This window comes from uncultured Gimesia sp., assembly GCF_937910335.1.
GTDB lineage: Bacteria > Planctomycetota > Planctomycetia > Planctomycetales > Planctomycetaceae > Gimesia.
This window is the reverse complement of record NZ_CALEMX010000487.1, coordinates 1-53,809: the sequence shown is the minus strand read 5'-3', so window position 1 is coordinate 53,809 and position 53,809 is coordinate 1. Positions and strand designations below refer to the sequence as shown.

Below are 53,809 nucleotides of genomic sequence, written 5' to 3'. Positions count from 1 at the left end.
TATTCCACTTTTTGCAGCCGACATTGTCGGGGTTATCTTTGGCATCATCTTCGTGATTATCAGCATTGGGAGCGCTATCATGAATGCTGCCAAGGAAAAAAATAAACCCCAGCCTGGAAAGCAGAAACAGAAGGCGGCGCTGCAGCAGGAATTAGAAAAATTTCTACAGGATGCGATTAATCCTCAGCAGGAGAAAAAACAAAAACCTGCCAACGTCGAAATTTTTGAACTTGACGAAGAGGATTTCAAAGCAGAGACTCCGGTCCAGCAAGTTCCCCAACGTCGCAGGCGTCGACAGCAAAAGTCACAACCATCTCGTCCTCAACAAAAAAGGCAAAGCCAACAGTCTGTTCGCAGTTCGACCGAAAATCAAAGTGCCAAACAGCATTTAACGCTGAGGGAGCGATCAGATATTGAAGCACAAGATCGCAAGGAACGAACAGGAGGGGATCTGCGCGATCGCATCGAAGAAAAGCATCAATCTCATATCTCGTCAAGTATTCACGGTCATCTTACCAGCAAAGTCAACAAGCATCTCATAGGATCTTTTGGGGCTCATGCTGATGAAGAAAAACGTGCTTCCAGATCAGAGGGAGTGAAAGTCATCAGAGGGTTGATGAAAAATCCTCAATCATTACGCCAGGCAATTATTTTGAATGAAATTCTCTCCCCTCCCAAATCACTCCGCCGTTCCAGATGATACTCTTTCACAGCAGTTCGCTTTGAATTTGTTTGAAACGGTCAATGCTAAGAAAAGCGAATGAGTAAAGCAGATTCCCCGATTGATGTATTGTTGTTTGCAGGTCCATTTGAAGTCAGAGGAACCTCGGCTTACACCTTGCGCCTGGCACAACATGCGACCAATTATGGAATCAATACATGTGTGATATGTCCTGATGCATCCAAAGTTGATCCCAGTATTCGATCTAATCTGGAGATGTTAGAGTACCGAAATTTGAATGTACCGTTACTGGGTCAAATAGTATTACGGCTGGTACAGCAGGAATTATTGAAACAACCACCAGACCTGATTCATATCCAATCCAGGCATGTGCTTCCACAAGGGCAATGGCTTGCCAGAAAAATCAAACGTCCATTTATTCTGACCGTGAATGATTATTTGCAGAGCGATGAAAAGCTTCGGATTGATATGCGATGGTGCAGAGGGATCATCACCGTCAGTGAATCTGTCAAAAAAGATTTATTAGCCCGAACCAGTTTGCCAGAAGAGTTGATTTTAGTGATTCCCAGTGGCGTGCATGTACCCGATCATTCACAACTTTTGCCGGTATTGTCACAAGATCATCAGCCTGTTGTAGGGACAGCCGGTCCGCTGGAAGCCATCAAAGGGCTCCCCTATTTTTTAGGAGCTGCAAGCCGTGTGTTAGCAGTGAATCCGAATGTCCAGTTTTTGATTTCAGGCGCTGGTCCCGAGGAAAGCAATCTTCGTTATTTAGCACGTGATTTGGAAATTTCGGAAAATGTGACTTTTGTTTCGAATCTCTACGATTTCTCTATTTCGCTCGAAGCAATGGATATCTTCTGTCTGGCTTCGTTAAGACAGGGGCTGGGAACGATCATGCTGGAAGCGATGTCATTAGCAAAGCCGGTCATCGCAACAGGTGTGGGGGGGATTTATTCGGTCATCCGTGATGGGGAGACAGGATTAGTGGTTCCTCCTTCAAATAGTGAGGCGTTAACCAACAGCATCCTCATGTTATTGAAAGATCCACTCAAAGCGCGTGCGATGGGTGAGTCGGCACGGGAACTAGTCAGACAAGAATTTCGTGTAGAAACGATGGTTGAGAGAACTGTTGAACAATATAAACTGGCGCTGCATGTTGCGTCGTGAGTACGTCATCATTCAATGATGTCTCGGCCATGAATCTCAGGTTTCGTGCTGTTAATTCCTTATACTGAAAGAGACGATGCGAGCAGAAATAATAGCGATCGGCAGCGAACTGACGAATGGAGAAAAACTGGATACCAACAGTCAATGGTTAAGTACTCAATTAGCTTCCGTGGGAATATCCACACACTTTCATACGACCATCGCTGACCATCTCGACGAGCTTGTTGAGCAATTGCGACTTTCCATACGACGGTCTGATCTGGTATTGATCACAGGAGGACTGGGCCCCACGTTAGACGATTTAACGCGACAGGCGATGGCGGAATTAACCGGAGCAGATCTGGCTCTGGATGAGAATTCGCTGCAAATTATTGAAAACATGTTCCTGCAACGCGATCGAGAGATGCCCGAACGAAACCGGATTCAGGCTCTGTTTCCCCAAGGGTCTGAACCGATCGAAAATATGCATGGAACCGCGCCTGGAATTTGGATGGAAGTGCCTCGTGAAAATTTGAACACGAATTGCTGTATCGCTGCGATGCCCGGTGTACCTTCGGAAATGAAGCCGATGTTTACTCAATCAATTCTTCCCCGACTTTCCACGGGAACGAACGTGATTCGGTTTGCCCGCATCAATTGTTTTGGGATGGGTGAATCGAAAACAGAGGAAATTCTGGGAGACATCACCAGTCGTGGACGTGATCCCGAGGTCGGAATCACGGCACATGAGGCGACAATTACTTTACGGATTAAAGCCACAGGTAAATCAGTAGAAGTCTGCGAACAGAAAATTTCAGAAACCTGTGACCTGATCCATGAACGGATTGGCGATTACATTTATGGATATGAGGACGAAGAACTGGAACATGTGGTTGTAGCGCTGCTCAGCGAACGGGGGCAAACGCTGGCAACTTGTGAATGTGGAACGGGAGGTCTATTGTCTTACCGATTGACGGATGTGACCGGTTCGACTACTTGCTATGCCGGAGGAACCATTTCCGGAATGCCTGGTTTGCCAGCCGACCAACAGAATAATTTGGTAGACGACGGATATCAATTTAGTGCTTCTGGCGCCATTTCTCTGGCAAAAGAAACACGAGAAAAATATGCAAGCAATTATGCACTTTCGATCGTTCTGGACGTGAATCAGTCCTGGCAAGACGCAGAAAATATTCCACAGGCGTTTATAGCCTTGGTTGCTGAGGGGGTTGAGTTAGTCGAAGAAATTGGATTAACAGTCAACCGGGCGATTGCGAAAAGCCGCGTAACGAAAGCGGCTCTCAATTTATTAAGAAGTGATCTGACGCGTCTCTGAAGTAGAACTGTAAAAACATCATGATCAAGCGGCATGCAGTTCTCTGGCTTGTTGAGACCAATTGATCCAGTCTGTGATTTCACTGAAGTCCGGTTTTTTAGCGCCTCGGAGAAGTCGTTCTCCTTCATAAGTATTTACAAACGCCTGTACTTTTTCGAATAATTCATTCGGTGAAGAACGTGCGATCGCATCGGGCTCAAAAAAGCCGCAAGCAACTAGAACCTGTGCGTCATGGCCTCGTAAACCAGGAATGCAGCAAACCAGCTTCGCTTGTTTTTTCCATTGACGAATTTTCTGTTTGTTGATGTGGCGTCTCTTCAACTTTCCGGAGACGAATTCGGGATTACACTCCAGAAAATCATCGATAGTAAAGATACCAATTCTTTCCAGCCGTTGTGCTGTTTTGGCGCCAATGGAGGGGGCTGATTCTATGGGCATCGAACGATTCAAATAAAATGGCGGGATCGACGGGCTGAAACAGGATGAAGCATCATGCGGACTGTCTCTGCGAAATGCTCGCTGTTCGTGGGATCTTTCGGTATCGGATGTTTGTTCCATTTCGGGATTAGACTGCGTCAAGGCAGGAGATGTAGTGGATTGAGACTTCGTATCCTGTAACAAGATGGGATCGCCACCATGTTCTTCAAACAGTTGGGATAGATGTAGATGGCAGGTGAAGAACAGGATTTGCTGCCCTTTTTCAGCAACGGCATTTAAAGTTTTAATAGCAGCGATTGTTCGCTCCTGGTCAAAATTAACAAGCACATCATCCAGGATCATGGGGAGCTCGACGCCGTTATTTCGAAAACGCTCTACCATTGCCAGGCGGATTGCCAGAAAGAGTTGCTCGCGCGTACCACTGCTGAGTTCACTTACGGTGAGCGTATGCCCTTGTTGATCGTCAATTTTTGGGAACTGTTCACCTAGAGGAGTCCAGATATTTGTATATTTCCCATTAGTCAGTTGGCTAAGATATTCAGAAGCAATTGCCAATGTCTCTGGTTGACAGGTTCGTTCATATTCTAAACGTAACTGCTTCAAACCTGTTTTTGAAAGTTGATTTGCGAACCAATTTGTACTGGTCTGTTTAATTTGTTGGAGAATCTGTTCTCGTTCAAAACGTAAATGAGCCGAGCTGCGATCGGTTTTGGCGTTTTGAAATTCCTGTTTTAACCGACCCATATTTTCGGCGGTTCTTACCAGATCTTGCTCTATGTCTTCCAGTTCCAGGTTCAGCATTTCGAGATGTTCGGTGTTATCATCCAGATTGAAATTCAGTAGATCTTCTTCGACAATCGCCATTTCCTGTTCGGTGCGGCTGATATGTTCCAATTCAGTCTGTGCATCCTCCAGGAGATTTTCAATTAGAATCCGTTCTTCAAGAGAGGTTGCTCGTTGAACGAATTCTTCGCGATTTGATGCGCTGCCCTGAATCATCAGGCTTGAACGTTTCTGTTTCAGTTCCTGAATATTTAATTGGATGGAGTCTGATTGCTGTCGTAGTTTTTTTTCTTCTTTACGCAGGCGAGCGCAGTCTTGTTGATGCACGGAGAGTGTACCGAGTTCGCGTTCCCATTCTGCTATGACATCGAACGGTTTATCGAAATTATGGTTTCTGCGGTCCATCCGTAACCCTAAGTCACGTACGCGCTGGTTGAACTGGTTGATTATTTCACCGGCTGGTTTGATTTGACGTTTTATCTGATCGAGCTGGTTCGCATATAAATTCGCATTGGAAACTCGATGCCACATTTGAAATGCTTCAGTGGTTTTCAGCGTTTCTGTTAAACCTAATTGTTTGAGGCATTCACACCAGTCATGCCGCTTGCTGCTAAAAAGACGCTGTATTTCCTGGGAACGATTTCTCAGTTTTACGAGTAGCTGACGTGTTTTTTGTGCTCGTTCTTGCTCGGTTTTCAACTGTTCCAGTTGACTGATTTTGAGAGCCAGTTCATGCAGCAAATCTGTACGGAGAATATTTTCTTCGTTGTAATTGAGGGCAGGGATATTGTTGTGCTGTCTATGGCTGGTTAGCGAGTGTCCTTCAGTAATTATTTTGAGGGCAAAGAATTCGTCTTCCAGCAGTAGCTCGATTTCCTGTTGTGTTTCTCGCAAGTGAATGTCTAACGTTCGGCTTTCATCTTGTAATTCTTCTGCTTGATCATCGATATCAATTTCATAATGTTTTTTAAGAGCCCAGGCAATTCCACCTAAAAACATTCCTGAGAGACAATAAATCAATCCGACGAGAACCGCATCCGAAACACCACGCCATACGCCGGCAACAATCAACAGCATTCCAGCCAGGGCAAAACCAAATAAGGATTTTTTAGCCCAACTGGGGATGCGAGCGTGAGACCGTAGTCGCGATAACTGTTCTTGAAGCGCTTCCTGCCGAATGAGAATTTCAGATTCCCGAACCCGTAACTGGCTGAGGCGTTCCAGGTGTTTCATTCGTTCATGGGCTCTTCGCATTTCTTCTTCAATCGAATTCCCATTAAGCAACTCGCTTGATTGTTCCTGTAGTTGGACTAATGTTTGCTGATATTTCCGGGAAACTTTTTTATAACGCTGATGTGCGTTTTTGCGTTTCGTGCAGGCAAGTTGATAAGCACGTGCTGCCTGAATGAGGCATTGATTATTATCGGGCGTTGTCTGAATCTGCCTGATGTCACTCAGGGTCAGATCCTGCGTGAGATGTTTGTTTAATGCCTGTTCTACATCGATTCTCTGAGATTCGCCTTGCTGATACTGCTGTTCCAGATCGGCTATCCAGGCTTTCTGGTCAGACAGACTTTGAATGTCAGGAGCAAAATTGAGGAAATCATTGGCTGACTCGTAGCGCTCAATTTCTTTACCGAGTCTTTGGATCTCTGCTTCGAGTTCTATTAGCTTAGCTTCGAGCTGTTTCAAATCCTGGTCGTATTCATTCAGTAAGGCGACACCATTTTCTGGAAAATTCTGAATGATGGGTAGTTGTTTTAATTTCTGACGCAGAGTTTGTACTTCCTGCCAGGGTCTCCAGACGCGATCCAGAAAACGATGCCCCCGGATCTGATATTGTAATCCTGCTTTGCGTTTTTTGAGGCTGTCAGATTCAGAGCGTAATTTCTGTAATTCACCCGTCAAATTGAAAAAACGCTCTGCCTGTTGTTTCAGATCTTCGAGTTTGGAATTCACATCATCAAGCCGCTGATACAGATCAACCAGTTTTCCGGTTTTGAAGTTGTCGCTGAGCAGCTTTTGTTGTGATTGACCTAATTGATCAGACGCATCAAGAATGGCCCGCCCTTCCGGTCCTAAAGAGAGGCCATAAATATGTTGCGCTACCTGATCGCCGTGCAGGGTGCCCAGTTCCTGCAATTCATTTAAGCCGATGGCAAATATGTTTTCATATACGGTTTCATTCACACCGGCATGCAGGGATGTGAGCAGATCCTGGCTGGAAGTCCCCTTCGATTCTCCCTGGAACCAAAAATGACCATTTGCTTTGGAGTTGGTTTTGCGACGGATTTCGTAACGTTGTCCTTTATGTTGTATATCTAATAAGCCTGACCAGGGAACGGCATCGGAAACACGGGAACCTGCCTGAATTTTTTCCAGGTGAAAACCATAAAGAATGCCGCGAATCATGCGCATTAAAGTTGATTTACCGGTTTCATTCGGACCATAAAATACATTGATCCCCGCATTCAGGGGAGCAAGAGTCAGGTCTTTCCAGTTTCCAAATTGATCGACGTGGATTCTGGTAATTTTCATATGTGAACTTCCTCGCCCGACGAGATGCTAAGCCAGCTATGTCCGTTTTGGATAGCCTTATTAAAAACGTGTTGCTCATTCACCTGTTCTGTTAACGCGCTGAGACGTCGCTGCCAGGTTTGATCAAGCTGAGTTGATTGTGTGATTAATTGGTTCAATGGCGATGTTGATTCAGTCTGAAATTCTTCAAGTTGTTGCTGATACAGTTTTATCAAGCCAGACTGTTCTGTTTCGGAATTCGCGTTTGTTTCTTGAAGATAATATGATTGTTCAAGCAATAACGGCAGACGATCATTGGTTTCGTTTGCGAATTCGGAGCTTAAACCAGCCTGGTTTTTGAAGCTTCGTAGAGTCTCGAAGAGCTCGCCAGACCCTTTGATATTCCAACGTACCATCCATAACTTTTCATGGTTCTTCGGAGTTCGAGTGAGCAGGGCTTCTTCCATCAGCTGTTTGAGCTGATTGCGAGACGTTTCCGGATTCAGATTTATATCGATCACTAACCAGCGAACGACGGCGACGTTTAACGGACGATGGTCCCATTGTTCTTCCGGATTGATTGTGACTAACGTAACACCATTGCTTTTACATTCATCGAAGTTGAGTCCCTGGCCTGCACCTGGATGGTGGGCAATTCCCGGCTGCATTTCGAATGTGTGTCGCTGAGTTCCTTTACACAGTGCAAGATAGTCAACGGGCACTTCGTTTGTTTCTTCTGACGAACTAAGCGGAGCTGTTAACTTCGTCTCAGATGGCTGGTTCACCGGATCTGTCGTTGAATTGGTTATGATACAGCCTATCGAAAATACACGTTGGTTATGCTGATTAAACAGCTGATTGCGTTTCTCCAATTTTAAAGGCTGGTGTAGTTTGTAGTGAGAGGCATCCAGAATTTGAAGTGTCGCCACTGTTTCTTCATCGTGGATAATATCGAGTCTTTCATAATCCTGAGGCGAGAGAAACGTAACGTTAGCAGGCCAGTTGGATTGTAAATCCCAGGCACTCAAGGGATCGTGTTGTCCGGGAATAACGAAGACCTGAATATTTTTTGACGCCAGATGCTGAAATCCATCAATCAGCGCGATTCTGGCGCGTATGCTGTAATCTTCGTCGATAAAAGTGTTGCCCGTCAAAAGCAAGAAATCAATTTCATATTCCAGGCACGCTTTGATGATTCCATCGAAGGTCTCCAAAGTGCAGTCTTCGAGATGGGTTTGCGACTCTCTGGAAACCGCACCGACTCCCTGAGGTTGATGGTCGAGGCGCAGGTTACTTGCGTGGATAAAACGGGTTGGCACAAATGGCATGGCAGACTCCTTTCCGCCGCACGACCTGTATATGTGATAATTCGTATGAAAACACGGGATGCAGGTATGCTGTTGAGATTAATATTTCGACTCGAAGTGTACTTCACTATGAAGTTAATGAAAAGTCGATTCCACGGAAAAATGTCTGGAGTGTACCCGGAATCGAGAGTTCCTGTTTCTTTGAATCAACGAAACTACGAATGATGTGAACTGGCTAACTATCGATCTAGCCTGTGTCCAGGTTTCCTGTGGCGTCTCCAAGGCTATTTGAAACGAGTATAATAGAATGAAAGGCGCTATGGTTAAATGGGATGCGCTCTAGTTACCCAGCCAGGAAGGGATATCCGGATCGTGGTACGTTTCCAGCAAGGCGTGAGAGACTGTAGAAACTAACTCTTGTCGCTTGAAGGGCTTAGACAGAACTCCATAAGCATCAGCGGCGCTGGCATCTTGCCGTAACTCATCTGTTGCGTCTGCGGTAATGAGAATGCAGGGCAGAATGGCATTAATTTGCTTCATGATCCGGACTGCTTCCAAGCCTGTTAGAACGTCCATGTGCATATCAAGCAAAACGAGATCGACCTGGAATTGCTCAACAAGCTCAATAGCCTCTTCTCCCGATTCGGCTTCAAACAGCTCGAAATAAGGATTGAACAGCTCTTTGAGTACGTTGCGAAACCCGGCGTCATCATCAGCAATCAGTAATTGATAAGGGGTCTGAGACCTGGCATTCACCATGATTTCTTTCACCAATTCATTCAGAAGCCAACCACATATCCGCGGGAATTTAAGCTAAGACTAGCCCATAATTCAAATCATGCAAATATCGTTAGAACAAAGAGAAGATTAGCAAATCAGATACCATTACCCGATATAAAAGGGAGTCTCTTTGTAAGTAGTTACATGGGAAGTGGTTAAATTATGTCTCGCAGTTACATAATTTAGCAGTTCGAAATCACTCTGCAATGTTTCTTTACAATAAAAAGAGGATTTCGCTGTCAAATAGGCAGTAGTCTGCTTCAGGACGGGGAACCTGTGCAAAAAGATTTGCAAATGTGAAAAGTTGATCAGCGGCGTTGATCTTTTTCGCGGAGAAAGCAGTTCTTTCCAGGGCGAACTGATGATTCTATCTTGTCTGGAAAGTGACCAGATTCAGCCAGAAAGAATTAGCCATTGAATTCTGAGAAGATCAAAGAGATGTTCTGACCGCCGAATCCAAAGCTGTTTGAAAGCGTCGTTGTTACCTTTTTTTGACGTGCTTCATTGGGAATGTAATCCAGGTCACAATCCGGATCGGGGGTTTCATAGTTGATTGTGGGAGGGACGACATTATCTCGAATGGCCATCAGACAAGTGATGGCTTCGACGCTTCCCGCAGCCGCAATCAAGTGTCCCATCATGCTTTTGATACTGGAAACCGGAACTTTATAGGCTGTTTCGCCTAATGCGCCCTTGATGGCTCTGGTCTCGACTTTATCGTTGACCGCGGTACTTGTTCCATGTGCATTGATGTAATGAATATCTTCGGGATTGGCATTCGCATGACTCATGGCCATATTAATACATTTGATAGCACCGCGTCCTTCTGGATGAATGTCGGTAACACGATAAGCGTCTGCGCTGGAGCCATAGCCAACCAGTTCGCCATAAATTCGAGCACCACGTTTTTGGGCTCGTTCCAGATCTTCCAGAATCATCATGCCGGCACCTTCGCCGAGCACAAATCCGTCCCGGTTTCGATCGAAGGGTCGCGATGCTTTAGCGGGATCATCATTGTGTGTTGAAAGCGCTGTTAGCAGGCTGAAGCCAGTTACACCAAAAGGATGAATCATACTATGTGCACCACCAGAAAGCATGATGTCAACGTCACCCCGACGAATAAGTTCCGACGCTTCACCAATTGCCTGGCTGGAGGCGGCACAAGCGGTTAGACAGTTGAGATTCGGTCCTTGTGCATTGAACAAGCTGGCCAGATGGCCGGCCGGCATATTTGGTTCTTGCTCGAGTTCGAAAAGTGGATTGAGCTGTTCCAGTCCCACTTTGGTAAATTTTTCCAGGTCAACCTGACCATCGTTTTGAGCTTGTGCGATGATCTTCATGAATTTATAGAAATCTTGTTGCCCTTCACCAGCTCCCAGATAAACACCGAATGTCGCGGGATCAAAATCATCATCCAGGATGCCAGAATCATTGACAGCTTGTGTTGCTGCACCGATGGCGTAGCGAATGTTGCGACCGGAATGTTCAAAGCGATCGACGTTGTCTACATAATCTTCCAGATGGAAGTCATGCACTTCTGCAGCGAATCGGGTTGGAAAATTTGAGGCGTCGAAATGAGTGATATTGGAAACGCCGCATTGGGACTCCTGAAGTGCTTTCCAGGTGTCTTCCACAGTTTTTCCCAAGGGAGTAATAGCGCCAATTCCTGTAATGACAACACGGCGGTTCATAGCTTCGAATTCTAGTTTTTTAAATTGAATTTAGTTGCAGCAGACAAATCACAAGATTGTTTGACCCAGCCCGAAGTGATTTGCTGCCAGATAATTTATCTGGTTTTCATATAGTGGAATTATTATTGTAGTCCATTTAGAATCAAGGCCTCCATACCAAGGTTCCAAAAATAGCTGACTCAAGCCTGATCTTCGCCGTTTCCTGCTTTGCCGACATCAAGAATGCCCAGTAGATTCATTGAAAACACAAAGTTTTTCTGATCAATCGCGCCAAATTCAGAATCACTCTGGTCGAGGTGAACAAAGATGATGCTACCTTCTGCAACCAGACGATCTCCTACCATGGCGGTGACGTCAACGGCCCCTCCTTCGTCCCCTGCGTTTGTGATTTTTGCCGAATAAATCAGTTGATCTCCCGGGCAAGCCCAGCTGTGAAAGGTCATCTGTGGTACTTTGGCCAGGATCACAATATGTTCAAAATCATTGATTTCGCCCAGCAGAATCCCTCCGGTTTGTGCCATACCTTCGATCATCAGAGATCCGGGCATCACTGGGAAACCGGGAAAGTGGTCATGCAGATGCTCTTCAGCAAGTGTGACGTTTTTCACACTTTTTGCAGAATCACCACGTTCGAATTCAATAAAGCGATCTATCCAGAACCATCGCATTTTGATGAACCTTTAAGTTGCTGGGTTACAGCACATGTAAATTCAGCGAATCAGTGACTGAATGCTGTTTTGAAATCAATGAAATTCTAACGGAGGCGTACAGCCCGCAATCGCGAGCTGTGCGCGTTAGTCAGCTTGCCTCCGTTTCTTCGATTAGGCAAGACGTGCTTCAAGGAAGTTGACCAGCATATCAACAGTAAACAGATCCTGCATTTTTTCTACTTTGGGATCTTCTACAAATGTATCCAGGTTTGCGTGTGGCATCTTTACGCGCAGTTCTGCAATGCCTGTTTCAGTAAAGACACCGTCTTTGACAAAGCCAGAGTCTGAGGAAGCAATATTCTCCGGGAACAGTTCACCCCGTGGAATTTTGATATCGAATGCTTTTTCCAGACGGAATGCGATGTCAAGAAAGTCAATAGATTCTGCTCCGAGGTCACCCATGAGAGTGGCCTCAGGCACGACTTCGTCATCATCCAGTCCCAGAGCATCCACAAGTGTTTCACGCACGGAATCGAAAATTTCATCTCTAGTTGGCATCTGTAATTACTCCTTGGTTCGACCTGATGGTCGCTTGGTCTCGCCGACCCAGCCTGATTAAAAACTATTTGGCGAGAAGAATAGTCTTGACGGTTTTCGTTATCGATAAGTTGAATTGACCCAATTCGAGTGATACCAATAACACAAAATATTTCTTCCGAAAACGGCAACAAGCTGCTTCGGATTGACCTGAATTAAATTCCACCCAAAGTGAGTCCGCCGTCGACGGCCAGTGTTTGACCGGTAACATAGGATGACTCGTTACTAGCGAAAAACAGTACCGCATTGGCAATGTCATCCGGAAGACCCAGGCGTCGAGCGGGGATATGTTTCTTGATTTGGTCGCCGGCCGCGTTCCGCACGTCGACTGTCATATCCGTTTCAATAAAACCGGGAGCTACCGCATTAACGGTGATCCCCCGTTTTGCCAGTTCTGTTGCCAGGCAGCGGGTAAATCCAATAATTCCCCCTTTACTGGCGGCATAGTTCGTTTGTCCCGAGTTACCAAAGTGGGCAGCCACGCTCGACATATTGATGATGCGTCCATACCGCTTTGACATCATGGGACGAGTGACCGCCTGGCAGAAGTTAAATACACTGGTCAGGTTGGTATCAATCACCGCTTGCCAGTCTTCTGATGACATAGTAGCCAGAAGGCCATCTCGAATAATACCTGCGTTATTAACCAGGATATCGATTTTTTCCCACTTTTCAATGACCTGATTGACGACCGCATCTGCTGCTGCTTTATCAGCTACATCTGCTTGAATCGCAATCGCCTCACAATTTTGGTCTGCGAGCTCTTTCACAATTTGCTCTGCTGCTTCCGCACTGGATTGGTACACAAAAGCAACCTTTGCCCCTTCCCGGGCCAGGGTCTGCACAGCGGCTTTTCCAATGCCGCGGCTACCACCGGTTACCAGAGCTATTTTTCCATCCAGTTTCATACTATTCCCAATCTAGTTATTTATGTTTATCTTGATTTCTTTGAACGATACCGACTATGCAGACGGCTCAGGTTTCAGGAAGTCATTTGCTTACTTGGTTTCCAAAGTTGTCTAAACTGTGTCTGCAGATCTTTAATACGCTCTACATCATTCTCTGCCATCGACGGGTTTTTGTCCCGCAAGTTAAATTGCTCCAGTACAATACGACCGCTGACAGCTGTTTCACCTTCAACTTCACTAGTGACCTTAAATGTGCACAGGTTTTCTTCCCACTTATGAACGTTCAAAGAGACTTTGAGTTGTTTGCCCGGGGTCACAAAACTATTAAAGCGAATACCCTTTGTTTGTTTCAGCAGAACCGTGCTGTACTCAAAATCATTTGTGTAACGCATCAGCCAGGCACCAGCTTGCACGATGGATTCCACCATTAATACCCCCGGCATCACAGCGAAACCAGGGAAATGGTCCTGTAAGTATTCTTCTGCCAGAGAAAGGTTCTTGATCGCCGTAATCGACTTACCTTTCTCTAATTCCAAAATTTGATCGACGAGCGAAAATCGCATGTCTGTATTGTCTCGCTACCTGTAAGGGAAGGGTAAACCGGGAGAGCAGATGTATGCCTGCTGATGAGACTCACTCAATTCACAGTGATAGTCAAACCGGCTTAAATATAGAAACCTCTATTGATAATCGAACTGACCCAAAACCATTCGATTCTTAAGAGTCACTGGAAACGTGGCAGTATAATTCCCTGTTACCTGTTTCTCAAGCTAGGCGCTCATTAGACAATCCTGAAATCCTATGAAAATTTAACCTTTCGTGATTCAGTGTTGTAAGTGTCTATTGTTTAAAGCCTTATGTGTTTGGGTGTTCGTACCGATTAATCTGATTTTATGAATGGTAACCTCGTCTCTTTTGGGAACGATTCAGACTGCATGCCATGAGAGGCGGTGGTTTTATCTATTTTTGAATAAAGGCCCTAACTTTTTTGACCATAATGCTTTAGTGAACTAAATTTAAGTAAATGAAATTGCCAGCTGTTTGTGGCTAGTGTCTCTATGAAGTATCGCGTTTTATTGATTTAGCAGGTTTAAGCAAATGAATATAGTACTAGATGCCGAGCAAAAAATTGAATCTAAACAGGATTCTCCGAAAGTGGTTTCTTCAACTCAATCGAAACCGTTAGAACCAATCTCATTCCGTCAGTGTTTTCTTAATTCTGAGCGATTGTTAAAGGTTCAGAGAAGTCGTTTTGACTGTTCCTGGAATCAAGTTCTTTCGAAAGTACTAGAAAAATCGGAAGAAATAACAGAAGGTCCCGTGAAACAGAAGGAACAAAATTCATACGAGCGTCGTGAATTTCCGCGCCATGCCAGTGAAGCGATCGTCCTTGCCTTGGATCATGCGGGACAAAATCATTCCGTTGAAAGGGACCCGCTAAGAGATAAGGGATATGTAATCAACGTCAGTCGGAATGGAATTTCATTTGCATCTCGAACCCAATTCCAATTGCGCGATGAGTTGCCGCTACATTTGGAAGATCAGCTCGTGAAATTAACCCTGGATGTGACTGTATCTGTCGTTCGTGCTACCCCGCTTGACGATCAATTCTGGCGTACTGATTGTAAACTGCTGAGTCCGCTAAACGATCAGCAGATTATACAGTTAAAAGAACACGCCTCATCCTGCTATGCTGGGTAAGATGTATTAGTTGCCCTGTGGTGGAACGCCAAGTGACTTACCGCCGTCAATGCGAAGGGCCGTACCCGTTACCATTAAAGCGTCTTTACTTGCCAGATAACAAATTGCAGAGGCAACTTCTTCCGGTTTGATCATTCTTCTGTTGGCAGCAGCGATCGGGCTGGCACGAATCATTGATTGAGTCAGACCTTCCGGGTCAGCAGCGTTCATAATATCATCATTCATCATTCCGGTTTCCCCTACCGGTCCGGGGCAGACACAATTGATCCGGATGTTATTTTTGCCATGACAAAGACCCAGGCTCTCGGTGAGTGCCACGACAGCGTGTTTACTAATTGAATAAACAGGATCGTGCACTCGGGGGAGTAAACCGGCATTGCTGGCCGTATTCACAATGGCTCCTCCTCCGGTTGCCAGCATGTATTTGATCGCATGCTTACAGCCAAAAAAAGTTCCTTTGAGATTCGTATCAATGCATGCGTCCCATTCGGCTTCGGTTACCTGATGAATCGGCTTTACTAAACCAATGCCAGCATTGTTTACCAGGATGTCAATTCTTCCATACTTGTTGATTGCCTGTTCGATCAACGCCTGGACCTGAGATTCTCGGCGTACATCGCAAATCACTTCCTCGATATCCAATCGGGAGAACGATTCTCTGTTTTCCGAGAGATGTTTTATGTCGCCCGCAAAGACATGGGCACCGGCTTCCGCCATCATAATGGCAGTCGCACGACCGATCCCATTACTACCGCCGGTGATAATGGCGACTTGATCCTGAAAATGGTAGCTGTTTGTCATGATTCCAGATTCTGAAAAAAAGCTCAAAAATTAGTGTTCCCATGTCCTGTTTCTTGGGGCCTGTCATTCATCAAGCGGACAATTCACCTGTTTTGTGAGCACTCCGATGTGATATAATGGATGTAAGATATATTATTAAAATGGTTTATGTAAATTACGTTGGACTAGAAAATCCAAGGATTCCATTAGAAATGATGGGAATTATCATTGGAAAATGTGTAAAAGCGAGTATTCTATAAAAAGCTAATTAGTATAAAATACGGATATTATTCAGACTCGGTTCGAATGTTTTGAACTTTGAGGATGTTAATACATTAGCGAGGCGGTCTTCTTTTCGCAAATTGCCTTTTCAAAGTGGCCGCTATAGTTCTATACAGGTTTTATCCTGTCTTTTTTCAAACCTGTCTTTTTTCGAAACAGTGGAGAATTAGAAAATGCATCGTTTTTCTAAACAACTATGTGTTGTTTTTGCTTCTGCGATCTGTGCCGGTTCATTGGTGTCTCTCGCGGATGCTGCTCCTCCGGCAAGCAGGGCGAAGGCATTTTCTACCGGATCATTTGACCCTTTTATTGACTATATCAACGGTCAAATTCGTCAGGGTTGGAAAGATAATGAAGTAGAGCCTTCTCCAGTTGCCACTGATGCAGAATGGCTGCGACGCGTGCACCTGGATCTGATCGGTCAAATTCCATCCGCAGAAACTGTCGAAAAATTCGCCAAAGATCGTGATACCGCGAAACGATCAAAAGTAATCGATCAATTATTGGACGATCCTGCTTATGTGCAGAACTTCACGAATGTGTGGACGAATTTGCTCATCGGTCGCCGTACACCTCGCCGCGTAAGTCGTAGCGGGATGCAGAAGTTTTTGCGTGAGGCATTTGCTAAAAATCGTCCCTGGAACGAAGTAGTCCAGGATCTGGTCACTGCAGAAGGACATTTTGAAGAAAATGGTGCTGTGAATTATCTGTTGGCACAGATGCAGAATAATGATGAAGGGGTCCAGGTTACAGCGGCAACAACACGTTTATTCTTAGGCATACAGGTACAATGTACTCAATGTCATAACCATCCGTTTAATGACTGGAAACAGAATCAATTCTGGGAATACAACAGCTTCTTTCGCCAGATGCGACGCATCAATCACCGTAAGACTGATCCCAAAACAGGACGTCAGGTTGACGATTACTCTGAAGTTGTCTCCACTGGCTTTAATGGTCCTGTTTATTATGAAAAACGTTCTGGGTTGATGCAGGTTGCCTATCCGATTTTCGAGAATATAAAAGTCGATCCGCAAGCAGGTATCGAGCGCCGTAAGGAATTCTCCAAATTGATCGTTAAAGGCGAGAAACCATTAATCGCTTCAGCAATCGTAAACCGAATGTGGGGTTATTTCATAGGCTATGGGTTTACGCGTCCCGTTGATGATATGGGACCACATAACCCTGCCTCTCATCCAGAATTATTAGCCAGGATGACCGAAGAACTGGTCAAGAAAAAATATGACCTCAAGCAACTGGCACGCTGGATCTGTAATAGTGAAGCATATAATTTGACCAGCCAGTTTGGTCGCAAGAATGAAATTGACAGCCCTGAGAAAGGAGAATCTCCCCTTTTCTCTCATATGTATGTCAAGAATATGTCGGCTGAGCAGCTCTACGATTCGTTGATCGTAGCCACTGGTGCTCACAAATCGGGTCAGTCCAACTGGGAGCGGGCTGAAACGCAACGTCGCCGATGGATGGGCCAGTTTATGGTCGCCTTTGATGGCGATTCAGGCGATGATTCCACGACTTTTAACGGCACCATTCCTCAGGCATTAATGATGATGAATGGCGACCTCACAAAAAACGCCATCAGTGCCGATAAAGGGAGTTATCTGAATCAATTATTATCAGAGAAGAGCAGCGATCAGGTAAAAATTCGTAAAATGTTTCTGTCTACTTTGAACCGTTACCCGGATCGTCGTGAAATCAAAGGCGCCCAGAGTCTGGTTGGCAGTTCGAAGAATAAATTATCCGCCTATCAGGACCTTTACTGGGCACTGCTGAACTCAAATGAGTTTATCTTCAATCATTAAAATCGAAATCGCGTTCTGCATTAAATTTTCAACAAACACATTTTCACCACAATAGAATCAAAAGAAGGCATTTGTTATGACAATTCTCAATCCCTATGGAATGACGCGTCGGCATTTTTTGAATCATGTCGCGGGTGCTGCGACAACGATTCCCACGATGCATTTCCTGTCTCATCTAGAAGCAAATGCCAGCCAGGTCAAAAAACAGCAAAAGGCATGTATCCTGATTTGGATGCCGGGCGGACCACCTACAATTGATATCTGGGACCTCAAACCTGGTTCAAAGAACGGGGGAGAGTTCAAGCCAATCAGTACGAAAGGTGACATGCAGATTTCTGAGCATATGCCTCAGACCGCTCAAGTCATGGGCGATCTTTCATTGATTCGATCGATGAGTACTCGTGAAGCGGATCATGCCCGCGGGACTTATTACATGCACTCTGCATATGTTCCTAATCCGACTGTGGTTCATCCGACATTTGGTTCGGTCGTCAGTTACGAATTAGGCTCTCGCCGTAAAGAACTGGATATCCCTTCTTTCATCTCAGTTGGTGGTAGTCGGGGAAGCGCCGGATTTTTGGGGATGGCTCATTCTCCCTTTGTTGTTTCCAGCGATGGAACCATTCAAAATGCAGAAATCAACATGACGGAACAACAGCGATTAGGGCAACGGCTCAATATGCTGGAAGTTCTGGAGTCCGGATTCATTAAGTCCAAGCGGGGTGAATCTGCCAATTCTCATAAGGACATTTATAAGAAAGCCGTTAACTTGATGACTTCCAAGCAAATGGAAGCATTCAAGGTCGATCAGGAACCAGCGGCCTTAAAAGATGCCTATGGAACCGGCAACTTTGGTAAAGGCTTATTGCTAGCTCGCCGTCTGGTAGAGGTCGGAGTACCATTTATCGAAGTATCAGCTTCCGTTGGGAGTTGGGACCTGCACCAGGGCGTCTTCGATTCATTGAAGAATAATAACCTGCCTCAGTTGGATAAAGGAATTTCAGCACTGGTTACAGACTTGAAGCAGCGTGCGATGTTGGACGATGTGACGATTGTCTGTATGGGCGAATTTGGTCGTACTCCGCGTATTAACCAGAATGTTGGTCGCGATCACTGGGCCGCCAGTTGGACTGCCATGGTTGGTGGTGGTGGACTCAAGAATGGTCAGGCTGTTGGTAAAACCGACAGTGATGGAATTGGTATCGAAGGCAAGAGTTATCTCCCAGGCGACCTCTGGGCAACGGTTTCTCATGCGTTGGGAATTCCATTGGATATCGTACATACATCAAAACGCGGTCGTCCCATGAAATTAGCCAATGGTGGAACTCCCATCAAGGAGTTGATTGGCTGATTTAGAAACAGTCATTGAGATCAATGAAGCCATAAAACAGCGGACGCTCGCCAAGGGTGCTTCCGCTGTTTTAATGTCGATTCAAAAATTTAGTCTGAGCAAACAAAAATTGATGTAACAAAATTGGAATTCTTTTGACAAGTTCGACTGACCAACCTGTTTTTCCTGATACCGAATCTGAGCAAGGGCGTGAATTTATCACGTTATTTACCAAGTCTCAGAGGCGCATTTATTTGTATATTCTCTCGGTGGTTCCTCATCCATTGGAAGCGGAAGAGATTTTGCAAAATACAAATTTGGTCATCTGGAAAAAAGCACAACAGTTTGAAGCTGGTACTAATTTTTTTGCCTGGGCTTGTCAAATTTCACATTACGAAGTCTTAAAGTTTCGGAAAAAACGAAGCCGTGACAAGCTTCAATTTAGCGATGAATTCGTTACTCAGGTAGCAGAAGCTGTAAAAGAGAATCAGGACATTTTTGAGTTACGTCGCAACGCGTTAACTTTCTGTCTTGGCAAATTGCGAAAGAAAGATCGAGAGTTAATCCAACGACGCTATCAGGGAAGTCATCAGGGCAAGGAAGTAGCTGAGGATTTGGGGCGTCCCGCAAATTCTGTTTATCAATCTCTAGGTCGTGTAAGACGTACTTTATTCGAGTGTATTAATCGTTATATAGCATCAGAGTCCTATAGTCATGAGTAAGAAAGAACTGGAATTAGCCGAACTTTCTTTGCTGATGGAAGCATTGTGCGAAGAACGTCTCTCTACCGTGGATAAGATGCGTCTGGAAGAAATCGTACTTTCAGATCCTGATGCTATGCAATACTATCTGAATTATTCACATCTACATGGAACACTCTACTGGGATCAGGCATTGGGCTCCGATGCAATGATTCCGGTCACGATGCCTGTTCCAGAAGCGGAATTACCGAAACCAATTCGGAAGCCTGCAATCACTCGCAGAAAACAATTAAGTCTGGGGTTGGCAACAGCCTGCTTATTGGTGTTGTTCGTTGTTGCATTCAATTCATTTACGAAACAGAACGAATCCCCAAATCTAGCCGAAACTCCGATCGAACGGAATCAGGTACCCAATGGTCCCCGACATATTTCCGAGAATCCGGTTTCCATTCCATCGACTCACGCGCGATCAATTAAGATAGAGCCCGCAAAACATCCAATGCTGCAATCTCAGAATGGGGATCCTGTCGCGTTAAACGATGATCGCCCTTTGATTGCAATCAGACCAAAGCAGTTAGCGCCAGCTGAGAAACTGCCATCAGACGCTTCTGATGAAGCAATCATTACGTTTATCAATCGTCGTATACAGGATGGGTGGGAAGCAGCTAATATCACGCCTTCCTCTTTCGCTACCGATGAAGAGTGGATCCGGCGTGTGTATCTTGATGTGATAGGTCGTATTCCTACTCCAGATGAAGCAAAACAGTTTTTGGCATCGAAGCAGGCTGATAAGCATCAACTGCTGATAGAATATCTGACCGAAGATCCTACTTATGTTACTAACTGGTCGACGATCTGGACACGATTGTTAATTGGCCGTTCGACTTCTCGCGAGATCAACCGGCAGGCTTTGCAAGATTTTCTGGTTGATAGTTTTGCAGCAAACCGTCCCTGGAGTGAGATGGTTTATGATCTGGTATCTGCAGAAGGCGATTCAGAAACCAATGGCGCAACCAATTTTCTCCTGGCACACTTGAATAACGAAGCAGTTCCCGCGACCGCGATTACGACTCGCCTTTTTCTGGGAACTCAAATTCAATGCACACAATGTCATAACCATCCTTTTAACGATGCAACTCAAAGTCAATTCTGGGAAATCAACAGTTTCTTCAAGCAGACAAAAGTTGTTCGTAGCAGGAAAATGGACGTTGTGGGAAAGCAGGCACCGAAGTTGGAGTTGATTTCGGTTTCCAACGGAGGGACGACTTTCTACGAAACACGACAAGGCCTTGTTCAGCCAGCCTATCCTAAATTTGCCGGAGTTAAAGTATCGGCTGAAGCGGGTGTAAACCGACGTCAGCAGTTGGCACGATTGATGACTTCAGGCAAGAATAACCAGTTGGCTCGAGCCATGGTGAATCGTATGTGGGCTCATTTCTTTGGTTATGGATTTACTCGACCCATTGACGATATGGGTTATCATAATTCACCCACACATCCTGAATTACTGAATCAGTTAGCAAGTCAATTCATTGACAGTGAATATGACATCAAACAACTGATCCAGTGGATTTGTTTGTCTGATGCCTATCGGCTTAGTAGTCGTTTCATGGATGAGAATGTTTCAGATAATCCTGATGATGGCAGTACTCCTAACTTCAGTCGCATGTATGTGAAGCAAATGACAGCTGAACAACTTTACGACTCCTTGCTTGTCACTGCAAATCCGGATCAGATCATCACTGATTATTCTACGGCATGGAATAAAATGCAGAAACGAGATCGATGGTTACAGCAGTTTGTCTATACGCTCGATAATGAAGAAAATGACGAAACGACTACGTTTGATGGTACGATCACTCAGGCATTGCTGATGATGAACGGCCCTTTGATTAAACATTGTCTCGATTACAAACAGGAGCAGACTATTCTGGCACAGGCGCTGAAAGAACGTAGCCCTGATAACAGAATTAAAAAGCTGAGCCTGGCTGCCTTGACGCGACATCCTTCTTCTCGAGAGTTATCAGAAATGAAACGCCTGATTAAAGAGCGTACTAAGTATCTGATTGCCCGCAACGTCCCATCTCAGACGGCAATTCAACAAAGCTATCAGGATGTCTATTGGGCTTATCTCAATTCCAATGAATTTATTTTAATTCACTAATAGCCAATTGGTCTAATTCGATCTTGGAAGTATTCTTTCGCTGCTTGCGAATTCTACAGCAAATAGCTATAGGTAAACATAATAGACTGTTTCTCCAATAGCATGTTTCGCAGAGGAATTCGATGGCCGATCGTCTGTTCAACAAAATAGCTGTCATCACCGGTGCTAGCAGCGGCATTGGTCGTTCCATCGCTGAGTTTTATTTGAATGAAGGTGCGAAAGTGGTGGCTTTTTCCCGAAGGAGTGACCCATTGGAAGAGTTGGAAACTCGCTTTCCCGCGCGCACTTTGATCGTCGATGGTGATGTAACTGATGCTGCAGATCTGAGGAGACTTGTTGAAGCAACTCAGCGTCGATTTGGGCGCGTGGATATTCTAGTTCCGAATGCTGGCATGGCACGTGTCATTTCTTTTGAAGAATCATCGCGCGAAGCCGTTAATGAAACGTTTGATGTGAACTTTCATGGAGCAATGCAAACGGTTCGTACTTTTTTGCCCCATTTGAATGAAGGTTCTGCCGTCATCTTTATTACGACATTTCTAACTCAAGTCGGGTTTCCAGGATTGGCAGCCTATTCTGCATCAAAGGCTGCTTTAAAATCATTATCGCAAACTCTGGCGGCAGAACTGGGGCCTCGTGGCATTCGCGTGAATTCTATTGCCCCCGGGCCGATCACGACACCACTGTGGGAAAGCTCAGGACTGAATGCAGAGCAACACGCTAAAGTTACTGAGAATATTACCAGCAGGTTAATTCCTCAAGCGTTTGGGAAACCGGAAAACATCGCAGAAGTGGCTGTCTTTCTGGCATCAGATGCTGCCCATAATATTTATGGTCAGGAAATTGTGGTCGATGGTGGTTACACGGTCGGCTGACTGAGAATGAGATGTGAGTCCTGGTTTTGGTTCACCATCGGTTTTGCGTGAAGACTGTGTGCGGTCTTCGTCTTGCAATAGAATTCCAGGGCAGAATTGGTTTGGTCTAATTTCGCGCGAAATCATTAGAATTTAATGTGCGATTGAGAATCTCGTTCAATATATTTTCCTGCTTTTCAGTTAGCAAAACACAGAGTTCGCATCCGGTGGAATATTTTCCAGAACTGTCCTGTTCTTGCCAGATCACTTTTGCAGTGGAATTGAATAAGTGTTCGCCATCGTTATGGACTTCTACCAGAAGTGATTCTCCGATTGAAAGCGGTATATCAATTTGAATACGAATACCATTCGGAGAAACATCAAAGAGTATTCCGTTTAAAGGTTCGTTGCCCGATGTTCTGCCCGAGCGCAACAAACTGACTTCCGTCGTGACTTTCGTGCGTTGATATTCACGCCTTTCATTTCCGGAACGTCGGCTTCTCGGTTTTCTGCGGTCACTCATGGGCGATACCTGCAGCCTGTTTTCATGAGGCTGTACTAAGGAAATGGTTGGCGGAAATGGTTGGCAGCATAGAGATGTGAAAATAGACGCACTATGCCACTTAAGTATAGGACAGGATCTGAAACATAGCGCAAGAGAGTTGCAGAATTTCAGTGGATTCCGCCTGCAAGTCCGTCTGTATCAATTTTGAGGTTTGAACAGCGGTATGATTTCATTCAAGTTGTCTTGTTCACACAATAGAATGACGGAATCACCTGCTTGAATCTGGTCATCCGCACCTGGAACCCGGACACAGTCTTCCTTGACTACAGCAGCGATGAGGGCTTGTTTTAATTTGAGATCTTTTAAAGGTGCTTGGGTAATCGGAGCATTACCCCTGACTTCCAGTTCCAGAATTGCCGAATTTCCTCCACCAATTTCTGAATGACTGACAATCGGACCTGACTGAACCATTCCCATAATCTGCCGGGTAATGACTTCTCGAGGGCTGACCGCGACATCGATGCCCAGTTTCTCTAGAACATTGGCATAATCGGGTCGTCTGACAATACTCATGATTCGACTCGCACCCAGTTCTCTGGCTTCTACGCCACAGACAATATTGTCTTCATCTCGTCCCGTTGCTGCTATAAACACATCAGCTTTGCCAACACGGGCTTCTTCCATTTCCGTTTTTCTTGTTCCGTCAGCATGAAGAATAGTCGTCGTATCCAGATGTCTTGAAAGAAAATCACAACGCGCGGGATCCGATTCCAGAATTGTGACGGAATATTCTTTTCTTTGTAAAATACGAGCGAGATTAAAGCCAATATTTCCTCCCCCTGCAATGATCACGCGAAATTTCACAGCACGTTTATGCTGGAATAAGCGGTGCACTTTATCAATATTTTCCTGTGTCCCAATCAAGGTCACGATTTGTCCTGCTTTGATGGTATTGTCCGCACCTGCGATAGAAGTATTTGCACCGTCAGAAATCAGACCGACACGGACTCCACTGGGGAGTTTCAAGTTACGCAACAGGACTCCGTCTGCAGTGACCCCCGGTTGTACATCAAGGACTTGAATAACGACTTCTCCTCGCGCAAAGTTTTCAACGGCAAACAAACCGGGTTCCCCAATCTGTTTGGCGAGTTCAAGAGCCGTCAAATGTTCGAGGCTCAGAAGTCGGTCAATCTTGAAGTGTCGTTGATAATCGAACGTACTCAAGTTCAAGTAAGCATGATTGAAAACACGCGCAACGCAACGCCGCGACCCCATTGCCTTGGCAAGGCTGGCCCCAACCATGTTGACTTCATCCTGGCTGGTTACCGCCAGGCAGAGGTCCGCACCTAATACGCCTGCCTGAAATAAGATTGCAGAATCACAGGCAGAACCGCAGATCGTTTGCACATCTACTCGTTCTTCGACCTGTTCGAGGGCACTTCGTGACTTGTCGATGATGGTGACATTGTGTTGCTCGGCACAAAGTGTGTCGGCGACAAATGTGCCAACGGTTCCTGCACCCATAATGACTATATTCATGGTTTACTCAATAGAATCGTATTTCGAGATTAATTGGTTGACTTAGAACGTTAACTACTGGCACTGCGATAACTGTTTAATGACCATTTGAAGATAAAACGTGAAATAAACAATAAAGCGAATGTAATCAATACGGATACCAGAGTAATCCACGATGGCACCAATGCTTTAGATAACAACAGCCGTGAGGGAACGGTTACGACAAGTAAAATAGGGATGACATAAGAAAAAGCAAAACGGATTATCTCACCAGTTGGCGACCCGCTATAGATACTGCGGGGATAGCGGGCAAATACTGTGATATAAAACCAGAAATCATAAAGTCCCTGATTACGACCAAACCAGATACTGCTGCTGGCCAAAGCAATCATCAGACTGTAAAAGAAAGCGACGCCAACTGCTAATAACAGAAGATACATTATTATCTGTGCGGTTCCCTGAAAACACATTCCCAATAGTGTAATCCACTGGCCTGATTGGATCATGTCTTGTAAAACAGGCAGTATCAATTCAAGATGTGACAGATGTAACAGGGAATAGCATAAAAGTGCTCCTGCAAGCAGTACTTGATTCAACATCGCCAGATTGACTTTTTCGAATGAAACCAGAAACTGGGTATCGATCGGTTTTAACAGCACAAAATCAAGATTTCCATTTCGGATCAATTCACTGAAATGAGCGCAGTTTGGCATAAAGAAAGTTTCAACGATTGCGTTGATCAACATCCCGGTTGCCATGAATGCAAAATAATCCTCGCGCGACCAGTCATTAATCGAATTGACATTTCGATAAATAATATCAAACAGGACTAGCTGAGCAGCAAACCAGAACCCACGCGTGACAATCGTTATCAGTAAATTACCGCGAAACGTCATTTCGCGGATAAGGGAATTTTGAAGGAAGGTAATCCAGACACGTCCATAGTGAGGCCGGGTGGAGCTTGCCATTTGAGGAAGCACTTTCTGCACGGAAGTGAAATTCGCTGACTGTACTTATTAATTCAATACGTATTAGCATTTTATTCAAATCAACCTGTATTGTCTTCTCTGACTGCCAGATCAGAAAAGTAAACTTACCAAAAATGATAACTTATTTAGAATAAATGGTTTATAAAGAATCTTTTGATGATGACTTTCACGGAAAAAAAACAGATCTCTGCCAGAATGTGATCTAGAAAACGCCCATTATTTCAGATGAAAAAAGCTTCTGCTCCAATTGGCGGGTAAACTTGAAACAGGTGACATATTAATAGATTTGCAGAACCTGAGGTGTAATCCATGAACTCAAGACGCTTTTTCGCAATCAATTCTCACAATATCTGTCGTGTGTTTGTTCTGGCAGTACTTTTCAATTTTCCTGGATTAACTCAAATCGCATCAGCACAGGATGATCCGTTTGCTGCCGATCAGGAAAAGATGACACCAAAAGAACAGGAAGAAGCAGCTCAGGAATTAATTAAAGGCATTAATAGACTGGTTCTTTCGCAGCAAAAACGTATCGCCCGCAAAGTGATTCGTCTGTACCCTAAATCTGAGTCTGCAAAAGTTGCAAAGTTAATTCTGGACGAATACCAACGCTTCGACCAGATCAAGAAAGAAGAGGAGAAAGCAGAAACAGAATGGCTCAATCAGGTTCGCAACCACTGGTTTCACGAGAAAAATCCTCAGCATGATTCCTTTTTCTTTACAGTATTAAAAGGTACTCAGAAGTCTTCAGTGAAGTTATCTAACCAATCGAAGCTGCCTGTGTTGTATGAATTAAAAGGTCCTTCTATGCCATGGGTTGGCCCCTACCGCTTAAGAGTTGGAGAATCTCATGAATTCTATTATTCTGCACAGGTTCGCTTTTTCTCCGATGAAGGAGTTGTGGTAAAGCATTTGTTACAAGGCCAGACGCTTATTTTAGACGAAAAAAACACTCTACATATCAAGCAATAACTAAAAAATGTTCCATTATTTGTGAATTGTGATACTGGATTCACGAAGCATCATTCGGGATACATTTGCATTAATTCGGTTGCAACTTATGATCTAATCTGTGTTTAGAACTTATTGTGCAGTTAAGTTTTTGTACAGATTCTATCGCTGAATTCGTCTTTTCGCTTCTTACTCATCTCGCTATACTCCACCCGCATTTCAAACTCACATCTTGTGACAATCCCTCTCTCACACTTCAGTTTTATTTTTCGCTCACCCCATAAATTGATCTCAGCATTATTCTGCTGTGGTTTACAATAAGGATCCTCACCTGTGAGGTTATCTATTTGGTCATCAGTTCGGCTGGCACTTTTAGGGCTTCTGTTATGTTTACATAACGGAAACTTAAAGGCACAACAGTTGAGCCAACCGACTTTCAGCGCGAAACCATTCATGGCGCCGTCGCCTTATGGTGATCGTCAGAACCATGCTTCCCCTCGCGCCAGCCATGCGCAGCGCACTCTGGAACAACAATACTCCATTCAACAGCATAACCCGGTAAAACTGGGAACCCCTTTGCATCAAACAGGTCCCGTTCAATCAGCGGGTTTGAAGCAGGAGATTACGCAAACCTTACCCCCCCTTTATTCTCAAAATGCAGTTCGACAACGGAATCAGTTCAATCAAGTTCAACAGGTTGAATTTACACAGGCAGATTATCCTGCTCTCTTTGACTCCTCTTCGCAGGATTCAAACTATCAGGGGCTGGAAACAATGCCCGTACCCGAAAGTAACTATTCTGATTCGATCGAACAGTTATGTGCAGGGGATTGCTGGGGATGGACCGTTTTACCAACTGATTTGCTTTACACTTCGTATTTAGCCGGTCCCAAAGAATCGAGGATGGCGCTGGCCGTTCTGAATGAAAAAGATATAGGCTGGCAGATGGAGCTGGAAGCAGGAGCGCGTGTCGGAATTCTGCGTTATGGTTCATTAAATGACGATATATTGGAAGGTTGGCAGCTTGACATTGAAGGAGCTGGGCCCCCTCGTTTGAATATTGAAGAAGAACTGGATCTGGATGCGGCCGACTTTCGAGTTGGCGTTCCATTGACCTGGAGACGAGGTCCTTACCAGGCAAAATTTGCGTATTATCATACCAGTGCGCATGTAGGTGATGAATACCTGGTGCGCAATCCCGGCTTCCAGAGAATCAATTATGTCCGTGATGCTTTCGTTTTGGGCGGAGGTTATTTTATCGATCCCGATTTACGGCTTTACGGTGAAATCGGATATGCATTTAATACCGACGGTGGGGCACAGCCCTGGGAATTGCAATTTGGAGTTGAATTCAGTCCGGCAGATCATTCCGGAATTTATGGGGCTCCATTCTGGGCCGTCAATGGTTATTTGCGTGAGGAAGTCGACTGGGGTGGGAATGTGAATATCATGGTTGGCTGGCAGTGGCGCGGCGACCGCAATAATCATCTGTTCCGAATTGGACTTCAATACCTTGACGGAAAAACCATGCAATATTCCTTCTTTCGGAATTCGGAAAGAATGCTGGGATTTGGTACCTGGTACGACTTCTAGTTAATTCTCCATCCCGACAAACTCTGCTACAATGTCAGTTTGCGTTCTATCTCATCTGTAAACTATGTTGTGGAAAGAATAAGATTCGATGGCAGGGGGGAAAGTCTATTTAGTTGGTGCAGGTCCCGGTGATCCCGGTTTGATCACCATCAAAGGGATTGAATGTCTTCAACAAGCCGATCTGATTCTCTATGACGGTCTTGTAAATCCGTTACTCTTGCAACATGTTTCTTCTGCTGTCGAGCGCACGTGTCGTGTTGAAGTCGGTAGTAAAAACCGGCGAATGCTCCAGCAGGATGAAATCAACCAGCGGTTAATTGCAGCCGCCCGTGAAGGAAAAATCGTTGTTCGACTGAAGGGCGGAGATCCTTTTATTTTTGGCCGAGGTAGCGAAGAAGCGGTTGCATTGCGGAATGCAGGGATAGATTTTGAAGTGGTCCCCGGGATTACAGCAGCAACTGCCGCCGCCGGTTATGCCGGTATTTCTGTAACGCATCGCGCTCACGCATCCGCCGTTGCACTGATCACAGGTCATGAAGACCCAGACAAAACAGATTCATCACTGGATTTCGAAGTGCTGGCAAAGTTTCCCGGGACGCTCGTCTTTTATATGGGTTTACACAAAATTGACCATATTGTGAATTCATTGATTCAAGCGGGCAAATCAAAAGACACACTAGCGGCCGTCATCAGTCGCGGAACAACGCCTTTTCAGAAAACAGTGCAAACAAACCTTGCTGAATTACCGGAATCTGTTCGGCAGGCGGGTTTGGTGGCACCTTCCTTAATTGTGATTGGTGAATGTGTTTCTTTGCGCGATCAAATTGCCTGGTTTGAACAAAAACCGTTGTTTGGACTGCGTATTGGTATTACTCGCTCCTGGGAACAATCAGCGACAGAAATGAAGCTTGCCCTGAATTCAGGCGCGCAGCCGGTGCTTTTACCAACAATCGAGATCGGTCCTCCTCAGGACTGGAAACCAGTTGACGATGCAATTTCACAGCTTGAAGAATATCAATGGTTGGTCTTCACGAGTGCTAACGGGGTGCGATACTTCCTGAATCGCTTATGGGAAATTGGCTTCGATGCAAGAAGATTAGCTCATTTGAAGATTGCCACAATAGGCCCTTCTACAGCAGAAGCTTTGAATGCATACCATCTTCGGACTGATTTAATACCAGCGCACTATCGTGCAGAGGATTTAGCAGAAGCACTGAAGCCGCTTGTAATTCAGCAAAAAATTCTTTGGGCAGGTGCGAACCGGGGACGTGAAGTCTTGCAGAGGGAACTGGCAGAAGTCTCTGCAACTGTGGACAAAGTTGTGGTTTATGAAAATCATGATGTGAAAGCGTGGGATGCAGAGAGTATCAACCTTCTGGAGTCAGGCGAGGTAGACTGGATTGGTTTGAGTAGTCCTTCAATTGCTCGAAACTTGAGCCGTCTTTTATCAGACAAAGCGCGTGAGCAGATCGGGAAGACGATCAAGCTCGCCAGTATCAGCCCTGTGACGACTCAGGCGGCGCGCGAAGTTGGCTTGCAGATCGCTGCCGAAGCGGAAGAGTATCATTGGGAAGGGATTTTTGCCGCGATTTTGAAACAGCAATCTTCAACCTGATCTTCAACCCGCGTGCGTGAGCGAGTTAAATCGGACAAGAAGGTTGCTATTGACCTGAATTCAAAGATCGGCAATATTTACCACTCCAAATCCAGGGTGAAGGGTTTCACGAGCGATGTTTGAATGGCTCTGAAACTTCAAGTCCTTGTGTGACAGGGTTTTATAAATTTTGATCTCATTATTAAGCCAGGGAAGGCTATTCTGATGCGATTACTGAAACGTGGATTAACTTATCTGACAATTACCAGTTACATAGGAATTTTGTTGTTTGGCATTTTCAGCCACACCTTTTCCTACAAAACTGGCAGGCATCCCACCATGTATTACATTGTATGGGATATGTTCTGTGGCTGGTCTGCTTATTCCATTCGTACCCATATCGTTGGGGAAGGGATCAGCGGAAAATATTATGAGCTGGCACCAGGTCCCTGGGGTGAATATAAACCTTATGGGAATCTAGGGCGTCGACATTACGACACGACCGGCGATGCCTGGTTGAGAATGGCCATGAATGCACTCGATAAGACCGAGCATGAGCCTATGCTTCGAATTTTGTGCATCGAAGAAGCCTGGTGTAAAAAGTATAACCTGCCCGATTCGATCTGGGATCAGCGTTATGAAGAGCCGAAAGATTTTCACAATTATTATCGATTACGTAGAGTGATTACTCCTGAAGGCGTGATTGCACAAAACTATGTATCCTGGCTTGCCCGACAGCGTTATCTGCAAATCAACGACAATCCTCGCTTGATTAGTGATATGAACCGCGCACGTCCGTTTTTCGCGGCAACGATTGGTAGTCGAATTGAACCCGAAGGGCCACAGCATCATCCGGATGTACCCGTTCACTTGGCATCGCCAGTGGGAAATTAAAGGTCCGTTGCGTTTCGATTAATTTTCACCAGTTCATTCCTTTTATAAGTCAAAACTTCAAACAGGACTTTAAGCATGGATGTCAAAGAAGTGAGTTCTGCTCAAGTTCACTCGATTCATAATCCGTTCAAACGTTTCTTTTTTGCGAAAGAAATTCCTTACGGGTTAGCTATCGTGCGAATGTTGATTCCACTTGTTTTGTTTGGAACGGTATGTACCCGATGGTCTTTTTCAAGAGAGTTATTTTCTGCTGATGGGGCGCCTGCGCCTCTGGCCGATATTTTTGGCTTTTATGATTTTCTGCCGCTTCTTCCAGGAACAGCGGCTGTTGCATTGTTTGCTGCATTGGGATTTTTTCTAGTCTGCAGTAGTCTAGGCTGGATGACCCGGTTTTCACTGATTGCTTCTGTGATACTTTATGTTTACTTCTGTTTCATGGATAGCATTAGTATGACGACGAAGTATTCTGCCATCGCTACCCATGTCTTATTTTTGCTTAGCCTTTCAAACTGTGGTGCTATCTGGTCAGTTGACAGTTGGTTGAAAGGCAGGCAGGCCAGGATATCGATACCGCAATATACAAAACATGAAAAACCTCGTTTTGAGATTTGGCCTCAACGACTGATACAGATTCTAATAGCCGTCATTTATTTCGGAGCTGGCATTACGAAGCTGCATACTCCCGGGTATCTCGAAGGCGATCAGATCAGCTACTGGGCGATGTCACGTTATAATAACCCACATCCCGTGGGCGACTTTTTAACAATGTATCCGATTATTTTATCAGTCATGTCATATATAGCCATTGTCTGGGAAATTGCTTTTGTCTTTTTCGTCTGGCAAAAATGGGGACGAATTATTGGGCTGGCAATGGGAACGGCATTTCATATTGGAACATTCTTCTCATTGGGGCTCTACATCTTTCCCATGATTTCAATTTCGATGTATTTCTGCTTTCTCACGGAGAAAGATGTGCAATGGATGTCAGCTCAATATCGTCGATTCTGCCGCAAGGGACACTGGTTGAGACAATATTCAGCTGCACTGAGTTTAGCTGTGGAACGATTGCGTCCACAAAAAGATGTTGGGTGGAAATCACCTGTCAGCTGGACGAGCGCCATCATGGCTGTTTTATTCCTGAGTGTTTATGTGGAGTATCAACAAGACTTATATGGTCTGAGACGGGCCGAGGGTCGAATGACATTACATGAAGTTGATCCAGAGCTGGTACAAAAGATGCTGGCGCCGGAACAGGTGATGCGACAAAAAGACAAGTTTCTTTCTGTTGATGTGGGAACGCAAATTGTGGGTGGACGGCTCACAAATCGTAAAACCGAGTTTATGGTTGGAGATTTGATTCTCGTACAATGTTGTCTTAATCCACCTCATGAAGATATCTGGATCGACTGCCACTTCTGTGAAGAGAATGGACGCATTGTGCATCGTTCAGGAAATATTGTTTCTCGGGAACATTTACGAAACACATTCCAGATTTATGCCAATGAAGTTCTTGAACCAGGGAAATACTATGTTTCCATCAAGTCAAAAGGAAAAGAAGTATTGCGACGTTCGGTTACTCTTCTCCCCAAACTTTCAGCGGTCGCTAATTGATCCATCAGGAATCTCAGTTTCTGAGTGGTAATTTATGCGGGTTAATCAATCAAGTACTTTAAAATCGGTATATTTTTACCAGATTGCCAAAAGTCTTTAATGAGTGTAACAGCTTCTACTTGCAACGTTGACCAGCTATTTGGTCTTCTCGGGTAATTCCATCATTCTAAATACCGATACGGAATCTCCCCTTGCCGATACTCTGAGTACCCCATTTTACGTTTCAGAGATTTGCAAAGGATTGCAATGTCGAAGTTCTATCAATATCTGGTTTGCCTTTTCAGCGAAAGAAATCGCCAGAGGCATTTTTTAGTATTTGATTTCATAGTTTCATTTTTGGTTTTTATGGGACTGGTATTCTGTTTATCCAGTTGTTCACAGTTTGAACAATACACCACAGTTGAACCAGAGAGTCTCCATTCTCCAAGTTCCATCACCGCGAAGCCGTTTGTTAAAAAAACGACGAATCAAAAACAATCTGATGAGTTATCAGAAGAGCTTCCGGCATTTGAACAGGCAGAATCTGAATTGCAGGCAATCGATTCCAGCGAGAGCGAGTTCAAGCATGAGCCTGTCATTAATCAAATTTCACTGAAGACTCCCCCCGTACCTCCTGCGCCATCAGGAAGTCAATCTACACTTGGGAGTCTTGGAAGCAAGAGCTATTCACTTGCCCAAATGGAAGAGATGGCCGGCCAATACAATCCGACTCTGGCACAGGCGTCTGCCGTTGTCGGTAAAGCCTGCGGTATTCAAACTCAGGTGGGGAAACGCCCCAATCCGATTGTAGGATATTTTGGTGATGAAATTGGGGATGGCGGCACTGCAGGCAGGCAGGGTGCTTTTATTTCTCAGACTTTTGTCACGGGAGATAAACTCAGGTTAAATGAACTGGTAGCAGAAAAAGACGTTCAGGAAACATCATGGAAGTATGAAGCACAACGAATGCGTGTTGAAAATGATGTCCGTTCACGACATTACGAAACGCTGGGCGCGCAAAGAAGAATTGAACTGACAACGGAATTACTCAAGATAGCTGAAGACGGGCTGAAAGTAACTCAGCAATTATTTAAAGCCCAACAGGCGAGTCGCGCTGATATCCTGCAAGCTAAAATTCAATTGAATCAGGTACAGATCATTCATCAAAATGCTGTACTGGCTTATCAAGCGTCATGGAAGCGGCTGGTGAATGTCGTGGGTGTTCCAGATTTAGAATCGGGACGTTTGACCGGTGATCTTAAAGATCAAATTGCAAAAGTTTCTGATTGGGATTCCAGTTATCAGACCCTGATTTCTAATAGCCCAGAGCTTCAGGCTGCTTATTATCGTGTCCAGCGAGCTCAGTCTCAAATTGAACGACAACAGGTTCAGGCAAAGCCTAACTTGCAGACACAAGTAGGAGTAGGGCACGATTACCAAACAGGTAATGAGATCGTGAATGCTCAGCTCGGCGTATATTTACCACTCTTTAATCGGAATGAAGGTAATATCACTGTTGCTTCTTCAGACTACCATCGTGCATTAAACGATGCCGAACGAATCCAGCTGTTGTTAAGGGACCAATTGGCGATCACTTATCGGAACTTTCAGCAGGCTTCTCAACAAGTTGAAAGATTTGAAAAAGAAATCATCCCTTCGGCAAAAGAAAACCTGGAGCTAACCAACGAAGGATATCGGCAGGGAGAATTTGAATTCCTGCGAGTTTTGACCGCACGTCGTACTTTTTTTGAATCAACTCAGTCGTATGTCACTTCACTCGTCGCAATGCGTCAGGCGGAAATTCAGATATCCGGCCTGTTGCTGACTGGAGGCTTGAATGAAGTAGGCGATATCAGTCAGGGAGCAGGTGGCACGAGCCAGCGTGGATCAGCTTTAAATGGACAATAGCATCAAAGATGATTCTCAGGGTTTACTTTGATGACTTTGGGGTGTTGAAGTCACCAGCTTTTCGATCACTTTCATGAGGACCGATTCAACTTCCGGAGCCACTCGACTGGCGCGAGGGCTTGATTCATATCCTCCTTGTGAATAAGCAATCTCCGTGCAAATATAACCGGGACCATAATCACCATAGGCAGCCATGAAGACGGTTTTGTCCGGCGCCAATTTCTGAGCTTGTAATTGATATTCGATGAATAATTCCCCCGGAAGATGCAAGATTGCTGCTGATTTCAAATGCAGACAGGTTATCGGTATTTGATGCCCTGCACTCGCGCGGCGGTACCAGACCAGTTGAAAGGCAGCCGAAGACCGCTCTCTCACATTTTTTTTGTGATCGTTGACGATCGCCAATAAGGTTTCAGGGTTCAGATGAGTAGAGACGGGTAAGGCTGTCAGTTCGGTTTTCCAGTTCAAGTCTGCGGAAGTGACTTCTTCCACTTTCTGGTTTTCAAATGCTTTTTTCATTGCCGATTCAATACGACTTGCAAGAATGGGTCGCATTTTTTTCGAGCCATTGTTGTATTTGCCAGCCGCAATATTTCCGGCTGCTCCATTGAAGTAGACATTGAGAGTGCCCGGCAATGCTTTATTTCTGGCTTCACGCGCCATGCCTGTAAATTCATAGTTCACATCACCTTGACCGTAATAGCTTTGTGGATGAGTGGCATAGTAACTAAGTACGGCAATAGGATGGTCCTGATTCCAGAAGCAGAGGGATCGCAGGAAGGGATCAATTGTACCTTCAGGAGCCTTTATCGCTTCAGGAGATTTAGATTTACTCCATCGCATCAATCGAACTTTGCCATTTTCGCCCAGCAGGCGTCGATTCGAGGCGACTTTTTCTACCTTCGCTTTCCCGATACCAAGATGAGTGATGGTTTGGGGAGCGTCCCACTTCGATTTGATCGCGCTTGCCACTTTCTGGATGCATTGTCTGTTGTATTCATTGTCGTAGCGTTTTCCACCAAGTCCTTGCTGTTCCATGATTTTCTCAGTCGCGAAGTCAAAGCGTGGCGCGTCATGCTGGTGCAGTGAATGAACGGCAACGCGATCCGCCGTTGTCTTCGCTGCCTCAGCCAATTTCGTTCGCCAGATGTCATATCCTTCATTTCCAATTCCAATGGCATCTACTGCGCACAATACAACCGGGCGCTCATCGGATATCAGCACAACTCCGCGTGCGTAAAGTGGAGTTACAATTTTTCTTGCAGGAGCATAAGCCACCGGAATTCCCAACTCGGGGGTGATATCTTCATTGAACGTAATGATCTTCAGGTCACCTGCGATCAGACTTTGGTTCAGTCCTGTCAATAAATAGAAACTTGACAGCGCTATCAATTTTAAAAACAAAGCTCGAAGAAGGTTATTTCGAAACATGTCGGCACGATTCCTGAATGGTGTTCTTCAATGAGAATGTAATGCGATTCCACTGGATTCAATTCAGCAAAACAAAACTTTAATGGCTTTTGTTTATGAAGCAAGCAGGAAACGCGGGAGCCATAATCCTGTGTGAAATATTGATTTGTGCACGCTTCTTGCTCCGGAAGATGTTTATCACTGCTTCCTGTATCGGTAAACCGATGTTTTTTTGAGATTTGCCAGACTGAGAAAAGCTTCCCTTATCACCTGATTCGTTTGAGAACAGCCCTTCAAACGTCTTGTTTTAGAGAGCGAGATTGACTGGAGCTTCTTGAATTGCGTAACAGATTTGTAGAAAAGTTTCGTTTTTTTCGCAATTTCACTAGTCTCACTTACGTCCAATCTTTCAGACAACGAGTGAAAAAAACTATACTGGACTCTGTAAACTCTTAATTTAACGCTTTTTACGCGATTGCCCTGTTTGCTGTCTATTCTCACATTATGGCAGGGTAATGAATAATGTACAAAAGGTGGATAATATGCGATATCTGAGATTCACACCTCGTTTCTTCCTTTTTTCGTTCATTGCCTCCCTGACTCTTGGGATTACCCAATTTTCGATGGCACAGGCACCGGTAGATGCAGGTAAGCCTGGAGTGAATGATCCGGAAAAAACTGCGAAAGAAGAGAATGACTGGGATCGCCTGATTTATGTCCCCTTTAAAAATATTAAGGAAGTATTCAACAAGTCCGATGCGACGATTTTCATGCCGTATCTGGAATATTTAAATCTCTGGTCTCAAGCGGCTGGAATCAATACCGATGGGGGTTTCCACTTTCCGGTCAAAGCCGTCGTTACAAATTCATCGTATACCGGAACGATTGAAGAAAATGTCGTCCGTATCAACTGTAACCTGACGGTTCAGGTGATGGGTGACCCCTGGGTGGAAGTTCCGCTAAGATTTGGAAAGGCCGCCATTGGAAAAGTAACTTCCGGGAAGTCCAAAGTCTTTTTGCGGGGAACAGGTAATGGTAGTTATGCACTACTGCTTTCCGAAAAAGGGGAACATCAGGTACAGATTGAGCTGTTAACGCGTGTGAAAAATTCACCTGAAGGCCGCAGTTTTCAGTTTGAATGTCCGACAGTGGGGATCACGACATTGGAATTGTCGATTCCGGAAGCGGACCAGACAGTAAAAATTACACCACAGTTAGTCAGGCTTCCCATCGAATCAACGAAAACCTCAACAATGGTCAAGTCGACTTTGGGGGCTACAAATCAAATCTCCGTTCTCTGGTACCCCCGTGAAAGCACTAAACCGGAAATGGATTTACTGGCTAGTGTCGAAAACTCCACTCTGGTTTCCATACGAGATGGTTTGATCCATACACAGGCGTCATTGAAATACGACGTTCTCAGAGGCGATATGCAGAGTGCGCGGATCGCGGTTCCTCTCAATGATCGTATTCTGGATCTCTCTTCCTCCAATACAAAAATTAAAAGTTGGAAAGTAGAGAAAGCAGAGAACAGGCAAGTCATCTCGGTGGAGTTCCTCAATAAGTTACAAAATGGTGCGATGATTCAAGTGCATACAGAAAAGGAAATCCCGGAAGAAGCATTTGAAATCTTAGGTTTCTCTGACGCAACCACGAATGGAATTCATGCACTGGATGTCATCAGGGAAAGTGGTCAGATTGCCATTGTTCCCGGAGAAACGATGACGTTTTCCGTTACCAGTTCCGAGGGAGTAACGCGCAGTGAAGCGACCGGGATGCCTGCAAGTATTCAAAGACCAAACGCAATCTATTACCGGTTCTTTAACCCTTCAGCAAAGTTGCAAATCAGCGTACAACCCCTGAAACCTCGTATATTTGTGAATCAACTGACGGAGTGCTTTTTTGGTGAAGATGAAATAAAACTGGGTGCCTTACTGGATTATGATATTCAACGGGCAGGCATATTTTCATTTCAACTGAAGGTCCCCGCTCAACTCGAAATCGACTCAGTCAATGTCGCGGGATTGAAAGAATATAACTTTGATAAAAAGTCTCGGCTGTTAACAATCTCATTACTGCAAAAGTATCAGGGGAAACTCAAACTACAGATTCGTGGTCATCAGGATTTCAATCAGGGAGAACAGGATTCAAAAATTAATGTTCCATTATTGGAACCCACGAACATCGAACGGGAAACGGGTCAGATTGCCGTTTTTGCGCCGGAATCAATGGAACTGATTATTAACAATCCCGACGTGATTGGTGCGCAGCCTGCTACCAATACAACGCGGTCACAGGCCGCCAACATGTCGTTGGCTTCACTTTGGGATTACAATCGTCGTCCGGTCATGATTCCGGTTCAGATTCGAATTAAGCCAACACGACTCGTAGCAGACGTGGCAACCAGTGTCGATGTCAAAGAACAAATTGCAGAAGTGACAACGAGAGTCAATTACCAGGTACAATACGCGGGCATAGATACTTTTCGATTTGCTGTACCCGAAGCAATCGCCGACTTGATTCAGATTCGATTATTGTCTGCAGCACCAGCTCCCTCGATCAAGCAGAAGAGCCGTTCCGAAAAGGCCGTCGATGGTGGTTGGGTTATCTGGACTGTTACTACGCAGCGGAATGTACAAGGGCCTTATTCGATTGAAGTTCGCTATGACATCACCCCGGGCATGTTAGCTTCTGTGCCAAAGCCCGTGAAAAAAGAAGTTGCCAAAGATGCGGAAGGTGATAAGGCAGAAGCGAAGGCTGACAACGAAAAGAAAGTGGCAAAGGAAAATGAAACAGAAGAACTTTCGCTGAAGAAAATCATTCTGCAGCCATTGAAAGTACTCGGTCTGGAAAAAACGGAAGATCAACAGCGATCTCGGTCTGTTCCGTTATCCAGGGTTTATGGAGAGATATCCGTCAGAAAATCGAAAACTCTTTCTGTTTCAACATCTCAATTGGACGAGCTGCTGGATCCGATCGATATTCGTGAGTTGAAGTATTTACCTCAGGAAGGTTTCCTGGCTTATCGCTACTATAATCAGCCAGTGACTCTGGAACTCGCATCTACACGACACAAAATTCAGGAAGTTGTGGAAACAATCATTTTGAAATCACTGGTAGAAGTGGTCGTGAGCAAGGAAGGGCATTCAACCTATCGTTGTCGATATTTAATGAAGTCTAGTGAACGTCAACAGCTAAAAGTGGCTTTGCCGGAAGGCATGGAGCCTCTCAGTGTTACTGTAGCCGGTCAACCAGTTCCTCTGGAAAAAGATGAGCAAGGCCAAAAGGAAGTGGGTTGGTCCACTTACTTTATAAATGTGGCGCGCGATCAAGCTTCAGATCAATCATTTTTGATTAGCCTGATTTTCAAGAAACCCGTGCCCCGGATCACTGATTCATGGGGTGGCAACTTGAAACTGCCACTACCTCGATTTGGTGGGACGACTGGCGAGAATGTGGTTGTTCAACAATTAAAGTCAGCAATCTGGGTTCCAGAGCAGTACGCTCTGGTGAGTGTCTCTGACGAGTTTGAACTCGCGGATCCACCTTCTCTTGCTGGCATCATTCCCAAACGGGGAGGGAAGAAGGTTTCAGGGAATGCCTTTGATTCATGGATTGGTGCCACAGCCGGTTCCTTGATCGACTTTCCCACTGAAGGCCGTGCATTTACTTTTACTCGTTTAGGCGACAGTAGTGAAATCGCTGTCTCATGGTGGAAACTCTCCAATGTTTCCTGGGTGCTGAGTTTTGCTTTGGTCGCGATTGCTTTTGTGATGCGAAAAAAATCATGGGTTAATAAAGTAGCTACCCTGATTTTCGTAGTATTTATTCTCGCGCTGGTCTCATTAAACAACGCTGACATAATCCTGTATGGTGTTTATGCAGCCCGCTTTGGAATATATACACTGCTGGTTTTATGGATTTTGTATGCGTTTTCCGGACAATCCTCTATATCAGGTAAGCCGCATGTTTTGTCTGATTCACAGAAACCAGCAATCAATGTCAGTGGTCATTCAACGGCTGTGATTCCGCCTCCGGGTGTATTTGATGATTTCCTGCAAGATCAATCAGATAACGAGTAGAGACAATTTGTGATGCCTGTTTTACCCAAGACAGGCATCGTTAATGTATGAATAAATAAGACAAATAGTGAGCGACAAACTTCAATGAGGTTCGCCATGATTCTGAATACGAAAAACTCTTGCCAGATCACAACCGATTCGCATCGGCTATTTCTTCATCATAAAGGCTTTTTGAGTTTTTTGATGTGTTTGGTAAGTTGCATTGCATGTCTGAGTTCATTTGATCTACAGCTTGTCTCTGCGCAGAAGACTGTTGCCAAAAAAAGTGCATCGAATCCCGAACCGAAAAAATGGCCTAAGACCGCCGTTTATATTCCAGTGGATCAGTTGGACGCCTTAATAAACCGCGATCGCAGTGGTGTGTTACTACCGCGGTCAAAATATGAAGCTTTAAAAAAACAAGCCAGGTTGAATTCCGGCGGTGTTGAGATACCACAGTCCAATGTCATTCTCCATGCTGCGACGTATCGGGCAGAAAGTTCGGATCGTCAGCTATTAATTGAAGCAACGATTTCGTTTCGACAATTTAAACAGAAGCTGACAATAATTAATCTGCCTTTAAATGGGTTAGCGGTTGAAGCGGTAACGTTGGATCAAAAACCAGCGATGATTGCACGCTCGACAGGGAAAACAACGATGTTGCAGTTGTTTAGTCAGCATCCGGGCGAACATCAACTTGTGTTAAAAATGTCAGCACCACTGAATACGGTAGGCAGCGATCAGGTTGCCCAGTTTCAACTCCTGCCTCGTATTCCCAGTCACTTCAAGATAGAAATTCCTTCAAACCAGCACCTTATCGTAAATGATTTAAAGGTAAGTTCGTCTGCTCCAGCTGATAAAAAAAGAGTCTACGACTTCCCTATTGGCGGCGAAGGTCAGGTGAGTTTAAAAATGACAGAGCAGGCTCGTCAACAATCAAATGATTCGCTGGTGTTTGCCCGGAGTGCGATCGGTGTTTCGGTGAGTCCCGGAAAAGTTGCCTGGCAGGCACAGTCGGCTCTCAATATCTACGGTCAGACTCTCGATCAAATTGTACTCAGTGTTCCTCAATCTCTGGAAATTGTCAGCGTGGAATCAACGGGCCTGGAATCCTGGATCTTAAACGACAGTATGAAAGATCGACGTCGAACTGAGATTACTCTGAATTATCGCCAACCCATTGAGGGTGAGCGAAAAATTCTCTGTCGCGGTGTGATGACAACTGAAACGGATCAAGCCTGGAAAGTCCCCGATCTCTACATTGATAAAGTAAACTCCCATGTGGGATCTGTATTAATTCGCTATCCGTTAGGCGTTCGTTTGCAGGTGGAGCAGGCCGATGGTGTCAGACGACAGGTTCTAGAAAAGAAACCAAAACGGAAAGGCACGCCCGTTCGCACTGCAGTGAATCCCGGTCTGGATTATGATTTCTGGCAGCCAAAATTCAGAATCACTCTGATTACGCAGGAAAAACGGTCTGAAGTGCAAATGGCTGCTTCCACTGTTGTTGAGATCAATGAGCAGGGTATGGATTTACGATTGGTCACAACGGTAGAAAGTCTGTTCGCGCCTCTATTCGAATTTCAAATGAAGATTCCAGCCGAATGGACGATACTGGGAGCAACTCTGCAAAACCAAAACATTGATTGGAAAGAATCGTCTCGAGAAGCCGGCAGTAAATTCATTCGACTCACCTTTCCCAAAGCGCTATCCGCAAATACGGAAGCCAAAGTAATGGTACTAGCCCATCGTGACCTGGAAAACTGGCCTCCGGAAGCGGACAGTCAGTTGCTGAAACTTCCTGAAATTGAATTGCCTCAGGCAAAAATTCTGGAAGGTTCGATTGTCATAAATGCCAATAGCGATTGGGATCTGATTCCCAGTGGGTTGACGAATCTGGAACCGATACAGGAACAGCTTCCCAGGATGCGCTTCGGATATCAGTATCAAGACGATAACTATGCGGGCAGTATGTCAGTCTCTAGAAAGCCACTTCAATTAGCCGCACACCATTTACAATATGTCAGATTGGATCAGACGACTCTGTTTTCTCATTTCGAAGCGACACTGAATGTGGAGCGTGGCAGTTATCGAACGTTAATGGTGGCACTTCCTGAAAGCGCGGGATCAGATCTACAATTTCGACTGATAAAAACATCAGGTAAAATTATCGAGCAAGTCGCCGACGAACCAATGAATGGAGTCCGCGTCTGGACGTTAAAAATGGATCGACGTTTAAGTGGGAAACAGATTCTGGCAGTGACGGTAGAACAGCTGCGGAAAGTGGGGGAGATCGTTAAAATTCCTCAACTGCAGATTATGTCTGCAGATCGTCAATATGGTGAAGTCGCGTTTGAAGCCGAGGGTGATCAGCGTTTGAAAATTCAAGCGACTGGTCTGCGCGGTCAGTCGCTGACATCCATTGACGCGGCCGAATTACAACAGCCTGTTTCTTACCAGCCACGAGAACGAATCGTAGCCGCTTACCGGTTTGTTGGAGTCGGGCACGAGATTCAGGCTGAGGAAACCCGTTTTGATCAGACAGCCGTGCCGACCGCAATTGCTCATCAACTGATCCTGAAAAGTGTATTAGGAAATGCAGGTGAAGTCCAAAACGAGGCACTCCTGGTTTTTTCTGCAGTGGGCATTCAATCTCTACGGGTCATTTTACCAGATCAATCTCAATTATTATCTGCCCTTGTGAATGAGAAACCTGTTGAAGTTCGTGATACCGGCCAGGCATTCATTGTTCCCGTTTCTGCGGACAGTCGAGCGGACGGCGCTCACACTTTGAAACTGTTGTATGATGCAAACCGGGCGCCGGTACATAAAACACGGCAATTTACACAAAGCCCGCCACAGGTTGCTGTCGTCGGTGGCACAGGTTTGATCCAACCCTTAAAGATTCTAAATCAATCATGGTCCATTCTGTATCCGAATGAAATATTCATTTCGGAGAGCACCGGAGATTTCGTACCAGATCAACCATTGACTCGTTTCGGTATGATTGAAACGATTCGTCAACAGGTTTCCCTGCTTTCAACGAGAGAAATTCTGGGTAGAGCCTTTGTTATCTTCTTTGTGTCTGTTGTGCTTTTGATTTGTACGTATGCGTTTCGCAGAGGAGGATTCACTGGCGCGGCTTCCTTGATCGGCGGTTTTTGTATCTTGGCTGTGCTGGTGGCATTAATGTTACCTGCAGTCCAACAATCACGTGAAGCTGCCAGCTTCCCCTCGTATGCGGAACTACCCTCTGCATATTATTTAAATGATGATGCGGACTTATCTGGTGGTGTCGACGATGTCTTCGAAGTTCAAGCGGAAATGGCCGCACCAGCGACGTCTCAACCATCAGCAGCTAGAGCGCCTGTCACAAAACCGGGTTTTACAGTTCCCCTGTCGCAAGCATTGTCATTGCCTGAAGAATCTCCTGCGAGTGAGAGTCTTTTTGGTGTGGAAAAAGAAAGGTTGATAGAAAGATCTAAGGGTGGATTTGGTGGTGACCAGACATTATCTCGTGGAGCACAAGGAGGGATGGGAGGAAGCAGGTTGAATGTTCCCGCGATACAAGCCGGAGAGTCTGCCAAAAAGGAAGCGACCGGAAAACTGGCTGAAGTACGTCCTGCAAAAGCGTTAGGCGGACGATTGTCAGTCGTGGCTCCTTTGCCGGAGCCAGATGGTTTTCGCATGCTGTCTTTTCAATATTATGGAGAACCTCAAAAAAAACCGTTGGCGCTGGCTTTCTCACTGCAGGAGAGACAGACGAGTCAGAGAATCTTCGTGGCAGTCATCGCGGCTGTGTTCTGGTTGTTCTGGCTCATGCGGGGAATGTCCTGTTTACGAAAACTGACTTTGGTTCTCATCGGTCTGCTGTTGCCATTCGCTTGCAGTGCACTGATTCCTGTCAAGTATCAGATAATTCTGGATGGCGTCTTTTGGGGTTCTATGCTGGCGGTTTGTTTCTGGATAGGAGAATGGATTGTCCGCAAGCTTAGTTCAGAGATTAAAGAATTATTTCCTTCGTCGAATCATAAAAAAGCAACGGTTGTGTCATTGATCTTGCTGGGTAGTTTACTGTTTGAATCAGCGTCTGTTTTTGCTCAAAAGAAGCCAACGTTTGAGCCACGGTTGCCTCAGAATCTAGTGGTACCCTATGAAGCAGGTACTGACCCTTTAAGTTCGCAGCGGGTTTTTCTGTCACGAAAAGAATTTACGAAACTCTGGAACGCAGCAAACCCTGATCAGCCAGTGAATCAGGCGACCGCGTCAGTCGGTGCCATCAGTCAGGCACTTTATGCTGCCAAACTACAGCCGGGGGCAGCAGCAGGTCAGGCAGTTGTGCATGTAACGGGACGTCTGGTGATTCACACGGTTGGCAATCAGCCTGTTACACTACCTTTACCATTAGGACAAGTCGCGATGAGCAGTGCACTGCTGGACGGGAAGACGGCAACGCTGCTGACCTATCCAAAGCAAAAAAACATCGCAAAAAAAGCAGTCGCAGCGCATTTTTATTCCATTGTCATACCCAAACCAGGTTTGCATCTGCTCGATCTGGAATTTGATCTTCCAGCACAACAAACGGGAATCGCAGGTAGTTTTCATATTGATCTGCAGGCGGTAGCCAGTGGCCGATTGACTTTGGAACTGCCTGATCCCAAATCGCAAATCAGTGTGACAGGCACCAGAGCCTCTTATCGCAAAAAGATGGTCGCAGGAAAAGCAGTTCTGGAACTTCCCATCGATCAGGGAGGCGATATTCAAATTGCCTGGCGGCCGGCAGAAGCCCGGGGCGCCATTCAGGGAGTCGTGCAATGTAAGTCAACTCTGGCAATGATCCTTCAAGACGCGGGTATGAAACTGCAGAGCGAACATAAATATCGCATCCGTCAAGGGGAAATGAATCAGGCTGATTTGAAAATTTCCGAAGCGTTACGCATTCAATCTGTCAGTGGACCAGACGTGGGGGGCTGGGAAATTGTAGGATCTGGTGAAGCACGCCGCATTAAGATATTTTTGCGACGTGATGTGAAAGATACAACTCAGGTCAATGTAGTCGCTTTTCAGCCTTTGTCGGTTGGCAAGCAATCACGCTCCGTCAACCTGCCTGAAATCGTGCCTGAAAATATCACAAATGAAACAGGCACCGTTGGGATCTATTTGGAGCCACAGTTTCAAGTTCGCCCGGAAGAGATCACAGGAGCGATTCAGATTGATTTGCGAAAATTTCAAAATCCGGGTACGTCTACACCCTTATTAAAAATAGCCGGGCAAACTCTGAGTCCACAATGGGCATATCGTTTTTCCAGGCGCCCTCTGTCACTTCAGTTTCTTGTGACGCGTCGACAGGCCGAAAAACAGGCGATTGCTGAACACGCTGTGTTGGTTTCTCAGCGGAAGATGAGCCTCTCCAGCAGGGTGCGTTATCAACTAAAGGGAATTCCAGAGTCCACATTTGTAGTGGAATTGCCCGAAACTTATCTGGTTTTGAACGTGAACGCAGCAGGCCTTGATGACTGGTATGTCATTGAACAGAACGCCGACGATATGCGGGTGCTGGTGTTTGAATTTAAGGAACTGAAAACAAATCAGGTGGAAGTTGTTTTTGATGGCGTGATTCCTCGCGAAGGGAATCAACGCGAAGCAGAAGTGATGATGCCTACGCCGTTGGGAGTTTCATCAGTTCGAAGTGATCTTGCCATCTGGTGTGATGAATCTCTGGTGGCTCGTGCGCCGGAATTAAAAGATTGGCGCGCAATTTCGGCTGATGATCTGTCTGCCGAGTTAAAAGGACAGCAATCCCGATTACCTCAGTTTGCATTTCGCTCGTCGGCCGAATTACCAGAGTGGGTAAAACTGGATATTTCTCCTGCACAGCCTGTAATTACAGCCAACTCGCTGGTAATGACAACCGTTGGAAATGTTTCTGTAAGTCATACCGTCGGAATTCGCTGGTCCATTCAGGGGGCTGCGACTGACAAATTCTCGTTTACGACACCTGCCTGGTTAGGCGAGCATCTTGATTTTCGTGGAGAATCGATTCGTCAGGTGGATAAACGAGTGATTGGTGGAACCATTGTGCAATGGACGGTTTCTCTGCAGGATTCCGTCGAAGGTTCTTACTTCATCACGGCTGAATCGACTCTGTCACCGCCAACTTCCGGTCAGATCGAAATTCCACAAGTGCGAGTCATGGATACCAGTGGAAAAGTTGATCCACAGACTACCGAATTAGAAATTCAACAACACTTTCTAATGCTTGTAAATCATTCATGGGCACGTCTTTCTTTGATGAATCCGGAAAGTATCGCAAGCATCGATCGTCAGGAAATGCCTTTGAAAATTAATGATTCGTTGGCAAATCAGGCGATGGAGTTGGCACGTATCATTCAGAATGGCAAACCGCCAACCTATCAGATTCAACAGTTTCAGGCCGATCAGGGAGCAGCCGCTGCCGTCAATTTGTCAGAATTGACGACGGTACTGGCAAATGACGGCAGCTGGAAAACACATGCAGACTATCGATTACGAAATCGTTCACGACAATTTCTGGCAGTTCGACTTCCAGAAAATACTCAGGTACTAAGCGCTTTCGTCAAAGATGTACCCACGGCTCCCGTCGTGTTAAAAGATGATGCAAAACTAAAGAATAAAAACGAGGTCATTTACCTGATTGCATTACCCAAAGGGAGTGCAGCCGATCTCTCGTTTTCAGTAAATTTAATATTGGCAGGTCGCCTGACATCTCCCTTGCCGAAAGGGGCTTTCCGGTGGTCAGCAGAAGCAATTGATTTACAGCCTCCCCAGATTGTCATTCCTGCTGAAGATGCCGATTATGGAATTCCAGTCGCTCAGACAAAGTGGACCGTTTATGTTCCCGATGAATATTCCGCGACAGCATTGCTCGATGATCCGCGGACGAATATGACTCCCGTTGAAAGTATTGACGATGAGGGTTTGAGCATCTCCAACCTGAACAACGATGTGAAAAACTTATACTCCGTTTACACTGGAAGTAAAAGTGATCGCGTTCGCGGCCGGGTAGTTAGAAATCTCAAACAGTTGGAACAGAAACTGGAACGGGCTGCGAACCCGACTAACAGCCGGGAAGGAAAACAGATTAAGCAGCAGATCAGCGAAATCCAATTGAAGGAGCAGCAACGGCAGGAACAACGAAAAAAAATACTTGGATTTTCTAAAGATAAAGATGGGCAGGCCGATTTTGATTCTGAAGAAACTTTTAATCAGTTAGTCATCGGAAATAATACGGACCTGTACAATGCAAATGGCCGACCTCGTCTTCAAACGAAACAGAATACACTTGCTCAAGCTCATGCAGGAACTCCCATTGGAAAACCAGGAGTTCCACATGAAATCACAGATTCCAAATCTCAACTGAAAGGCTTCTTCTATTCAGCAGGAAAAGGCAAATCAGATGCGAAAAAGCAAAAAGGGGGCAAATCCCAATCGGCTGACGGTCGCGCTCTCAGAAGGCAGCAAAGCTTACTGAATGCGAACGAGCAGATTCAATCTAATCTGAGCACACAACAACTAGGTCAAATGCCAAAAAATTCACCATTCGGCCTCAATGAAAAACTGAGCTTGGGAAAAAATCCAAATGCATCTGCTGGTGATGAGCAAACACGTAAGTGGAAATTACAATTTAAGAATCGAGAAGGCAGAAATCAGGCGATACAAAAAGAAAAAAATGTATGGTATCAGTTGAATGATATTGAAGAAGCACCAAACCTGCCGCTAGGCGGGCCTGCATCGCTTAAGTCACATACAATTCGCAATTCTGATAGTAGTAAACGACCTTATTCTGGTAATCACTTCATAGTCGATGTTGGAAAAGGAAGAGGTGACCAGCAAACGGCTTGGACACAGGCGGGGGGAATTTCGCTCAAGTTTGAGATTCCCTTGAAAGGTCACAAACTCGTGTTCTCGAAAATTAACGGCCAACCGAAGCTGGCCTTGAATGTACGATCCGAAAATACGTATAAGATGGGTTCCGCGGTGCTCTGGACTTTATTTTGGAGCGTTATCTTAATCGGGTTAGTCTGGTCTGTATCCCGCTGTCCTCAATCTGCATCAGCTCAAAAAGGGCTGGGAGCGATTATGATTTTCATCGGTCTGGCAGGCTGGTTATTACTGAGTGGAGGGATTGCGGCTTTCGCAATGGTTTGTTTTGTCAGCGGGGTAATCTGTTTTGCCTATCGATATGTGAAGCAAACTGCTTGAAATAGATTGACGATTTGTTGTATCTTGCAGATGTGTAACTTGAGTCAACTTCTTCTCTCACCCTCAGAGGCAAACATGGGAACGAATATTACCTGGCTGGGACATTCCACCTTTCAAATTGAAACCGCCGGTAAAATAATCATCTTGGATCCCTTTTTTACAGGGAATCCAAATGCATCGATTTCAGCGAACGAGGCGAAAACTGATGCAATTATCGTCAGTCATGGACATGGCGATCATGTCGGAGATACGGTCGAAATTGCGAAGCGGACCAATGCGCTGGTGATTGCGAATTATGAAATCATTGAGTGGATGGGAAAGCAGGGTGTGGAAAATGTGCATCCGCAGCATATAGGTGGCGCACACAAATACGATTTCGGAACAGTGAAACTCACAATTGCGCATCACGGTTCAATGCTTCCCGACGGAAGTAATGGAGGCAGTCCTTGTGGAATTCTGCTGAAATTAGAAGAGGGAACAATTTATTTTGCTGCAGATACTGGTCTGTTTTCCGATATGAGACTGATCGGTGAGGAAGGTGTGGATCTCGCAATCCTACCCATTGGAGATAATTTTACAATGGGCCCTGATGACTCAGTCAAAGCAACCAGCATGATCGCCCCGAAACGCGTAATGCCCATGCATTATAATACCTGGCCTCTGATTGAACAGGATGCAGCCGCGTGGGCTGATCAAATTCGAAACCAGACATCGGCTGAACCCATCGTATTGGAGCCGGGAGAGTCATTTCAACTCTGAGTTTCTCGGGTTTCTGATTCTTCGGGAGGGAGTTCCAGTCCCACTTGGATCTCATCACCTTCAATACGAATCGGGTACACGGGAACCTGTAGTTTTGACCTGGGATTATCGAGCCAGGTTCCTTCTTTGATACAGAATCGCCAGGCATGCCACGGACAGGTGACCGCCCCCTCATCATCAACATATCCGGTAGAAAGCGGTGCCCCCTGATGCGGGCAGAAGTCATTGATGGCTGTGTAAGCCCCCTCTTTAAGGAAGACGGCAACCATCTGTCCTTCTACATGGAATGCGCGGCCTTCCCCTTCTGGAATGTCTCCTACTTTGGCAATAGAAAAATATGTGAGCACTGAAATGCTTTCGTTATTTAATCCTGGAACTGCCAGGTTGAGCTGCTTGACGAATTTTTGACAATTTACGAATCAAATCACCCAATTGTTGACGAGTCACTTTTTCCGATTTCGAGAGTTTCGCCGCCTGTTTCAGAAAAGACTTCACTTTTTGAGGGTCTTCATTCAAGCGCCGGGCAATGGGGTCAATCACCCTGTGTTCTTCTCCCCGAAATCGTCTGAGATTTAATTCCGTGAACAACTGTTTGACATAAGCATAGAGTAAAGCACGACCATTTCCGTTTTTATAGTGTAAATTCCCGACATTGTCAGTGTGAGACACAATGTTATGCCGGGGAAGTATGTGGGACGAAAGGATCGGGCCGAACCGCGTACTGCGCCACCAGCCAAATACCAGCAGGGTAATCAGGAGCTGGATCGTCAATGGCCGAAAGGTAGGGTCAATTAACAATGCCACCACCTTTGAAGTGCCCGATGCATTTAACGATTCATCAATGACAATATAATCAGCTTCGCCCACCGATTCAATCAGTCGATATGCGGGAACACTTCCGCCATCAACCATCGATTGATTGGAAAAAATTTCAGATGAAGCGGCAACAACTATTTCCCCAAAGCCGTGTTTCATTCGCACCGCCTGTTTAGTCTCTCCTAACGAAATAAGTGTTTGTCCGGTTTTTGATTTCACCTGGGCGTTGGTCTCCCAGACGATAGAGGGGGCGTCAGGAAAGACTGTTGTGGCCTTGCCTTCTAACAGGCTATGTTCTTTTTTTAATGATATCGAGAGAGAGCTCTCTTCTTTCTTTTCTGAATTTGGCTCAGCAATTGGTATGTTTTCACGGTCCGTTTCATCGAGATAATTCACGCTGATTTTTAATGGTTCAATTTTAAATTCCGGGTGTTCGTGATTCGCAGAAACGATCAGATGCCCTCCCTCTTTTACCCATGCAAGCAGGGAAGACCACTCCAACGGACTCGGGTATCTGGCCGGCCCCAGGAGACATAGTGAATCGTCATAGTCCAAAGAAGAAATTGCGACTGTTAAGGGGACACGATTCCGTTCTGCGCCAAATGATTCGTAATCCATTAACAGATAGAACGCTTTTTTCCCACCAGCAGAAGAACTATAGGAATCGTCGAACGCTCCCGTGCCAAACTCTGGAAACCAGAGGTGGAGAGAGAGTAATGCGCAGAGGAACATCAGCCAGATCCAGCCGGCGTTCCTGCGTTCACGCTTTTTTCTGGAAGGCGGCTTCATAATGACTAAGTGTACTTTCAAAATGTTCTCTGGTGGCTTCCCGGCGGCCGAACCCCAATGGTTCATAGGTTCGAATCATCTGACGTAATGAATCGCAGGGCAAGCCGTGAGGTCGCGTTGCGCGGAGATAATCCCGATACGTTAATCCTTTGCGAAAGCGAATCCAGCCCGATCGTTCAATAAAACTCATTGATCCATATAACAACTGAATGATGGCATTGTGGTAGTCCCCGGTCAGGGCCAACTCTTTTGCTCTCTGCAGATATGTTGATGCCTCGCTTTCAGCAGGAGAAAGAATCTCTTCCAATGTCAATTCGCCTTGTAATTGATCTGGGGGTGATTTGTCTTTTATTTTGTCTGAAAACCTGAAGCCAGAGAGAGACCGATAGAGCAGATACACTATTAAACCGCAGGCGCAGACAATACCAACATAGGAAAATAACATGATGATAGATCCCGCAAAGGCGGCTATGAAGGAATCGTTGGTAGCGGTGTTTGTTTCTGGCTCTTCTTTGATGAGTTCTTCGAGGTCAAATGGTGAATCTGTGGCTATCTGTCGTTCTCGCGTCAGATGGCGAAATTCAGGACGATTGAGAATTTCTTTTGTATCCTGTTCAATCATTGCCCGATCAGGCGCATTGTTATCGAATGGCGCGTTCTTTGTAGACTGTGAAAAAGCGGTCGCTGTCATCAGGGACAGGCTGGCTGTCACAAACAGTATGAATTTTAATTTATGAATAAAACCCTGTTGGGAGTAACACGTCATTATGTTGCCTCTCCAGGATTCAGTTTTTGCGAAAGTTCCGCCATACGTAATTCCATGTCCCAGCAATCGAGACGAACCCGTAGATCGATGTAAGTAAAGAACCAGGCGATTCGACCAATGGGATAAACAAGTAAAATGAAACCCGTCAAAAATGTTAAAACTCTTGGGTCTGATGTCATCAGAAGTATGATATTAGTCAGGGACTGGTCTATCGATTCAGGATCGAAAACATAAGGAATTTGGCCCATTAATATTGGATATTCCAGCAACGTATAGGAAAGATAATCAAAGGTGATAAAGAGTACGAATGTTATTAGATAGCAGAAAAAGAATGTCATGGCACCTCGAAAAAATAGTGTCCCAAAATCATGTGAAATTAAATCTTTCGTACGATGATCGTGGGATGTTCCCTGTGATGAAGCGATGCCGGCATAACGGAGCGAAGACTGTTCCACTCGAAATCCGTTCCGTAATGCCAACCAGATTCCCGGAAACAGAAGATAAATGAAACCCAGCATAATAAAAATATTACCGGAGAAAAAAATTAATGCGGGTCCGAGAAATAAAACAGTTCTGTCAAACAGACAACGAATGATTAACGAAATCAATTTTGGATTCAATTGGCGCTTTAAACTTGGGAACCCCTTTGAATTTCCAAAAGTAAATAATGCTGTATTCCAGGTAAGCAAAACTCCCAGAGGTGATGTTGTAAAATAAGCGATTGTGATTGCGATTCTAAGATCTACCAGAAAATAGTAGCTGAGCAGATAGACCAGCGTACAAGCGGGAATGGCAAACATCGCCCAGAGCTTGAGAATGGAGACTAGAAAGCGACCATAGAACATAATCGCCAAATCCAGACAATTGGCTGAATTACGAGGAACAAAGGCAATATTGACATGCTCAAATCTCATCGTTGCTGTTTCCCACTATGGTCCGATTTATGAGATCTGGTTCGCTCCTTGTTTCTCACTGAAACTAACCGAGAATCAGATTGCAGTCCCGCTAATCCCAGATATAAAAAGACCAGTAACCAGAGTCCGCTTCCCACGACGTATTTTACGAGATTCGGAATGTCAGACGGGGACCAGAATGCTTCTATAAACGCAGCCACAACCAGCATTACGGCGGCACCTCCTGCAATCTGAACCGCTTCGAGTCCGCGAACCTGCAATGATTCGAACCGTTTTCTCTGACCGGGATGAATCAGGGCATTGCCCAGCATGAGACCGGCGCCTCCTGCAACGGCAATCGCCGTCAATTCAAAAGAGCCATGTGAAATGACAAAGCTTAAAAAACGATCTCCGTTGCCCTGGCTGACAATATATCCAGATACGGCACCCAGAAAGATACCATTGAATAACAGAGTGTAAACAGTACCAATTCCCAACAGAATTCCTAATGCAAAACACTTCAATGCGATTCCCACATTGTTGTTAATGTAAAAACCAGCCATCGTTGCTCGTTGATCACCAAAGCTACCGAAGCTGGTGTCCTCGGACGAATCTGTTTCTTCTTCTTGATCCTCGGTTTTTTTCTCTTCTGAGTTAAGTGGGCTCTCTGTTCCATACATCGTATCAAATCTAGACATGAGTTCTTCGGGTATGACCCTGTTTGCCAGACTGGGGTTGTTTTGAACAACATACCAGCTGATTCCCAGTGGCAGAAAAAATAAGAGACAGGCTGTGAGAAAATAGCCGAAGTTGGCACGAAACAGACGGGGGAAATCAATCGCCAGATAACGGTAGAGGCCAGCAAAATTAGTAGGAGGAGCACTATAAAACAGATTATGTCCACGGGCGACCAGATCATTTAAATACGATATCAAATCATGGCCCCACCCACGCGATCGTATCGTAGCTAAATCATGTGAAACCTCACGTAATTGTTGAGAAATATTCGAAATATCTTCTGCAGGAAGTTTGGAGAGCGAAGATCTTGAAGCATCCCTGAGAGTTTCTTCAAACTGTTTCCAGTGTGGTCGCCTTTGTTCAATAAATTTGTGTTTATTCAAGGTTCACCTCCGCAGTCTGATTTCGGGGATGATAAGCAGAGACAAACTCCTGTTCTTCCTCCTCCTGGGAAAAGCTGAATGTTTTGTAGACTGAAGCCAGAAATGCCATCGGGTATTGGGTTAACTTTTTGGGATCACCCGAGTAATTCAATCGCTCCGCTAGATTATTGGCTAAAACCGCAGCCAGGGCATGTCCGCGATCATAAGTGAGTACATGCCTGCGACCAATAAACTCGTCGATCAATGAGAGGATTTCATCGCGTGGTAAAAAACTACCGATTTCATTTTTATTCAAAGGTTGAATTTTATCGAGAATAACAGGCTTTCTCGGCAGCGATAGAGTTCGTTCCTGAATAACGACCGTTCCCGCCACTAGATCGCCGAGCCTTTGGAAGCGACGTGTAAGTAACATACTTGTAAAACCAACACCATAAAAAATAATCGCGTCTGCACTTCGCACGAGGTTTCTTAGTAGTGCTGGCCAGAAAGTAATGGGATATCCACCGTCACGAATCACACGTATTCCACAGATATGTTTACCAATGGATTGTCCTTTGAAAAACCCTTCTGAAATCGTGTAGTAGCCCCAGGTATTTAAGAACATCAAGACGAGCAGGATTCCCATTGCGGTTCCCGGCAAGACGATACCCAGTATCGGAACGACAATCCACATGCCTAGCGTTAGTGCCATACGAATAGCCAGATCAATCATATAAGCAAGATATCTCTTTGCCGGACCGGCAAGCTGGTACGTCAAAATAACATTTTCGGGCGTCTCAATCAGCATCTCCAGGCCAAGGACTTCGCGCCGGGTAGAGTTTTCCGGCGGAGAAATAACTGCTGGAGTTGTGTTTGTCTCACCGATGGTGGTTGATATCATGAAACACAGACTCTGGCATATAAAGGAAAGGTTCGAGGCATAAAGCACTTATGAATGCTGTCAT

The 53,809-nt window shown here is 45.3% G+C and carries 37 protein-coding genes; 18 read left to right on the top strand and 19 right to left on the bottom strand.

What is annotated here, in order from left to right:
• From Q0668_RS19965 to Q0668_RS19955, 3 genes are all read left to right on the top strand, one after another.
• On the top strand, positions 1–700 hold a 700-nt coding region (locus Q0668_RS19965), incomplete at its 5' end, for a hypothetical protein (RefSeq protein WP_298867884.1).
• Positions 701–760: 60 nt separating this feature from the next.
• A complete protein-coding gene (locus Q0668_RS19960) occupies positions 761–1,852 on the top strand; it encodes a glycosyltransferase family 4 protein (protein ID WP_298867882.1) in 1,092 nt (363 codons plus the stop codon).
• 76 nt (positions 1,853–1,928) lie between these two features.
• The gene (locus Q0668_RS19955) at positions 1,929–3,167 is read left to right on the top strand and encodes a CinA family nicotinamide mononucleotide deamidase-related protein (protein ID WP_298867880.1); all 1,239 of its coding nucleotides are present in this window, start codon (positions 1,929–1,931) and stop codon (positions 3,165–3,167) included.
• Between the two features lie 24 nt (positions 3,168–3,191).
• Here the strand turns inward: Q0668_RS19955 and Q0668_RS19950 are convergent, their stop codons facing one another.
• The 8 genes from Q0668_RS19950 to Q0668_RS19915 all read right to left on the bottom strand — a co-directional run bounded on the left by Q0668_RS19950 (position 3,192) and on the right by Q0668_RS19915 (position 13,401).
• Positions 3,192–6,926, bottom strand: coding sequence for a DUF4332 domain-containing protein (locus Q0668_RS19950; protein WP_298867878.1), 3,735 nt, complete (start codon positions 6,924–6,926; stop codon positions 3,192–3,194).
• On the bottom strand, positions 6,923–8,233 hold the full coding sequence (locus Q0668_RS19945) for a hypothetical protein (RefSeq protein ID WP_298867876.1): 1,311 nt from the start codon (positions 8,231–8,233) through the stop codon (positions 6,923–6,925). The genes Q0668_RS19950 and Q0668_RS19945 overlap by 4 nt, the downstream gene beginning before the upstream one ends.
• Before the next feature lie 318 nt (positions 8,234–8,551).
• Positions 8,552–8,983, bottom strand: coding sequence for a response regulator (locus Q0668_RS19940; protein WP_298867875.1), 432 nt, complete (start codon positions 8,981–8,983; stop codon positions 8,552–8,554).
• Positions 8,984–9,399: 416 nt separating this feature from the next.
• Complete coding sequence (gene fabF / locus Q0668_RS19935) at positions 9,400–10,683, bottom strand: beta-ketoacyl-ACP synthase II (protein WP_298867874.1); 1,284 nt, start codon at positions 10,681–10,683, stop codon at positions 9,400–9,402.
• Positions 10,684–10,862: 179 nt separating this feature from the next.
• Positions 10,863–11,351 carry a 3-hydroxyacyl-ACP dehydratase FabZ family protein gene (locus Q0668_RS19930; RefSeq protein ID WP_298867872.1) on the bottom strand — a complete coding sequence of 163 codons (489 nt, stop codon included), beginning with the start codon at positions 11,349–11,351 and terminating at the stop codon, positions 10,863–10,865.
• A gap of 153 nt (positions 11,352–11,504) precedes the next feature.
• Complete coding sequence (locus Q0668_RS19925) at positions 11,505–11,891, bottom strand: acyl carrier protein (RefSeq protein WP_298867870.1); 387 nt, start codon at positions 11,889–11,891, stop codon at positions 11,505–11,507.
• 194 nt (positions 11,892–12,085) lie between these two features.
• The gene (fabG, locus tag Q0668_RS19920; protein ID WP_298867867.1) at positions 12,086–12,838 is read right to left on the bottom strand and encodes a 3-oxoacyl-[acyl-carrier-protein] reductase; all 753 of its coding nucleotides are present in this window, start codon (positions 12,836–12,838) and stop codon (positions 12,086–12,088) included.
• Positions 12,839–12,912: 74 nt separating this feature from the next.
• A complete protein-coding gene (locus Q0668_RS19915; RefSeq protein ID WP_298867865.1) occupies positions 12,913–13,401 on the bottom strand; it encodes a 3-hydroxyacyl-ACP dehydratase FabZ family protein in 489 nt (162 codons plus the stop codon).
• A 535-nt stretch (positions 13,402–13,936) separates the two neighbouring features.
• Between Q0668_RS19915 and Q0668_RS19910 the strand changes: the two genes are divergently transcribed.
• A complete protein-coding gene (locus tag Q0668_RS19910) occupies positions 13,937–14,539 on the top strand; it encodes a PilZ domain-containing protein (RefSeq protein ID WP_298867863.1) in 603 nt (200 codons plus the stop codon).
• 6 nt (positions 14,540–14,545) lie between these two features.
• Here the strand turns inward: Q0668_RS19910 and Q0668_RS19905 are convergent, their stop codons facing one another.
• The gene (locus Q0668_RS19905; RefSeq protein ID WP_298867861.1) at positions 14,546–15,340 is read right to left on the bottom strand and encodes an SDR family oxidoreductase; all 795 of its coding nucleotides are present in this window, start codon (positions 15,338–15,340) and stop codon (positions 14,546–14,548) included.
• Between the two features lie 434 nt (positions 15,341–15,774).
• Here Q0668_RS19905 and Q0668_RS19900 point away from each other — a divergent pair, with 434 nt between their 5' ends.
• The 5 genes from Q0668_RS19900 (at position 15,775) to Q0668_RS19880 (ending at position 22,491) form a co-directional block, all read left to right on the top strand.
• A complete protein-coding gene (locus tag Q0668_RS19900; RefSeq protein ID WP_298867859.1) occupies positions 15,775–17,421 on the top strand; it encodes a DUF1549 domain-containing protein in 1,647 nt (548 codons plus the stop codon).
• Positions 17,422–17,497: 76 nt separating this feature from the next.
• On the top strand, positions 17,498–18,772 hold the full coding sequence (locus Q0668_RS19895) for a DUF1501 domain-containing protein (protein WP_298867857.1): 1,275 nt from the start codon (positions 17,498–17,500) through the stop codon (positions 18,770–18,772).
• A 134-nt stretch (positions 18,773–18,906) separates the two neighbouring features.
• The gene (locus Q0668_RS19890) at positions 18,907–19,473 is read left to right on the top strand and encodes a sigma-70 family RNA polymerase sigma factor (RefSeq protein WP_298867855.1); all 567 of its coding nucleotides are present in this window, start codon (positions 18,907–18,909) and stop codon (positions 19,471–19,473) included.
• A complete protein-coding gene (locus tag Q0668_RS19885) occupies positions 19,466–21,616 on the top strand; it encodes a DUF1549 and DUF1553 domain-containing protein (RefSeq protein ID WP_298867853.1) in 2,151 nt (716 codons plus the stop codon). Before Q0668_RS19890 ends, Q0668_RS19885 begins: the two co-directional genes overlap by 8 nt.
• 122 nt (positions 21,617–21,738) lie before the next feature.
• Positions 21,739–22,491 (top strand): SDR family oxidoreductase, encoded by a 753-nt coding sequence (locus tag Q0668_RS19880; RefSeq protein ID WP_298867851.1) that lies wholly within the window; start codon positions 21,739–21,741, stop codon positions 22,489–22,491.
• Positions 22,492–22,597: 106 nt separating this feature from the next.
• Here the strand turns inward: Q0668_RS19880 and Q0668_RS19875 are convergent, their stop codons facing one another.
• From Q0668_RS19875 to Q0668_RS19865, 3 genes are all read right to left on the bottom strand, one after another.
• Positions 22,598–22,993 (bottom strand): PilZ domain-containing protein, encoded by a 396-nt coding sequence (locus tag Q0668_RS19875; protein WP_298867849.1) that lies wholly within the window; start codon positions 22,991–22,993, stop codon positions 22,598–22,600.
• A gap of 180 nt (positions 22,994–23,173) precedes the next feature.
• Positions 23,174–24,514: a Trk system potassium transporter TrkA gene (gene trkA / locus Q0668_RS19870; protein ID WP_298867848.1), complete on the bottom strand. Its 1,341-nt coding sequence runs from the start codon at positions 24,512–24,514 to the stop codon at positions 23,174–23,176.
• Between the two features lie 50 nt (positions 24,515–24,564).
• Positions 24,565–25,461 (bottom strand): ABC-2 family transporter protein, encoded by an 897-nt coding sequence (locus Q0668_RS19865; RefSeq protein ID WP_298867846.1) that lies wholly within the window; start codon positions 25,459–25,461, stop codon positions 24,565–24,567.
• A gap of 378 nt (positions 25,462–25,839) precedes the next feature.
• On the opposite strand from Q0668_RS19865, the gene Q0668_RS19860 reads away from it, so the two are divergent.
• The 6 genes from Q0668_RS19860 to Q0668_RS19835 all read left to right on the top strand — a co-directional run bounded on the left by Q0668_RS19860 (position 25,840) and on the right by Q0668_RS19835 (position 34,009).
• Positions 25,840–26,451, top strand: a complete 612-nt coding sequence (locus tag Q0668_RS19860) for a hypothetical protein (RefSeq protein ID WP_298867843.1) — start codon at positions 25,840–25,842, stop codon at positions 26,449–26,451.
• Positions 26,452–26,763: 312 nt separating this feature from the next.
• Positions 26,764–28,023, top strand: a complete 1,260-nt coding sequence (locus Q0668_RS19855) for a DUF1207 domain-containing protein (protein ID WP_298867842.1) — start codon at positions 26,764–26,766, stop codon at positions 28,021–28,023.
• A gap of 88 nt (positions 28,024–28,111) precedes the next feature.
• Positions 28,112–29,638 (top strand): uroporphyrinogen-III C-methyltransferase, encoded by a 1,527-nt coding sequence (gene cobA, locus Q0668_RS19850; RefSeq protein WP_298867840.1) that lies wholly within the window; start codon positions 28,112–28,114, stop codon positions 29,636–29,638.
• Positions 29,639–29,842: 204 nt separating this feature from the next.
• A complete protein-coding gene (locus Q0668_RS19845; protein WP_298867838.1) occupies positions 29,843–30,511 on the top strand; it encodes a hypothetical protein in 669 nt (222 codons plus the stop codon).
• A gap of 75 nt (positions 30,512–30,586) precedes the next feature.
• A complete protein-coding gene (locus Q0668_RS19840; RefSeq protein WP_298867836.1) occupies positions 30,587–32,122 on the top strand; it encodes an HTTM domain-containing protein in 1,536 nt (511 codons plus the stop codon).
• A 246-nt stretch (positions 32,123–32,368) separates the two neighbouring features.
• Positions 32,369–34,009, top strand: coding sequence for a TolC family protein (locus Q0668_RS19835; RefSeq protein ID WP_298867834.1), 1,641 nt, complete (start codon positions 32,369–32,371; stop codon positions 34,007–34,009).
• Between the two features lie 15 nt (positions 34,010–34,024).
• Here the strand turns inward: Q0668_RS19835 and Q0668_RS19830 are convergent, their stop codons facing one another.
• On the bottom strand, positions 34,025–35,440 hold the full coding sequence (locus Q0668_RS19830; RefSeq protein ID WP_298867832.1) for a hypothetical protein: 1,416 nt from the start codon (positions 35,438–35,440) through the stop codon (positions 34,025–34,027).
• Positions 35,441–35,961: 521 nt separating this feature from the next.
• On the opposite strand from Q0668_RS19830, the gene Q0668_RS19825 reads away from it, so the two are divergent.
• From Q0668_RS19825 to Q0668_RS19815, 3 genes are all read left to right on the top strand, one after another.
• On the top strand, positions 35,962–39,501 hold the full coding sequence (locus Q0668_RS19825) for a hypothetical protein (RefSeq protein WP_298867830.1): 3,540 nt from the start codon (positions 35,962–35,964) through the stop codon (positions 39,499–39,501).
• Between the two features lie 183 nt (positions 39,502–39,684).
• Complete coding sequence (locus Q0668_RS19820; RefSeq protein ID WP_298867828.1) at positions 39,685–47,721, top strand: hypothetical protein; 8,037 nt, start codon at positions 39,685–39,687, stop codon at positions 47,719–47,721.
• A 75-nt stretch (positions 47,722–47,796) separates the two neighbouring features.
• On the top strand, positions 47,797–48,480 hold the full coding sequence (locus Q0668_RS19815) for a metal-dependent hydrolase (RefSeq protein ID WP_366918968.1): 684 nt from the start codon (positions 47,797–47,799) through the stop codon (positions 48,478–48,480).
• On the opposite strand, the gene Q0668_RS19810 is transcribed toward Q0668_RS19815, so the two are convergent.
• From Q0668_RS19810 to Q0668_RS19785, 6 genes are read right to left on the bottom strand one after another with little or no spacing between them, the layout of a single operon-like run.
• Positions 48,471–48,827, bottom strand: coding sequence for a Rieske (2Fe-2S) protein (locus Q0668_RS19810; RefSeq protein ID WP_298867824.1), 357 nt, complete (start codon positions 48,825–48,827; stop codon positions 48,471–48,473). The two genes, Q0668_RS19815 and Q0668_RS19810, sit on opposite strands and share 10 nt — an antisense overlap.
• Before the next feature lie 13 nt (positions 48,828–48,840).
• On the bottom strand, positions 48,841–50,106 hold the full coding sequence (locus Q0668_RS19805; protein WP_298867822.1) for a DUF4350 domain-containing protein: 1,266 nt from the start codon (positions 50,104–50,106) through the stop codon (positions 48,841–48,843).
• Positions 50,057–50,851, bottom strand: a complete 795-nt coding sequence (locus tag Q0668_RS19800) for a hypothetical protein (protein WP_298867820.1) — start codon at positions 50,849–50,851, stop codon at positions 50,057–50,059. The genes Q0668_RS19805 and Q0668_RS19800 overlap by 50 nt, the downstream gene beginning before the upstream one ends.
• A complete protein-coding gene (locus tag Q0668_RS19795) occupies positions 50,851–51,765 on the bottom strand; it encodes a hypothetical protein (RefSeq protein ID WP_298867818.1) in 915 nt (304 codons plus the stop codon). Before Q0668_RS19795 ends, Q0668_RS19800 begins: the two co-directional genes overlap by 1 nt.
• Positions 51,762–52,865, bottom strand: a complete 1,104-nt coding sequence (locus Q0668_RS19790; RefSeq protein WP_298867815.1) for a stage II sporulation protein M — start codon at positions 52,863–52,865, stop codon at positions 51,762–51,764. The genes Q0668_RS19795 and Q0668_RS19790 overlap by 4 nt, the downstream gene beginning before the upstream one ends.
• Positions 52,858–53,745: an RDD family protein gene (locus tag Q0668_RS19785; RefSeq protein ID WP_298867813.1), complete on the bottom strand. Its 888-nt coding sequence runs from the start codon at positions 53,743–53,745 to the stop codon at positions 52,858–52,860. Before Q0668_RS19785 ends, Q0668_RS19790 begins: the two co-directional genes overlap by 8 nt.
• Positions 53,746–53,809 lie beyond the last annotated feature (64 nt).

What these genes read in the sequence shown, in the direction of transcription:
- Q0668_RS19960 (WP_298867882.1), top strand. Translation starts at nt 761, where the DNA reads ATGAGTAAAGCAGATTCCCCGATTGATGTATTGTTGTTTGCAGGTCCA.
- Q0668_RS19955 (WP_298867880.1), top strand. Translation starts at nt 1,929, where the DNA reads ATGCGAGCAGAAATAATAGCGATCGGCAGCGAACTGACGAATGGAGAA.
- Q0668_RS19950 (WP_298867878.1), bottom strand. Translation starts at nt 6,926, where the DNA reads ATGAAAATTACCAGAATCCACGTCGATCAATTTGGAAACTGGAAAGAC.
- Q0668_RS19945 (WP_298867876.1), bottom strand. Translation starts at nt 8,233, where the DNA reads ATGCCATTTGTGCCAACCCGTTTTATCCACGCAAGTAACCTGCGCCTC.
- fabF (WP_298867874.1), bottom strand. Translation starts at nt 10,683, where the DNA reads ATGAACCGCCGTGTTGTCATTACAGGAATTGGCGCTATTACTCCCTTG.
- Q0668_RS19930 (WP_298867872.1), bottom strand. Translation starts at nt 11,351, where the DNA reads ATGCGATGGTTCTGGATAGATCGCTTTATTGAATTCGAACGTGGTGAT.
- Q0668_RS19925 (WP_298867870.1), bottom strand. Translation starts at nt 11,891, where the DNA reads ATGCCAACTAGAGATGAAATTTTCGATTCCGTGCGTGAAACACTTGTG.
- fabG (WP_298867867.1), bottom strand. Translation starts at nt 12,838, where the DNA reads ATGAAACTGGATGGAAAAATAGCTCTGGTAACCGGTGGTAGCCGCGGC.
- Q0668_RS19915 (WP_298867865.1), bottom strand. Translation starts at nt 13,401, where the DNA reads ATGCGATTTTCGCTCGTCGATCAAATTTTGGAATTAGAGAAAGGTAAG.
- Q0668_RS19910 (WP_298867863.1), top strand. Translation starts at nt 13,937, where the DNA reads ATGAATATAGTACTAGATGCCGAGCAAAAAATTGAATCTAAACAGGAT.
- Q0668_RS19905 (WP_298867861.1), bottom strand. Translation starts at nt 15,340, where the DNA reads ATGACAAACAGCTACCATTTTCAGGATCAAGTCGCCATTATCACCGGC.
- Q0668_RS19900 (WP_298867859.1), top strand. Translation starts at nt 15,775, where the DNA reads ATGCATCGTTTTTCTAAACAACTATGTGTTGTTTTTGCTTCTGCGATC.
- Q0668_RS19895 (WP_298867857.1), top strand. Translation starts at nt 17,498, where the DNA reads ATGACAATTCTCAATCCCTATGGAATGACGCGTCGGCATTTTTTGAAT.
- Q0668_RS19885 (WP_298867853.1), top strand. Translation starts at nt 19,466, where the DNA reads ATGAGTAAGAAAGAACTGGAATTAGCCGAACTTTCTTTGCTGATGGAA.
- Q0668_RS19880 (WP_298867851.1), top strand. Translation starts at nt 21,739, where the DNA reads ATGGCCGATCGTCTGTTCAACAAAATAGCTGTCATCACCGGTGCTAGC.
- Q0668_RS19875 (WP_298867849.1), bottom strand. Translation starts at nt 22,993, where the DNA reads ATGAGTGACCGCAGAAAACCGAGAAGCCGACGTTCCGGAAATGAAAGG.
- trkA (WP_298867848.1), bottom strand. Translation starts at nt 24,514, where the DNA reads ATGAATATAGTCATTATGGGTGCAGGAACCGTTGGCACATTTGTCGCC.
- Q0668_RS19865 (WP_298867846.1), bottom strand. Translation starts at nt 25,461, where the DNA reads ATGGCAAGCTCCACCCGGCCTCACTATGGACGTGTCTGGATTACCTTC.
- cobA (WP_298867840.1), top strand. Translation starts at nt 28,112, where the DNA reads ATGGCAGGGGGGAAAGTCTATTTAGTTGGTGCAGGTCCCGGTGATCCC.
- Q0668_RS19845 (WP_298867838.1), top strand. Translation starts at nt 29,843, where the DNA reads ATGCGATTACTGAAACGTGGATTAACTTATCTGACAATTACCAGTTAC.
- Q0668_RS19840 (WP_298867836.1), top strand. Translation starts at nt 30,587, where the DNA reads ATGGATGTCAAAGAAGTGAGTTCTGCTCAAGTTCACTCGATTCATAAT.
- Q0668_RS19835 (WP_298867834.1), top strand. Translation starts at nt 32,369, where the DNA reads ATGTCGAAGTTCTATCAATATCTGGTTTGCCTTTTCAGCGAAAGAAAT.
- Q0668_RS19830 (WP_298867832.1), bottom strand. Translation starts at nt 35,440, where the DNA reads ATGTTTCGAAATAACCTTCTTCGAGCTTTGTTTTTAAAATTGATAGCG.
- Q0668_RS19825 (WP_298867830.1), top strand. Translation starts at nt 35,962, where the DNA reads ATGCGATATCTGAGATTCACACCTCGTTTCTTCCTTTTTTCGTTCATT.
- Q0668_RS19820 (WP_298867828.1), top strand. Translation starts at nt 39,685, where the DNA reads ATGTGTTTGGTAAGTTGCATTGCATGTCTGAGTTCATTTGATCTACAG.
- Q0668_RS19815 (WP_366918968.1), top strand. Translation starts at nt 47,797, where the DNA reads ATGGGAACGAATATTACCTGGCTGGGACATTCCACCTTTCAAATTGAA.
- Q0668_RS19800 (WP_298867820.1), bottom strand. Translation starts at nt 50,851, where the DNA reads ATGACGTGTTACTCCCAACAGGGTTTTATTCATAAATTAAAATTCATA.
- Q0668_RS19795 (WP_298867818.1), bottom strand. Translation starts at nt 51,765, where the DNA reads ATGAGATTTGAGCATGTCAATATTGCCTTTGTTCCTCGTAATTCAGCC.
- Q0668_RS19785 (WP_298867813.1), bottom strand. Translation starts at nt 53,745, where the DNA reads ATGATATCAACCACCATCGGTGAGACAAACACAACTCCAGCAGTTATT.